The sequence below is a fragment of the Candidatus Poriferisodalis sp. genome, from assembly GCF_965219595.1.
Lineage (GTDB): Bacteria > Actinomycetota > Acidimicrobiia > Acidimicrobiales > Poriferisodalaceae > Poriferisodalis.
Window position 1 is genome coordinate 980,415 of the sequence record NZ_OZ244781.1, and the last position, 54,524, is coordinate 1,034,938.

The 54,524-nt window shown below is 68.9% G+C and carries 60 protein-coding genes and 2 tRNA genes (1 of these 62 only partly in view); 22 read left to right on the forward strand and 40 right to left on the reverse strand.

Annotated elements, in window-relative coordinates; genetic code table 11:
- Nucleotides 1–282 precede the first annotated feature (282 nt).
- The 3 genes from ACOQPE_RS04080 (at nt 283) to ACOQPE_RS04090 (ending at nt 1,665) form a co-directional block, all read left to right on the forward strand.
- The gene (locus ACOQPE_RS04080; RefSeq protein WP_420610634.1) at nt 283–582 is read left to right on the forward strand and encodes a hypothetical protein; all 300 of its coding nucleotides are present in this window, start codon (nt 283–285) and stop codon (nt 580–582) included.
- Entirely contained in the window at nt 566–946 is a 381-nt protein-coding gene (locus tag ACOQPE_RS04085; protein WP_420610635.1) for a PIN domain-containing protein, read from the forward strand. Before ACOQPE_RS04080 ends, ACOQPE_RS04085 begins: the two co-directional genes overlap by 17 nt.
- Before the next feature lie 140 nt (nt 947–1,086).
- Nucleotides 1,087–1,665: a hypothetical protein gene (locus ACOQPE_RS04090; protein ID WP_420610636.1), complete on the forward strand. Its 579-nt coding sequence runs from the start codon at nt 1,087–1,089 to the stop codon at nt 1,663–1,665.
- A gap of 53 nt (nt 1,666–1,718) precedes the next feature.
- On the opposite strand, the gene ACOQPE_RS04095 is transcribed toward ACOQPE_RS04090, so the two are convergent.
- Nucleotides 1,719–3,143: an RCC1 domain-containing protein gene (locus ACOQPE_RS04095; protein ID WP_420610637.1), complete on the reverse strand. Its 1,425-nt coding sequence runs from the start codon at nt 3,141–3,143 to the stop codon at nt 1,719–1,721.
- A 161-nt stretch (nt 3,144–3,304) separates the two neighbouring features.
- On the reverse strand, nt 3,305–4,738 hold the full coding sequence (locus tag ACOQPE_RS04100; protein ID WP_420610638.1) for a PDZ domain-containing protein: 1,434 nt from the start codon (nt 4,736–4,738) through the stop codon (nt 3,305–3,307).
- Nucleotides 4,739–4,809: 71 nt separating this feature from the next.
- On the opposite strand from ACOQPE_RS04100, the gene ACOQPE_RS04105 reads away from it, so the two are divergent.
- Together ACOQPE_RS04105 and ACOQPE_RS04110 are read left to right on the forward strand one after the other, a co-directional pair.
- A complete protein-coding gene (locus tag ACOQPE_RS04105) occupies nt 4,810–5,049 on the forward strand; it encodes a hypothetical protein (protein WP_420610639.1) in 240 nt (79 codons plus the stop codon).
- Between the two features lie 91 nt (nt 5,050–5,140).
- The gene (locus ACOQPE_RS04110; protein WP_420610640.1) at nt 5,141–5,881 is read left to right on the forward strand and encodes a HEAT repeat domain-containing protein; all 741 of its coding nucleotides are present in this window, start codon (nt 5,141–5,143) and stop codon (nt 5,879–5,881) included.
- 1 nt (nt 5,882) lies between these two features.
- Here ACOQPE_RS04110 and ACOQPE_RS04115 read toward each other — a convergent pair whose 3' ends face one another.
- From ACOQPE_RS04115 to ACOQPE_RS04135, 5 genes are read right to left on the reverse strand one after another with little or no spacing between them, the layout of a single operon-like run.
- Nucleotides 5,883–7,175 carry an ABC transporter substrate-binding protein gene (locus ACOQPE_RS04115; protein WP_420610641.1) on the reverse strand — a complete coding sequence of 431 codons (1,293 nt, stop codon included), beginning with the start codon at nt 7,173–7,175 and terminating at the stop codon, nt 5,883–5,885.
- Between the two features lie 13 nt (nt 7,176–7,188).
- The gene (locus tag ACOQPE_RS04120; protein WP_420611351.1) at nt 7,189–8,151 is read right to left on the reverse strand and encodes a rod shape-determining protein; all 963 of its coding nucleotides are present in this window, start codon (nt 8,149–8,151) and stop codon (nt 7,189–7,191) included.
- A gap of 31 nt (nt 8,152–8,182) precedes the next feature.
- On the reverse strand, nt 8,183–8,704 hold the full coding sequence (locus tag ACOQPE_RS04125; protein ID WP_420610642.1) for a hypothetical protein: 522 nt from the start codon (nt 8,702–8,704) through the stop codon (nt 8,183–8,185).
- Nucleotides 8,701–9,174, reverse strand: a complete 474-nt coding sequence (locus ACOQPE_RS04130; protein ID WP_420610643.1) for a molybdenum cofactor biosynthesis protein MoaE — start codon at nt 9,172–9,174, stop codon at nt 8,701–8,703. The genes ACOQPE_RS04125 and ACOQPE_RS04130 overlap by 4 nt, the downstream gene beginning before the upstream one ends.
- Nucleotides 9,171–10,118, reverse strand: a complete 948-nt coding sequence (locus ACOQPE_RS04135) for an NAD-dependent epimerase/dehydratase family protein (protein WP_420610644.1) — start codon at nt 10,116–10,118, stop codon at nt 9,171–9,173. Before ACOQPE_RS04135 ends, ACOQPE_RS04130 begins: the two co-directional genes overlap by 4 nt.
- A gap of 127 nt (nt 10,119–10,245) precedes the next feature.
- On the opposite strand from ACOQPE_RS04135, the gene ACOQPE_RS04140 reads away from it, so the two are divergent.
- The gene (locus ACOQPE_RS04140) at nt 10,246–11,388 is read left to right on the forward strand and encodes a zinc-dependent metalloprotease (protein WP_420610645.1); all 1,143 of its coding nucleotides are present in this window, start codon (nt 10,246–10,248) and stop codon (nt 11,386–11,388) included.
- 51 nt (nt 11,389–11,439) lie between these two features.
- On the opposite strand, the gene ACOQPE_RS04145 is transcribed toward ACOQPE_RS04140, so the two are convergent.
- The 9 genes from ACOQPE_RS04145 to ACOQPE_RS04185 all read right to left on the reverse strand — a co-directional run bounded on the left by ACOQPE_RS04145 (nt 11,440) and on the right by ACOQPE_RS04185 (nt 20,120).
- The gene (locus tag ACOQPE_RS04145) at nt 11,440–12,786 is read right to left on the reverse strand and encodes a hypothetical protein (RefSeq protein ID WP_420610646.1); all 1,347 of its coding nucleotides are present in this window, start codon (nt 12,784–12,786) and stop codon (nt 11,440–11,442) included.
- A 99-nt stretch (nt 12,787–12,885) separates the two neighbouring features.
- Nucleotides 12,886–13,593 carry a response regulator gene (locus ACOQPE_RS04150; RefSeq protein WP_420610647.1) on the reverse strand — a complete coding sequence of 236 codons (708 nt, stop codon included), beginning with the start codon at nt 13,591–13,593 and terminating at the stop codon, nt 12,886–12,888.
- Complete coding sequence (locus ACOQPE_RS04155; protein ID WP_420610648.1) at nt 13,590–14,894, reverse strand: sensor histidine kinase; 1,305 nt, start codon at nt 14,892–14,894, stop codon at nt 13,590–13,592. The genes ACOQPE_RS04150 and ACOQPE_RS04155 overlap by 4 nt, the downstream gene beginning before the upstream one ends.
- On the reverse strand, nt 14,891–15,598 hold the full coding sequence (gene phoU / locus ACOQPE_RS04160) for a phosphate signaling complex protein PhoU (RefSeq protein ID WP_419916868.1): 708 nt from the start codon (nt 15,596–15,598) through the stop codon (nt 14,891–14,893). The genes ACOQPE_RS04155 and phoU overlap by 4 nt, the downstream gene beginning before the upstream one ends.
- A gap of 46 nt (nt 15,599–15,644) precedes the next feature.
- The gene (gene pstB, locus ACOQPE_RS04165; RefSeq protein WP_420610649.1) at nt 15,645–16,532 is read right to left on the reverse strand and encodes a phosphate ABC transporter ATP-binding protein PstB; all 888 of its coding nucleotides are present in this window, start codon (nt 16,530–16,532) and stop codon (nt 15,645–15,647) included.
- 69 nt (nt 16,533–16,601) lie between these two features.
- Nucleotides 16,602–17,540, reverse strand: coding sequence for a phosphate ABC transporter permease PstA (gene pstA / locus ACOQPE_RS04170; RefSeq protein ID WP_420610650.1), 939 nt, complete (start codon nt 17,538–17,540; stop codon nt 16,602–16,604).
- Nucleotides 17,540–18,472, reverse strand: a complete 933-nt coding sequence (pstC, locus tag ACOQPE_RS04175; RefSeq protein ID WP_420610651.1) for a phosphate ABC transporter permease subunit PstC — start codon at nt 18,470–18,472, stop codon at nt 17,540–17,542. Before pstC ends, pstA begins: the two co-directional genes overlap by 1 nt.
- 142 nt (nt 18,473–18,614) lie before the next feature.
- Nucleotides 18,615–19,742, reverse strand: coding sequence for a substrate-binding domain-containing protein (locus tag ACOQPE_RS04180; RefSeq protein ID WP_420610652.1), 1,128 nt, complete (start codon nt 19,740–19,742; stop codon nt 18,615–18,617).
- 99 nt (nt 19,743–19,841) lie between these two features.
- A complete protein-coding gene (locus tag ACOQPE_RS04185; protein ID WP_419855124.1) occupies nt 19,842–20,120 on the reverse strand; it encodes a hypothetical protein in 279 nt (92 codons plus the stop codon).
- 135 nt (nt 20,121–20,255) lie between these two features.
- Here ACOQPE_RS04185 and ACOQPE_RS04190 point away from each other — a divergent pair, with 135 nt between their 5' ends.
- Complete coding sequence (locus ACOQPE_RS04190; protein ID WP_420610653.1) at nt 20,256–20,558, forward strand: WhiB family transcriptional regulator; 303 nt, start codon at nt 20,256–20,258, stop codon at nt 20,556–20,558.
- A 55-nt stretch (nt 20,559–20,613) separates the two neighbouring features.
- Here the strand turns inward: ACOQPE_RS04190 and tatA are convergent, their stop codons facing one another.
- The 8 genes from tatA to ACOQPE_RS04230 all read right to left on the reverse strand — a co-directional run bounded on the left by tatA (nt 20,614) and on the right by ACOQPE_RS04230 (nt 25,494).
- A complete protein-coding gene (gene tatA / locus ACOQPE_RS04195; RefSeq protein ID WP_419865427.1) occupies nt 20,614–20,808 on the reverse strand; it encodes a twin-arginine translocase TatA/TatE family subunit in 195 nt (64 codons plus the stop codon).
- A gap of 116 nt (nt 20,809–20,924) precedes the next feature.
- Nucleotides 20,925–21,203: a WhiB family transcriptional regulator gene (locus ACOQPE_RS04200; RefSeq protein WP_323672114.1), complete on the reverse strand. Its 279-nt coding sequence runs from the start codon at nt 21,201–21,203 to the stop codon at nt 20,925–20,927.
- 144 nt (nt 21,204–21,347) lie between these two features.
- Nucleotides 21,348–21,803 (reverse strand): TadE/TadG family type IV pilus assembly protein, encoded by a 456-nt coding sequence (locus ACOQPE_RS04205; RefSeq protein ID WP_420610654.1) that lies wholly within the window; start codon nt 21,801–21,803, stop codon nt 21,348–21,350.
- 11 nt (nt 21,804–21,814) lie between these two features.
- Nucleotides 21,815–22,084, reverse strand: coding sequence for a hypothetical protein (locus tag ACOQPE_RS04210; RefSeq protein ID WP_420610655.1), 270 nt, complete (start codon nt 22,082–22,084; stop codon nt 21,815–21,817).
- A 105-nt stretch (nt 22,085–22,189) separates the two neighbouring features.
- A complete protein-coding gene (locus tag ACOQPE_RS04215; RefSeq protein ID WP_420610656.1) occupies nt 22,190–23,020 on the reverse strand; it encodes a type II secretion system F family protein in 831 nt (276 codons plus the stop codon).
- Nucleotides 23,017–23,652 (reverse strand): type II secretion system F family protein, encoded by a 636-nt coding sequence (locus tag ACOQPE_RS04220; RefSeq protein WP_420610657.1) that lies wholly within the window; start codon nt 23,650–23,652, stop codon nt 23,017–23,019. The genes ACOQPE_RS04215 and ACOQPE_RS04220 overlap by 4 nt, the downstream gene beginning before the upstream one ends.
- Before the next feature lie 97 nt (nt 23,653–23,749).
- On the reverse strand, nt 23,750–24,865 hold the full coding sequence (locus ACOQPE_RS04225; protein WP_420610658.1) for a CpaF family protein: 1,116 nt from the start codon (nt 24,863–24,865) through the stop codon (nt 23,750–23,752).
- The gene (locus tag ACOQPE_RS04230; RefSeq protein WP_420610659.1) at nt 24,862–25,494 is read right to left on the reverse strand and encodes a hypothetical protein; all 633 of its coding nucleotides are present in this window, start codon (nt 25,492–25,494) and stop codon (nt 24,862–24,864) included. The genes ACOQPE_RS04225 and ACOQPE_RS04230 overlap by 4 nt, the downstream gene beginning before the upstream one ends.
- 169 nt (nt 25,495–25,663) lie before the next feature.
- On the opposite strand from ACOQPE_RS04230, the gene ACOQPE_RS04235 reads away from it, so the two are divergent.
- A tRNA-Sec gene (locus ACOQPE_RS04235) sits at nt 25,664–25,759 on the forward strand.
- A 338-nt stretch (nt 25,760–26,097) separates the two neighbouring features.
- Here the strand turns inward: ACOQPE_RS04235 and ACOQPE_RS04240 are convergent.
- Nucleotides 26,098–27,033, reverse strand: coding sequence for a sigma-70 family RNA polymerase sigma factor (locus tag ACOQPE_RS04240; RefSeq protein WP_323672107.1), 936 nt, complete (start codon nt 27,031–27,033; stop codon nt 26,098–26,100).
- A gap of 289 nt (nt 27,034–27,322) precedes the next feature.
- Between ACOQPE_RS04240 and ACOQPE_RS04245 the strand changes: the two genes are divergently transcribed.
- Nucleotides 27,323–29,059 (forward strand): NAD+ synthase, encoded by a 1,737-nt coding sequence (locus ACOQPE_RS04245; protein ID WP_420610660.1) that lies wholly within the window; start codon nt 27,323–27,325, stop codon nt 29,057–29,059.
- 41 nt (nt 29,060–29,100) lie between these two features.
- On the opposite strand, the gene glnII is transcribed toward ACOQPE_RS04245, so the two are convergent.
- Nucleotides 29,101–30,114 (reverse strand): glutamine synthetase GlnII, encoded by a 1,014-nt coding sequence (gene glnII / locus ACOQPE_RS04250; protein ID WP_420610661.1) that lies wholly within the window; start codon nt 30,112–30,114, stop codon nt 29,101–29,103.
- 338 nt (nt 30,115–30,452) lie between these two features.
- Here glnII and ACOQPE_RS04255 point away from each other — a divergent pair, with 338 nt between their 5' ends.
- Both ACOQPE_RS04255 and ACOQPE_RS04260 read left to right on the forward strand, forming a co-directional pair.
- Complete coding sequence (locus ACOQPE_RS04255; RefSeq protein ID WP_420610662.1) at nt 30,453–31,823, forward strand: glutamine synthetase family protein; 1,371 nt, start codon at nt 30,453–30,455, stop codon at nt 31,821–31,823.
- Nucleotides 31,824–31,833: 10 nt separating this feature from the next.
- Nucleotides 31,834–32,553, forward strand: a complete 720-nt coding sequence (locus ACOQPE_RS04260; RefSeq protein WP_420610663.1) for a winged helix-turn-helix domain-containing protein — start codon at nt 31,834–31,836, stop codon at nt 32,551–32,553.
- A gap of 146 nt (nt 32,554–32,699) precedes the next feature.
- Here ACOQPE_RS04260 and ACOQPE_RS04265 read toward each other — a convergent pair whose 3' ends face one another.
- From ACOQPE_RS04265 to erpA, 5 genes are read right to left on the reverse strand one after another with little or no spacing between them, the layout of a single operon-like run.
- Nucleotides 32,700–32,855: a hypothetical protein gene (locus ACOQPE_RS04265; protein ID WP_323672103.1), complete on the reverse strand. Its 156-nt coding sequence runs from the start codon at nt 32,853–32,855 to the stop codon at nt 32,700–32,702.
- 36 nt (nt 32,856–32,891) lie between these two features.
- Nucleotides 32,892–33,239: a RidA family protein gene (locus tag ACOQPE_RS04270; protein ID WP_420610664.1), complete on the reverse strand. Its 348-nt coding sequence runs from the start codon at nt 33,237–33,239 to the stop codon at nt 32,892–32,894.
- 32 nt (nt 33,240–33,271) lie between these two features.
- Nucleotides 33,272–33,727 carry a pyridoxamine 5'-phosphate oxidase family protein gene (locus ACOQPE_RS04275; RefSeq protein WP_420610665.1) on the reverse strand — a complete coding sequence of 152 codons (456 nt, stop codon included), beginning with the start codon at nt 33,725–33,727 and terminating at the stop codon, nt 33,272–33,274.
- A 12-nt stretch (nt 33,728–33,739) separates the two neighbouring features.
- Nucleotides 33,740–35,398, reverse strand: a complete 1,659-nt coding sequence (locus ACOQPE_RS04280) for a 2Fe-2S iron-sulfur cluster-binding protein (protein WP_420610666.1) — start codon at nt 35,396–35,398, stop codon at nt 33,740–33,742.
- 50 nt (nt 35,399–35,448) lie between these two features.
- On the reverse strand, nt 35,449–35,784 hold the full coding sequence (erpA, locus tag ACOQPE_RS04285) for an iron-sulfur cluster insertion protein ErpA (protein WP_420610667.1): 336 nt from the start codon (nt 35,782–35,784) through the stop codon (nt 35,449–35,451).
- Between the two features lie 177 nt (nt 35,785–35,961).
- Here erpA and ACOQPE_RS04290 point away from each other — a divergent pair, with 177 nt between their 5' ends.
- The gene (locus ACOQPE_RS04290) at nt 35,962–37,152 is read left to right on the forward strand and encodes an Mrp/NBP35 family ATP-binding protein (protein ID WP_420610668.1); all 1,191 of its coding nucleotides are present in this window, start codon (nt 35,962–35,964) and stop codon (nt 37,150–37,152) included.
- Between the two features lie 8 nt (nt 37,153–37,160).
- Here ACOQPE_RS04290 and ACOQPE_RS04295 read toward each other — a convergent pair whose 3' ends face one another.
- Nucleotides 37,161–38,060 (reverse strand): NUDIX hydrolase, encoded by a 900-nt coding sequence (locus ACOQPE_RS04295; RefSeq protein WP_420610669.1) that lies wholly within the window; start codon nt 38,058–38,060, stop codon nt 37,161–37,163.
- Between the two features lie 55 nt (nt 38,061–38,115).
- Here ACOQPE_RS04295 and selA point away from each other — a divergent pair, with 55 nt between their 5' ends.
- On the forward strand, nt 38,116–39,402 hold the full coding sequence (gene selA / locus ACOQPE_RS04300) for an L-seryl-tRNA(Sec) selenium transferase (protein WP_420610670.1): 1,287 nt from the start codon (nt 38,116–38,118) through the stop codon (nt 39,400–39,402).
- Nucleotides 39,403–39,428: 26 nt separating this feature from the next.
- Entirely contained in the window at nt 39,429–41,153 is a 1,725-nt protein-coding gene (gene selB, locus ACOQPE_RS04305; protein WP_420610671.1) for a selenocysteine-specific translation elongation factor, read from the forward strand.
- 12 nt (nt 41,154–41,165) lie between these two features.
- Here selB and ACOQPE_RS04310 read toward each other — a convergent pair whose 3' ends face one another.
- Entirely contained in the window at nt 41,166–41,432 is a 267-nt protein-coding gene (locus ACOQPE_RS04310; protein ID WP_420610672.1) for a WhiB family transcriptional regulator, read from the reverse strand.
- A 145-nt stretch (nt 41,433–41,577) separates the two neighbouring features.
- Nucleotides 41,578–43,050 (reverse strand): NfeD family protein, encoded by a 1,473-nt coding sequence (locus ACOQPE_RS04315; RefSeq protein WP_420610673.1) that lies wholly within the window; start codon nt 43,048–43,050, stop codon nt 41,578–41,580.
- A gap of 119 nt (nt 43,051–43,169) precedes the next feature.
- Here ACOQPE_RS04315 and ACOQPE_RS04320 point away from each other — a divergent pair, with 119 nt between their 5' ends.
- The 4 genes from ACOQPE_RS04320 (at nt 43,170) to ACOQPE_RS04335 (ending at nt 45,712) form a co-directional block, all read left to right on the forward strand.
- Nucleotides 43,170–43,556 (forward strand): response regulator, encoded by a 387-nt coding sequence (locus ACOQPE_RS04320; RefSeq protein WP_420610674.1) that lies wholly within the window; start codon nt 43,170–43,172, stop codon nt 43,554–43,556.
- Nucleotides 43,557–43,636: 80 nt separating this feature from the next.
- Nucleotides 43,637–43,710: transfer RNA gene (locus ACOQPE_RS04325), tRNA-Pro, on the forward strand.
- Between the two features lie 140 nt (nt 43,711–43,850).
- Nucleotides 43,851–44,882 carry an NAD(P)-dependent oxidoreductase gene (locus ACOQPE_RS04330; protein WP_420610675.1) on the forward strand — a complete coding sequence of 344 codons (1,032 nt, stop codon included), beginning with the start codon at nt 43,851–43,853 and terminating at the stop codon, nt 44,880–44,882.
- A gap of 56 nt (nt 44,883–44,938) precedes the next feature.
- Nucleotides 44,939–45,712, forward strand: a complete 774-nt coding sequence (locus ACOQPE_RS04335) for a recombinase family protein (RefSeq protein ID WP_420610676.1) — start codon at nt 44,939–44,941, stop codon at nt 45,710–45,712.
- Between the two features lie 547 nt (nt 45,713–46,259).
- Here the strand turns inward: ACOQPE_RS04335 and ACOQPE_RS04340 are convergent.
- The 4 genes from ACOQPE_RS04340 to ACOQPE_RS04355 form a co-directional block, all read right to left on the reverse strand.
- Nucleotides 46,260–46,922, reverse strand: coding sequence for a hypothetical protein (locus tag ACOQPE_RS04340; RefSeq protein ID WP_420610677.1), 663 nt, complete (start codon nt 46,920–46,922; stop codon nt 46,260–46,262).
- Nucleotides 46,923–47,288: 366 nt separating this feature from the next.
- Nucleotides 47,289–47,882 (reverse strand): hypothetical protein, encoded by a 594-nt coding sequence (locus ACOQPE_RS04345; RefSeq protein WP_420610678.1) that lies wholly within the window; start codon nt 47,880–47,882, stop codon nt 47,289–47,291.
- Nucleotides 47,883–48,018: 136 nt separating this feature from the next.
- Nucleotides 48,019–48,552, reverse strand: a complete 534-nt coding sequence (locus tag ACOQPE_RS04350; protein ID WP_420610679.1) for a hypothetical protein — start codon at nt 48,550–48,552, stop codon at nt 48,019–48,021.
- Nucleotides 48,553–49,008: 456 nt separating this feature from the next.
- A complete protein-coding gene (locus tag ACOQPE_RS04355; protein WP_420610680.1) occupies nt 49,009–50,028 on the reverse strand; it encodes an aspartate-semialdehyde dehydrogenase in 1,020 nt (339 codons plus the stop codon).
- A 280-nt stretch (nt 50,029–50,308) separates the two neighbouring features.
- On the opposite strand from ACOQPE_RS04355, the gene ACOQPE_RS04360 reads away from it, so the two are divergent.
- The 4 genes from ACOQPE_RS04360 (at nt 50,309) to ACOQPE_RS04375 (ending at nt 51,790) form a co-directional block, all read left to right on the forward strand.
- On the forward strand, nt 50,309–50,620 hold the full coding sequence (locus ACOQPE_RS04360) for a DUF3467 domain-containing protein (RefSeq protein WP_420610681.1): 312 nt from the start codon (nt 50,309–50,311) through the stop codon (nt 50,618–50,620).
- Complete coding sequence (locus ACOQPE_RS04365) at nt 50,617–50,853, forward strand: hypothetical protein (RefSeq protein ID WP_420610682.1); 237 nt, start codon at nt 50,617–50,619, stop codon at nt 50,851–50,853. The genes ACOQPE_RS04360 and ACOQPE_RS04365 overlap by 4 nt, the downstream gene beginning before the upstream one ends.
- Nucleotides 50,854–50,930: 77 nt before the next feature.
- Nucleotides 50,931–51,137, forward strand: a complete 207-nt coding sequence (locus tag ACOQPE_RS04370; protein WP_420610683.1) for a hypothetical protein — start codon at nt 50,931–50,933, stop codon at nt 51,135–51,137.
- A gap of 116 nt (nt 51,138–51,253) precedes the next feature.
- The gene (locus ACOQPE_RS04375) at nt 51,254–51,790 is read left to right on the forward strand and encodes a hypothetical protein (protein WP_420610684.1); all 537 of its coding nucleotides are present in this window, start codon (nt 51,254–51,256) and stop codon (nt 51,788–51,790) included.
- A gap of 236 nt (nt 51,791–52,026) precedes the next feature.
- On the opposite strand, the gene ACOQPE_RS04380 is transcribed toward ACOQPE_RS04375, so the two are convergent.
- Nucleotides 52,027–53,253 carry a hypothetical protein gene (locus ACOQPE_RS04380; RefSeq protein ID WP_420610685.1) on the reverse strand — a complete coding sequence of 409 codons (1,227 nt, stop codon included), beginning with the start codon at nt 53,251–53,253 and terminating at the stop codon, nt 52,027–52,029.
- A 456-nt stretch (nt 53,254–53,709) separates the two neighbouring features.
- Nucleotides 53,710–54,524, reverse strand: partial view of an aspartate-semialdehyde dehydrogenase gene (locus tag ACOQPE_RS04385; RefSeq protein WP_420610680.1) — the 3' portion only. The gene runs 205 nt beyond the window's last position; only the last 815 of its 1,020 coding nucleotides appear in the window; its start codon lies beyond the right edge, outside the window; it ends in the stop codon at nt 53,710–53,712.

Genomic DNA, 54,524 nt, shown 5'->3' on the forward strand with positions numbered 1-54,524 from the left:
GAAGAATTGCACCACCACTGCTTGCTATATTGCACAGCGGATTCTTCAGGAGGTGATTCTCGCGCAGCTGGGCTCTCGCCAGCACGCCCCGCCCCGTTGCCGAAAAATGCATAGTTGCCGATCAGAATTCGGCGATTTTTGGATGTACCTGCGAGAGGAGATCCGGTCCGAAGCGGCGGTGCGCAACCTGGCGGCATTCGTGCGGTTCTTGCCCGTGGCTGGGCTGATGCACGGCCAGAGCATCAACGCAGCGCCGGAAACCGGGTGGAATAAGATAAAGGTATGACCAAGCGCCGCATCACGGTCACCATCGATGAAGATCTCCTGGAGGCTGCGAGCGCCGCTGTGAGCGCTGGGGAAGCTTCCTCGGTGAGTGCATGGATCAACGAGGCGCTGTCCGACAAGTGCGAACAGCGGCGGCTGCTCGATGCCCTCGGCGAAGCAATAGCCGACTACGAGGCCGAGTTCGGCAAGATCACCCTGGAGCAAGTTGAAGAACGGCGCCGCCTTGATCGCGAAGAGGCGGAGCAGTTCCGCATCGAATGGCAGCAGCGGAGAGCCGAGCGTGAGCTTGGTGCTTGATGCGGGGGCGCTGGTTGCCCTCGAACGCGATGAGCAGGGGCTCTGGGAACGCGTGGAGGATGCTCATCTGACCGGCCGTCCCCCGCTGACCCATGGCGGCGTGGTGGCGCAGGTGTGGCGGGGCGGTTCAGGGCGTCAAGCCCGGCTGGCGAAAGCGCTGCTGGGTACTCGCGTTGTGCCGCTCAACGATGAGCTGGGCCGCCGGGCGGGCGTGTTGCTGGCGCGGACAGGCCTTGTCGATGCCATCGATGCCGCGCTCGTCGCCCTGTGCCGTGGAGGCGACCAGATAGTGACCTCTGACCCTCACGACATCGCGGCGCTCGCCGACGCGGCCCGCATCGACGTCGACATCGTGCGCGCATAGCTGCCAGCGCTCGCGCCGGGCCCAAGACCTGCCGGGCGGCGCTGAATCGGACGCGATTGCCACGTAGTCATGACTATTTTCATCCAGCTTGATCGCTTCGACGACGCTCGCCCTCGATGGTGAGCACGAGGAGAGTGGTGATGAGGACAGCGAGAGCAGGGGCCTGTGCCGTGCTTGCAGCCGGGCTGCTGGCGGTGGCCGCAGGACCCGCGGTGGCAACGAACGACATGACGATCACCGGCGTGTGCATGAGCTATTCGCTGCACTACGAGGTCTCCTTGGACAACGTGGGCAACACGCCAGATGCCACCTTGCACCCCGACACCGAAACGCCGGTGACCTTTGAGGTGGATCCGGCAGACGCCAGATTCATGGCGTACGGCGAGCGCTGGGATCTGCACTCCAATGGTCAGCAGTTCGTTTCCAACGACAAAACTGAACCCGTCACCGGTTCGACCTCGTGCGCTTCCTCTTCACCGTCGACCCCGAAATACACAACGGTCGAGACCAAGTCCATTGCCGTGGTGAACGCCTGGCACGCCGCCGAGGAAGGCAGGACGCGTGCTTCTGGCTACACGGCTGTGGCGCAGGCATGGAACAGCTACTGCGCTGTGGAGAAGGGCTGCACCGACACGCTGCCGACGAGTCCAGCGGCCTACTGCACGGAACTCGGGATCACGGGCACGGGCTTCGAGCTTGTCGGCGGCTATGTGTGCTGACAGCTTGACGTGATATGAGCGCTGATCTTCGCCAACCTCACGTGACGCAGTAGCTAGCTCATCGGCGGGGTGGCTCGGCCCCCGCGGTTGTCTCCCCAGCAGTGGATGGTGCCGTCCTCGGCCAGTCCGCAGGTGTGCAAGCCGCCAGCAGACAGTGCGACAAACGGCACGACGTCACCGTTTTGATTCTGGACTACGTGGGCGTTGCCCTCACCGCCGCCCGTGACTTGGCCGTGCGAGTCCTCTCCCCAGCAGAACACGGTGCCCAAGGCGATCCCGCACGCGTGGCGGCCCCCGGTCGACACCGCAGTAATGGCGCCCTGTGGGATGCTGATCCTCACCGGCCCCCCGCCTTCGTAGATCGCACCCCAGCAGGTGACCGTGCCGTCGCCGTGCCGCACGCACACTTGGGGGCCGAGATGCGCCGACAGCTGCGCGAAGTCTCCCGATCCGCTACCCGTCAGCAGTCCCCAGCAGAAGAACATGTCGTTGGTCGCCGCCAGCCCGCACGTGTGGAACTCCCCGGCCGAGACCGCTGCGAACTCGCCGACATTCGGCGTCGACTGGCCGTCTTCGTCCAATCCCCAGCACGCGACGGTGCGGTCGGTGCGCAACCCGCATGTGTGCTGCCCGCCCACAGACACAGCAGTGAACGTGCCCTCGGGCGGGCTCGCCTTGCCCTCGACATTCGAGCCCCAGCACACAGCGGTGCCGTCGGAGCGCAGGGCGCACGAATGCTCGAACCCCGACGACAGCGCCGTGTAGGTCACGGCGCCCTCCTCGGTGGCCTCAGTGGGCTCCCCTTGGGCGATGCGGCGTGCGTGGGTGCTGACGAGCTGTGCGGTGTGCCAGCGATCGTCGCCGGCTATCCGGGTCAACGAGTAGCTCAGTCCTTCGAACTTCTCTTGGGGCACCGCGTCGAGGCCGCCCACGATGATGCAGTCGGTGCCGATGACGCCGGCCAGCGTCACGGCGCTGTACAGGTCGGACTGCGCCGCCTCGTCAGAGGCCACCAAGATCGCCACGTCGCCAGTGCAGTCGGTCGTCGGGTCTTCGGCGCCCGCCGACGCCTCGACTGTGCCCGTGTCGACGCCGCCGGCAGAGATCAACGCCTGCGCGCCCACCAGGCGAGCCGTATGCCAGCGGTCGGTGCCGGCCAGCCGGGTGAGGGCATGATTGGCCACCTTGGCATCGGGCACTGCTGCGCTGCCGCCCACGATGAACCCGCCGTCTGCAGCAGCTTCCAAGCGAGCGAGCTGCGCCTCTGGCATGGGTTCGTCTCGCGGTCCAGCAAGCACGACGCATCGAGTATCCAGCACCCCTGCCAGGGTCACGGCGCTGTACAGATCCGACTGCGCCGGGGCGTCGGATGCCACCACGATCGGCACCTTGTCCGTGCAGTCCGTCTCGGTGTAGCTCGGCGGCGGCAGTACCGCCTCCTGGCCATGTGCTCCCGCGGGGCTCGCAATCGCCAGCATCGATGTCGCTACAACGAGCGCGCTCCAGGCGGCGGACTGACACCGCCGACGCTTCGTGCCCGGCATTCCGAAGACACGGGCAGCTGGGGAACGTCGTCGGCACAAGTGCATCGGCGCAATCTAGTGATGCAATAGTGGTTGTAACTATTCCTGTCGGTCGGCTAGCGCCGGTGGGCTTCGATGGCGGCGAGGGCTTCTTCGAGGGTTTCGACGCCTACGACGGCGACTGAGGGCTCGGCCACGGCTACTGCTTCTTCGACTTGGGATGCGGGCACGAGGAACAGGTCGGTGCCGGCTCGCACGACGGCGTGGGACTTCTGCGGCACGCCGCCGATGGGACCCACCGAGCCGTCGTGGTGGATGGTGCCGGTGGCGGCGACGTCGAGGTTGCCCGTGAGCGGTTCGGGCGTGAGGGCGTCGATGACCGACAGCGTGAAGGCCAGGCCGGCGGAGGGGCCGCCGATGTTCTCGATGTGAAGCCGCACGTCGATGGGCGGCTCGGCGAATTCGACGTGGGTGGTGACGATGACGCCGAGCAGGGCGACGCCGTCCCGGGCGGCCAGGGTGACGGTGACGGTGCGGGTCTGGCCGTCGGGGGCGAGGGCGGTGAACGTGGCGGTGGCGCCCGGCTCGTGGGCCTTGACCGTGTCGGACAGCTGCTGCGCCGTGGTGATGGCCGTGTCGCCGACCGCTTGCACGATGTCGCCTTCCAGGAGGGCGCCGTCGGCCGGGGCGTCGGGCATGACCCGTGCGATGCGGGCGCCGATGGGGGTCATGATCTCGTGGCCCAGGTGCTCGAGGGCGACGGCCACGGCCACCTGGGTGGACTGGTCCATCTGGAGGCGGCCGGCATCACGGTTCTCGGCGACGGTGCGCTCGCCGAGGATGTCTTCGAGGTCGACCACCTCAAGAGCGCCGTCGAGCCAGCCGCCGATCACTTCGAACAGCGACGGGGCGAAGCTGGTGCGGACGCTGACGAGGGAGATGGTGGCGTCGGAGGCGTAGGAGGGGTGGTCGCGCACGTCGACGAATTCCTCGATGTCGGCGGTGTGGCCGGGGGCGATGACGGCTTTGTCGATGAGCGTGGTGGTGAAGCCGGTGATGATGAGGAGTGCCAGGACGAGCATGCCCCCAATGAGGGTGTTGGAGCCGCGGGAATACTGGCGGGGGCGCGGGTGGCCCGAGCGCGTGTGGGTGGGGTCGGTGGTGGTGGGGTCGGCGTCGGCGTCGGCGGCGGCGGCGGCGGTGGTGGTGGCGGCGACGGCGGCGAATCCAGTGGCGGCTTCGACTGCAGGGTCGGAAGCGTTGGACTCGGCTGCGAGCGCGGCTGGAGTCTCGGGTGCGGGGTATGCCCGGTCGGGTCGCTCGGTTTCGGCGGCGGGCGGCGGGGCGAAGCCGAGATCGTCGAGCGATCCCGCAAGGGCGCGCCAGCCGAGATCTGCGTCATCGTCGGGCACGTCGGGCACGTCGTCGAGCCGGTCGTCGGGCAAGTCAGCCGGCCGGTCGTCGGGCCCGTCTGCTGGCGGGCTGCCAGGAGGGGCGTCGAGACGAGCGTCGGGATCGTCTTCCGGCGAGCCGCCGGTCGCGTCGGTCACAGGCGCACAGCGTGCCATGCGCCCTGTCCAAGGCACGCGCGGAGGGGTCGCAGATGGGGCATATTGGGCGCATGGAACCGAGACGCATCGAGCCGAGGCACATGGGAGCGCAGCGCGTCGAGCCGGGGCACTTGGAATCTGGGCGCCCAGAACCGGGGCGGTGGCCGTACAAGCCGACTGCGATCTGGCGCAAGCTGGTTGCAGTGCTCGGGTTGGGGGCGTTCACGGCCATCTGCGTGATCGCACTGGTGGCGCTCGTGCTGGTCGGCGCGTTGGTAGGGGCGTTGGTGCTCGAAGCGCTGATCGGGTGAGCAGCAATGAGGCCACGGGCTACGAGCGAGAGCACTGGCGCTGGTCTGATGACTTGTGGGTGGGCCCGCGGACGGTCTCGGTGATCTCTTGATGGCAGGCGATGACAGCAGGGCGGAGGGCGAGGCGTACGCACGTCGGCTGGAAGCGGTGGTAGCGGGTCATCGGGGTGAGGCAACCGTGGCGGAACGGCTGTTGGACGACGACGATCCGGGCGTGCGGGCGGCGGCGCTCGGAGCGCTGGCTCGGTGCGGGGCGCTTCAAGCGGAGCAGGTCAGGCGGGCCTTGGGAGACGAAGCGGTGGCGGTGCGGTGCCGGGCCGCGGAGCTGGCGCCGCCCGAAGTCGAGTTCGTGGCGCTGCTGAGCGATCCGGATGCGTCGGTGGTTCAGGTGGCAGCGGCGGCTCTTGGCGAGCGTGACCGGGATCCTGGGTCAGTCGAGGACTTGTGCCGGGTTGCGGGCGGCCATGACGATCCGCTGTGCCGGGAAAGCGCTGTGGCAGCGCTGGGAGCCATCGCCGCCGGCTTGGACGCCGAAGCGGGCGCGCCCCAGGAGGCTGCCGCCGACCCAGTGGCCGGGCCGGGTGCGACCCCCACCGCTACGGCAAGCAAGCAGGCCGAGCCAGGTGCGGCGCACGTCGCTGCCCGTGGGATGGCGCTCGAGATGTTGCTGGCCGCCATGGATGACCGGCCGCAGATCCGCCGCCGTGCGCTGCTCGGGCTGTACCAGTTCGACGACGACCGGGCCGCCGATGCCGTGCGGGCAGCGCTCGAGGATCGTGACCGCCAGGTGCGGGCCATCGCCGGCGAACTGCTCGGCGTGCCCGTGCGCTGAGCTAGCTGCCGAGGCGGTCTCGCAGCATTTCCATCAGGTGGGTCACGTCGAGGGCGAGTACTTGGCGCAGCCCGAGGTCGTCGGCGGCAACATCGCTGCGTCCGTAGAGACGGAGAGTGCGCAGCGGTCCGCCGCCGATCGGCTCGGAGATGTCCATGCCGATGCGTGGCATGCCGGGCAGTGTGTTGCGGTCGGGATCGACTGGCTCGATATGCGGCGTCAGGGCAACGAGCCGTTCCCGACTCACATCGCCGGCAGCGACCGCTTGTTCCAGCAACAGGTGCAGGCGCAGCTGTGACAGCCATCCGGCCCGCACCCGGGGGTCTGCCAGAGGGCGGTCGCCGGGCTGGGTGGGCGACGCCGGCTGCGCAAGCGGCTCGGCCGCAGCGGCGGCGCTGAAGCTTGACCAGTCGGCGGCGAACGCATCCATCACGGCGGAGCGGCCGGTCTGCCAGGGCGGGGCGGGGTCGATAAGCAGCTCCACCTGTCCTGGCAGCTCGATGCCGGCGGCAAGGGTGGAGCGCCGTACGACGGTCAGGTTCGGCGGGAGCCGTTCGAGCACGCTGATCGCTCTGGGATCGGCCACCTCGACCAGCACGTACCGGCACTGGCGGTCGCTGACTGCGTCGGTGATGTCGAAGACGGACGCATCCAGATTGAGCACCTCGATCTCGCCCACGTCGAGGTCGAGCATTGCCGGCACCGTCTCACGGGCAGCGCCTGCGGCATAGGCCGCCGCGGCGACCTGGCGGCCCAAGGGTGAACCGTCGACGATGACGCACCAGGCGGCGCCAGGTCCGCTCGTGCGGAATCGGTCCAGCAAAGCCAGGGTGGTCAGCTCCACCGGCGCCGCTCTCGTGAGGACCCAGGCCAGGTCGTCGCCGGCCAGCGTGGCGACGGCCGGCACTACCGGCAACGGCAGCTCGGCCGTCACGTCGGCGGCGTCGATCGCGCTGCCTGCGTAGGCCAGCGCTGCGACATCCCATTCACCGAGTGCGTCGGCATCGAGGTGCGTTACCGACAGCTCGACCGGGTAGAGCCCGGCAATGCCGTCACGGGAGTTGACGCCATCCCAGTAGGCCTGCACGCCCGCGAGCGCCGCACGATCAGCCTCGGAAGCAGGGCCCGTCAGGTCAACCAGCACGCCGAACGTGAACACACCGGCGTCGTAACCGTCGGCAGGAGCAAGCTGCGGCGGCACTGGCGGGCTGGCCTCAGGGGGCGATTCCGAGCAGCCGGCCGCCAACAGCACCGCTGCGAGAAGCGCCGTAGCCCGACGCACGGCCAAGCGCACCGGCGCGGCGGGGCTAGCGGCCGGGGATCGTGTGCGAGGCGTGGAGCGACTCGAAGTTCTCGAGCGCCCGGCCAGCGCCCAGCACGACCGTCTCGAGCGGCGACTCCGAGCGCAGCACGGGCACACGTGCCTCGGATGCGATGCGCTGGTCGAGGCCCTGCAGCAGCGAGCCGCCGCCGACCATGAGGGCGCCGGTGTGGATGAGGTCTTGTGCCAGCTCGGGCGGTGCCTCGCCCAAGCACTCCAGGACGGCCTCCACGATGAGCTCGACCGTGTCGGCCAGTGCGGAGCGCACCTCGGTGGGGGTGATGACGAAGGTGCGAGGCAGACCCGTCGACAGGTCACGGCCCTTCACCTCGGCGTCGAACTTGTCGTCGACCGGCCATGCCGAGCCGATGCTGATCTTCAGCTCCTCCGCCGTGCGCTCACCGATGGCGATGCCGTGCACGCGGCGGGAGTAGTTCATCAACGCAGTGTCGAAGTCGAACGATCCCACACGGACCGCACGCAGCGATACCAGGCCGCCGAGCGACACCATGGCGATCTCGGCGGTGCCGCCGCCGACGTCAATCACCAGCGAGCCGGTGGGCTCGTGGATCGGCAGGCCCGAGCCGATGGCTGCAGCGATCGGCTGCTCGATGAGCCGGACGTCCGACGACCCGGCCCGGCGCGCTGCCTCGATCACCGCCCGCCGTTCGACCGGCGTGATCAGCGACGGCACGCAGACGGCAACACGGGTGCGGCCGAAACGGCCGACGCCCACGCCCTGGAGGATGAGCCGGATCATGCGCTGAGTGATGTCGAAGTCGGTGATGGCGCCATTGCGCAGCGGCCGGGCAGCGATGATGTAGCTCGGCGTGCGCCCGATCATCTGCCAGGCTTCGCGCCCCACCGACAGCACCTCGCCAGAGCGCTCGTTGAGCGCGATGACCGACGGCTCGTTGAACACGATGCCGCGCCCCCGCTCGTACACCAGCGTGTTCGCGGTGCCGAGATCGATCGCCAGGTCACGAGCCAGGGTGACGCCCCTGGTTGGGCCTCTGATTGGCGGAGATCACGCGGTCGTGCCGTCGTTCGGCTTCGGGTGGGCGGGGTATCGCCCGGCGGGTCCTGCGCTCGCCTGGCTGCGGCGGGAGCTCTTCAAGGTCGGCGTTCAGCGGCGGCAGCACCGGCACCGAGTAGTCACGCTCGACCAGCCGGATGCTCGCCGGCGCAGGCCGCTTCCGGTCCGAAGTGTGCGGCCCAGGCTGATCGGCGACCCCTGCGTCTTCGGACGCGGCAGCAGCCCTGTCGGATGCCCCCCTGCGGGAGTTGCCGCCTCGCCGCCGGCGCATCGCCCGCACGAGTCCCGGCGTGCCGGATGGCAGGTCTTCGGTATCAGGAGGCGCGATCGACTCGAGCTTGCGCCGGAACGGCTCCGTCTCGTCGTCGGTCACCTTCTGGTGCTTGATGCGAGCGCCGATACCCAAGACGATCATCCCCAGCAACGGCACCACGATCGCGATCGCCAGAAACAGCAGCGGGCTCATGACCGGGGCACCTGTGCGATCGGCTGCGACTGCAGGCCCCAGTCGGTCCCCGCGTCGTGATGCTCCTGCTTCCAGATCGGCACCGTGGCCTTCAACGTATCGATGCCGAAGCGGGCAGCTTCGAATGCTTCACCCCGGTGCGGCGCCGAGGCGGCCACCACCACCGAGCTTTCCTTCAGGTTGAGCGAGCCCACCCGGTGCAGCAGCGCCACCTTGCGCACGCTCGGCCACCGCCGGCGCAACTCGGCGGCAATCTCGGCGAACCGCGGTGCCACCTCCGACTCGTAGGCCTCGTACACCAGCCGGGTCACGCCCGTGCGGTGCTCGGCATGATCCCGGACCGTGCCGGAGAACAGCACGACCGCTCCCGCCGCCGGATCAAGCGCCCATTCATAGATGGCGGCGATCGGCAGCTCGTCGTGAGTCAGCTCCACCCACGTGTCGGCCGGGCTCGCATCGGGCTGCATCATCGCAAAGCGTAGGAGCGCCGGAGCCAGGCCGCGGCAGCCCAGCCGCCTGCCGCCACCGCGGCCCCCGCGCCGAGCAGCGTGGCGTACTGGCGCTGGCGGGCATTGAGGTCGTCCCAGGGCATGCCGACGTCGGCGATCACGAACGCCTGGGCGCTGCTGTAGCGGGGCTCCCAGCCCTCGGCCCGCAGCCGATCGTTGGCCACCACCCAGCTGTAGCGGGTGTACGGGAGCAGCCCTTCGGGCGCAGCGTGGCCCACCCGCCGGGCCACATAACGGTCGAGCCGCTTGGGCAGCGGCATCGGCAGCCGGATCTTGGGGCGGGCCCCCAGCAGCGCCCGCAGCTCGCCCGGCGACAGCCAGCCGTCGGGAGCCACGTTGAACACGCCCGACAGGCGGCGCTGCGTGGCCAGCACCACCGCGGAGGCCAGATCGTCGAGGTGCAGGAACTGCACCGGCGGGTCGTCGCTGCCCGTGCGGATCGGGGCCGCGGCCAGCATCGCCTCGCCGATCGGGCCGCCCAGGCCGCTCGACACCACCGGCGCCGGCCGGAGGATCGCGGCGGAGCGATCGCCCTGATCGCACCACTCCAGCACCATGCGCTCGGCGTCGGCATGATGCACGGCCCACGACGCCTCCAGATTGGGGCGCACGGGCAGATCCTCGGAGATCGGCGTGGGGTGGTTGGGCCAGGCCCCGTACACGCTGGCGCTCGACACCATCGTCAGATGCCGCACGCCGTCGGCCGCCGCCAGCACCCGCCGCACCCGGTCGGAGGTCACCTCCCGGGTGAGCCGCAGATGCACGAGCGTCTCGGCGCCGCCCAGGTCGTGCTGACTGTCGGCATCGGCGGCGTCGACGTCGAGCACGTCGAACGACTGGGCCAGCCATTGCAGCACCCGGGCGCCGATCACGCCGCCCGTACCCGACACGGCAATCCGGCTCATATCCCTACCATGCCTCACTCATGACCCTGCCCCCGGTCACTGCGCCCGACGGCAGCGGCAGTTGATCGCAGCACACAGCGGCGGGGGCGCTGTTCCGGTGCACCGTGACCCGTCGTACGATGCCGTTGTGGCCGACGATGACGACAACCCGTTCTCGGGCATCCCGTTCCTCGGCGACATCGCATCCATCTTCGGGGGCAACGACGAGCAGCTCTGGGAAGGCGCCCGCCAGGCCGCCAACCAGCTCGCCACCGGCGGCAAGCTCGAGCACAACGTCGACCCCGTCGAGCGGCACCGCCTCAGCGAGATCAGCCGGGTGGCAGAGCTGCACGTGGCACATGTCACCGGCCTGCAGGTGGCACCGCAGCTCGAGCCGGTCACCCGCTCGGGCTGGGCCACCAGCGCGCTGGAGACCATCCGCCCGCTCATGGACCGGCTGTCGGAGCGCCTGAAGCAGCCTGACCCAGCGAGCAGCACGGCTCACGACCCCTTCGCCGGCCTGCTCGCCATGATGAGCCCCATGACCGTGGCGATGACCGCCGGCATGATGGCCGGCCACCTCGCCACCAACGCGTTCGGCAATTCGGACCTCATGATCCCCATGCCCCGCGTGCTCATCGTGACCGCCAACATCGCCGAGTTCGCCAACGAATGGAGCCTCGACGTCGACGACGTGATGCTGTGGGTGGCCATCCGGGAGCACACCATGCACGCCGTGCTGGCCGAGCCCGGCGTCCGGGAACAGCTCGACCGGCTGCTGGTCGAACATGTCGACGGCTTCCGCCGCGGCGACCCCATGGACTTCGGCGAGCTGGAGCTGCCGTCGCTCGACGATGCCAGCGACCCGCAGCAGCTTCAGGCGCAGTTCGGCGAGCAGCTCCAGCGCATCTTCGGCAATCCCGAAATGCTGCTCGGCGTGACCCGCGACGAGCACCAGAGCATCAGCCAGCTCGAAACGCTGATCTGTGTGCTCACCGCCTACGTCGACGACGTGGTCACCCAGGCGGGTCCCCGGCTCATCGGCGGGTTCGGTGCGCTCAGCGAGGCCGTCCGCCGCCGCGCCCTCACGGGCGCCGACTATGCCGACCGGCTGCTCGGAGTGCGGCTGACCGCCGAGGCACGCGAACGGGGAGACAGCTTCGTCGCCGGCGTGATCGAGCGAGCCGGCCGCGAGGGGCTGGCCCGCCTCTTCGAGCCCGGCGGGCTCCCCACGCCCAACGAGCTCGTCGCACCAGGCCTCTGGCTCGCCCGCCTCGACCTGCCCCTCTAACAAGCGTCAGCCGGCAGGCACAGCGGCATAGCTGCGTAGTTGCGGGCGCACCTATGCAGGCGGTTCCGGTCTGTTGCGGCGGATGCGGGTGCGGACCCGGGTGGCGATGATCTCCGACGGCGGACGCCGGCCCCGCGCCAGCGCCCACAGCCCGCCCGCATACAGCACCACTGCAACCAGGCCGGCAATGCCCAGCAGCATCACCCCGGCCCGCAGCGGCAGGATGCCGCTGGGCGCCGCCACCGGCACCAGCCCGCCGATCACCCACATGAGCTGGAAGCGGGTCTCGAAGCGGGCGAAGGTGCGGCCCCGGTCGGCGGGCACCTCGTCGCGCTGCACGATCGCGTCGAAGCACAGCTTCCCCAGCGCGGACATGAGGCCGATCACCATGGCCAGCACCAGCACCGAGAAGCGGTCGGGCGCAGTCACCACGTAGAACGACACCGCAGCCGCCAGCAGCAGCGTGCTGGCCAGCAGCACCTCCTCACGGACACGGCGTCGCAGCCACGGCGCACCCACGGCGCCGATGAGCTGGCCCACCGCGCTGGCGGTGAACATGAAGCCGAACCACCACGGCGCTGCGTCGTCGGTGCGCAGCCAGAACGCGATCAGGAACAGCGTGAAGCCGGTCATGGCCCGCACGACGCCCATGGCCGAGCCCGCCAGCAGCATCCCGCCCCGCCGCCGTGTGGCTGCGGCGGGCGCCGGTCTCATGTCGTCGGGGGGATCGACCCATGGACCGGTGTAGTTGTCTGAGGGTTGGCGCCAGCGCTGAGGCGGCGGACTCGGCGGCTCCGGTGCTGGACTTGCAGGCGGCGCGTCGTCCAAGGTCCGCGGCCGCACGGCAAAACGGGGCAGCCGCCGGGCCGGAAACGTCATCAGCACGAACACCACCGCCGCCAGCACCAGCACCCAGCGCGACGACGCCAGGCTCAGCAGCACACCGGGCCCCGCAGCCAGCGCACCCCCCAGCCCGCTCAGGAGCATCAGCTTCGAATTGGCCTCGACCAGGTCGCGCTCCTCGCGCACCAGCCCCGGCACCACCGCGCTCTTGGCCACGTGATAGGTCTTGCCTGCCACCAGCGCGCCGAACGCCTCGGGGAACAGCAGCAGCGAATCGAGATGGCGCACCATCAGCAGCGCCAGCACCGCCCGGGCAATGCCGGCGCCGATGATCATCCCCCGCCGCCCGCCACGGCTTCGGTCGACCAGCGGCCCGATCAGCGGCCCCACCACCGCAAACGGCGCCATCGTCACCAACAGGTACAGCGCCACCCTGGGCCGGGCAGCCGCCGGATCGAGGTTGAAGAACAGCGATCCGGCCAGCGCGATCGCAATCAGCGCATCGCCGGCAGCAGACAGCAGATGCGTGCGGGCGAGCCACGTGAACGGCTGCATCAGCCGCTGCCCCAGGTCATCAGCACCATTGTGCGCCCTCGCTGTGACAAGCGGGCTGTGCGTCGTTCAGCATGCAGCGCCGGTCGGCTGCATACGGGGTCAAGCAGCAGGCGGCGCCGCCCGCTCGTAGCGGTAGCCCAGGCCACGAATGGTGGTGATCCGCTGCGGGTTCGACGGATCGTCCTCGATCTTGGCCCGCAGCCGCTTGACGTGAACGTCGATCGTCTTGGTGTCGCCCACGTAGTTGTACTCCCACACGTTCTGCATGAGGCTGTCACGGGTCACCACCCGCCCGGCATGGGCCAGCAGGTATGCCAGCAGCTCGAACTCCTTCAGCGCCAGGGTGACCAGCTCGCCGCGCACCCGCAGCTCGTGCCGGTCGATGTCGAGCTCCAGATCGCCCTCGACCAGGCACGCAGCGTCGGACTGCGCCGGCGGCGGCTGGCCCGACGCACGCCGCAGCACCGCCCGCATGCGGGCCACCAGCTCGCGCATCCGGTACGGCTTGGCCACGTAGTCGTCGGCCCCCACCTCCAAGCCCACCACGGCGTCGATCTCCTCGGCCCGGGCGGTCACCATGATGAGCGGCACCCGCGACTGCTTGCGAATCTCCCGGCAGACATCGAGCCCGGACATGCCGGGCAGCATCACGTCGAGCAGCACCAGATCGGGCTCGGCCTCGCTGATCTCGGCCAGCGCCGCCCGACCGTCTGCCGCCGTGCGCACCTCGAAGCCCTCGCGCCGCAGGCCCACCGAGAGCGCCTCGGTGAACGACGGCTCGTCGTCAACCACCAGTACCGATGTCATGTGATCGCCCTGTCCTGTTCTGCCGGCAGCCTGAGCGTGAAGGTGGTGCCCACGCCCTCACGGGTCTGCAGCATCACCTCGCCGCCATGGTTCATCACCACGTGGCGCACGATGCTCAGGCCCAGCCCGGTGCCGCCCGTGGCCCGGGCACGGGCCTTGTCGACCCGGTAGAAGCGCTCGAAGACCCGCTCGGTCTCGTCGGCGGGAATGCCGATGCCCTCGTCGGCCACCACCACGTCCACCCACGCCTGCTCATCGGCATCGGCCGGCACCTCCGACGGGGGCCGATCATCCTGAGAGCCCAGCGCTGCAGACAGCCGAACCTCTGAGCCCGGATCGCTGTACTTGATGGCGTTGTCGACCAGGTTGCCCACCGCCCGCAGCAGCTGACCCCGGTCGGCATGGAGCACGGGCTGCTGTTCGGCGACATCGGGGCTCACCAGCGACACATCGTTCTTGCGAGCGTGCTCGGAATACTGATGCGCCACCTCGCACAGCAGCGGCACCACCGGCACCGGCTCCTGCCGCATCGAGCCCTCCAGCTCCACCCGGCTCAGCTCCAGCAGGTCGTCGATGATGTGCCGCACCCGATCGGCCTCCGCACCGATCCGGTCGACCAGCCGGGTGCGCACCGCAGCGTCATCCTCCCCGGCCAGCGTCTCCGACAGCAGCGCAATGGCACCCACCGGCGTGCGCAGCTCATGGCTGAGGTTGGCCACGAAGTCTCGCCGCACCTCGTCCACCCGCACGCCGTCGGTGCGGTCGGCCATCACTGCCACCGCCCCCAGCGCATGACTGTCGCTCGCCACCGGATGCCCGCTGATCTCGATCACCTGCGGCGGCGGCCCCGTCAGCTTCACCGTGCGCGAACGAGCCTGCCCCTCCTGGGCCGACTCCAAGAGCTGCGTCACCCCTGCACCCACCAGCGCCATGGCATCACGCGCCGACATCATCTCGTCGGCCAGCGCATTGCTGGCGCACACATTGCCGTCCTCGTCCACCAGCACCACGCCCACCGCCAGCTCGTTCATCGCGAGCTGCCAGCGAGCCCGGTCGCGCTCGGCCAGGTTGGCCGTCATGGCCGCCGTGGTGGCGACCGACTCCAGGTAGGTGATCCAGCCGTCGAGGCTGTTGCGGTCGAGCCTCGCCTCGCCCGGACGCGGCGCCTCGCCTTCTCCGGCGAACCGGTGCACCACACGTCCCAGCCGCTCCGAAGCCGAACTGCGCCCTCGCACCAGCAGCAGCACGGCAACCAGCGCAACTGCCAGTGCGGCCGCCACCGCCACCAGCGCCGCAATCACATCTCGTCCTGCTCCCGGCGGGCTCGGGCCCGGTTGGCGCCCAGATGCTCGGGCAGCTCCCCGGTCACCAGGAACTCGACGCGCTCAGCCACGTTCACCGCGTGATCGCCGATGCGCTCGTAGAAGCGGCCCACCACTGCGAGCTGCACCGCATGCTGGATGCTGATCTTGCCGAGCTCGTGCGAAGCGAACACCGACACGATGTACTCGTTGTGCAGGTCGTCGAGCACATCGTCCATGTCGTTGAGCACCGACGCCAGGCCGGCGTCACGCTCGGCGTAGGCATCCATGGCCCTGGCCGTCAGCTTCACCGCCTGCTCGCGCATGCGGTCGATCAGCCCGCGCACCCGGGGCTCCAGCTCCGCCCCGTGCAGCCGGGCCACCGCCTTGGCAATGTTGGTGACCAGGTCGCCGCTGCGCTCGATCTCGGAGATCATCCGCAGGTCGGTCAGGATCGTGCGCAGGTCCACCGCCACCGGCTGCTGCAGCGCCAATAGCTGCACGCACTTCTCCTCGGCTTCGAGGCTCAGCAGGTCGAGCTCGTCGTCGGCGGCGATGATCTGATCGGCCCCGCCGATGTCGCCGGCAAGCAGCGCAGCGCTCACCGCCGAGATCCCCTCGGCCACCATGCCGCCCATCTGCACGAGATCGGCACGAACCTCGTCCATCAGCTGATGGAACTCGGTCCGTACTTCTTCGGTCATGTCATGCAGTGTGGCGTATTTGCGCTGCTCGGTCGCTGTTCTGTGGCTAGCCGACCCGCCCGGTGATGTAGGCCTCCGTGCGGGGATCGTCGGGGTTGGTGAAGATCAAGCTCGTCGGCGCGTACTCGACCAGCTCGCCGGTGCGGTGACCCATCTCGTTGGCCTGCACTGAGAAGAAGGCCGTCATGTCGCTGATGCGGGCGGCCTGCTGCATGTTGTGCGTGACGATGATGATCGTGTACTCGGTCTTCAGCTCGGCGATGAGCTCCTCGATGCGGCCCGTGGCGATCGGGTCGAGCGCGGAACAGGGCTCGTCCATCAGCACCACGTCGGGCTGCACCGCAATGGCCCGGGCAATGCACAGCCGCTGCTGCTGGCCGCCCGACAGGCCATAGGCCGACATCTTGAGACGGTCCTTCACCTCATCCCACAGCGCCGCCCGGGTGAGCGAGCCCTCCACCACGTCGTCCAGCGCGGACCGCTTCACGCCTGCCAGCCGCGGCCCGTACGCGATGTTGTCGTAGATCGACTTGGGGAACGGGTTCGGCTTCTGGAACACCATGCCCACCCGCCGGCGCACCTCCACCGGGTCGACCTCGTCTTGATACAGGTTGACGCCGTGGTAGTGGATGGTGCCGTCCACCCGGGCGCCCTCGATGAGATCGTTCATCCGGTTGAAGCAGCGCAGGAACGTGGTCTTGCCGCAGCCTGACGGGCCGATGAACGCCGTCACCTCATGGGCTGCGATGTCGAGCGTGACGTCACGCAAGGCCAGAAAGTCGCCGTAGTACACGTTGATGTCGCCGCATTCGAACACCGTCTCGGTGTCGGCGCGCTGGCCGGCCATGGCCGCGACCGCGCTCACGTCGATGCGGGTCTGCGTGTGGGGTTCCGATGGCGCCAGGATCTCTGGTGCTTCGGACTCGTCGGTCATCAGTGCCTTCTCGGGATTCACGTGTCACCTGTTCGGGGCTGCGGGTCGAGGTCGGTCACGGCGGCGCGGTCACCACTGCTTCTCGAAGCGATTGCGCAGGTAGATGGCCAGACCGTTCACGGCCAGCACCAGCACCAGGATGATGACGCTGGCCGCGGCCGCGTTCACCCCCCAATCGGCGCCGGGCTGGCGGGCGAAGTTGAAGATGAGCACCGGCAGTGCCGTGTAGGGGCCGGTGAAGGTCTCGAAGACGTTGGCATCGCCGAAGCTCATAAAGCCGGTGGCCGCGCCCACCAGGATCAGCGGGGCAGCCTCGCCGAGGGCGCGCGCCAGCGCCAGCACCGTGCCGGTGAGAATCGTTGACAAGGCCGCAGGCAGAACCTGGCGTGAGAGCACCTCCCACTTGGTGGCCCCTACACCGTAGGCAGCTTCGCGCAGCGAGTCTGGCACGGCCTTCAGCGCCTCCACCGAGGTGATCACCACGATCGGCAGCACCATGGCGGCCAGCGTCATGCCGCCTGCGATGGCAGTGGTGCCGCCGCTGAACCCTCGCAGCGTCTGCGCGAACACCGCCAGGCCCAGCAGCCCGTACACGATCGAGGGCACGCCGGCCAGGTTGCGGATGTTGAGCTCGACGATGCGGGCGAAGCGGCTGCCCTGGGCGTACTCGACGAGGTAGATCGCCGTGGCCACGCCGGTCGGCACCGCGAACAGGCCCGTCACCAGCGCCACCTGCAAGCTGCCGAGGATGCCCTGCCACACGCCGGCTTCGGCAGCGGAACGCTGGGAGAAGCCGTGAGTCAAGAAGTGCCAGAGGTTGCCCGACAGCACATCCCAGCCGTCCACGATCATCACGGCGAGCAGCACGGCCAGGAAGCCGGTGGCGAACAGGGTGGCGCCGATGAGCAGCCACTTGAAGGCCGAGCCGGCCACGTCGGCGCCGGGGCGGCGGCGCAGGGCATCGGCGGCGCCGGTGGCGATGCCTGAGGGAGTGGTGAGAACAGACATCAGTACTTGTTCTGCAGCCGCCGGACGATGACGTCGCCCAGCATGTTGAGCACGAGGGTGATGGCGAACAGCAGCGCCCCGAGGAAGTAGAGGCTCTGGAACGCCAGCGTGCTGCCCGCCACCTGGTCGGTGCCGAGGCCCAGCGCCGCCATGGCAGAGGTGAAGGTGCCGCCCGGCTCGAACAGCGACAGGTTGAACAGCGACGTGTCGCCGCCGCCCGACGCGATCGTGACCACCATGGTCTCGCCGATGGCGCGGCTGAAGCCGACGATGATCGCCGCCATGAGGCCCGACATCGCGGCGGGCAGCACCACCCGGATCGACGTGGTGACCTTGCGTGCGCCGAGGCCCGAGGAGGCTTCCCGCAGCGCCACCGGCACGGCCCGCAGCGCGTCTTCGGAGATCGAGGCGATGAGGGGGATCACCAGCAGGCCCACCGCGATGCCCGCCGCCAGCTTGTTGAAGAAGTTGATCTCGCTGAAGAAGTTGCTGAGGATCGACGGCGTGATGAAGCTGATGGCGAACACGCCGAGCACCACGCTGGGCACGCTGGCCAGCAGCTCGAGGGTGGGCTTCATCACCTTGCGCACCTTGGGATGCGCGTACTCGGAGAGGTAGATCGCAGCGCCGAAGCCCGACGGCACCGCCACCAGCATCGCGATGACGGAGATCTGCACCGAGTTGACCAGCAGCGTGCTGAGGTCGAACAGGCCCCGGCGGGGGAACCAGCCGATCTCGGTGAGGCTGCCCCAGGCGACCTGGCTGATGAAGGTCCACGCCCCAGAAGCCACCGTCCAGATGATGAGCGCGCTCACCAGCACCGTGGCGAGCGCCGCCAGCGCGAAGGCCCAACGCGCCCCGGCCGACCAGGCCCGCCGGCTCGCCGACGTCCGCAAGTCGGCGACGCTCAGGTCGGAGGTGTCCTGTGGCATGGGCGGTGTCATTCTAGAAACACGCCGATGCCCCCCTCGGGTACCCCGAACGCTGCGCGTGGGCGCAAGCGAGAGGGCACCTGAGGAGGACCATCAGCGGGAGGGAGGGATTCCCGGATCGGTGGGTTCAGCCTGCCTGCGGCTAGAACGTCTTGCCGGTGGTCAGGTTGGCCCAGTTGCTGCGCGACTGCTCGAGGTCGGCAGGGTCGAGGTTGACATAGCCGGCGTCGACCACGTAGGTCTGCCCCTCGTCGCTCAGCATGAAGTCGACGAAGGCCTTGATGGCGGGGTCGGAGGCCTGCGCAGCGTCGATGTAGGTGTAGAGGAAACGAGCGATCGGGAACTCGGCCGACGCGATGGTCTCGGGCGTGGGCGCCACGCAGCCGTCGCCGCCGTCGACCTCCACCAGTCTCACCTTGTCGCGGTTCTCGTCGGCGAAGGCGAAGCCCACCCAGCCGAGGCTGTGCTGGTTGCCGGCGATGCCGTCGATGATCACGTTGTCGTTGGCCGAAGCGTTGTAGTCGGGACGGACGGCGAAGTTCTCATCGGCGTGGCCCTCTTCGACCCGGTGCTCCCAGACGTCCTCGAGTGCGATCTCGATGAAGCTGTCGAAGGTGCCCGACTCCTCGCCCGGAGCGAAGATCTCGAGCGCGCCGTCGGCGAATGGACCGCTGCCGCCGAGCTCGGCGTTCAGGCTGTTGGCATCTGCCCATGAGTCGAATCCGGTCGACTCGATGCCGACCAGGCTGTAGAGGTCTTCAAAGTTGAGGCAGTCGACTGAATCGTTGCTGGCGGCGGTGATCACCGAGATGCCGTCGATGCCGACGCGCAGCTCGATGAACTCGATGCCGGCGGCGTTGATGTCTTCGGCCTCGGAGTCCTTGATCTGGCGAGAGCTGTTCCAGATGGGCACTTCGCCGGCCGCTGCGGCCTTGTGGCCGTCGCCCGAGCCGGGTCCTGCGACCGAGAACGCCACGTCGGGATGTTGCTCGGAGAAGGCCTCAGCCAGCAGGTTGGTGACGGGCTCGACGGTCGAGGAGCCGGTGACGTCGATGGAACCGCTGATCGACATGTCGTCGGCCATGTTGTCCGCGGGGGCCTGGGTCGCGGCGGGAGCCGCCGCTGCGGCTGTCGTCGCAGGAGCGCTGGCGGCGCCGTCGTCAGACGAGTCGTCGTCACTGCCGCATGCAGCAGCGATCAGAGCAAACGCGGTGAGCAGTGCCGCTAGCAGCTTCGTGCCGCGGCGGGATGACAAGGGGGTCTTTCGCATGGACGCGCACGCTACGAACGGACGGTGACAGCCTCGCGGGTTCGTGGTGAACGGCGGGAACGGATGCCGTGAACAATCCGTGAACGCGTCTGTTCGCGTCTATTCGTCTTCTTCCTCGGGCATGCCGAGGTCCCAATGGAGCTCGTAGTTCTCACGCTCGGCGTCGCGCACGACCCGCTCGCGGTTGCGGCGGAATTGCGGGTCGTGGGGCGGCAGGAGCTGCAGGCGTGCGTTGGTGCGGCGGCGGAACTCGTCGACGGCTGCTTCGTCGCCGTAGATGCCCTCGATCTCCCAGTGCGGTGCGACGGGGCCCAGGTAGATGATGCGGATGCCGACCTCAGGCGGGAGCTGTTCGGCTTCGGTGGCGATGTCGGTCACGGTGGTCCTTGTCTGCGGTGGCGCAAGGGTACCGACGCGCGCCCGCTGGGCAGGCGGCGGGCGTGCTTCCTGAGAGTTTGATGAGAGTCGGCGAATCAGGGAACCGGTTGGCTGGTTGGGGCGTTGGTTCTTGTGATGTTGCAGATCAATCCGGTGTACGAGCCGCAGATGTCTCAGGGCTCCGAGAGCCTGGCCGCGGAGTGGGTCGCGTTCCGCAGGTGCGCCGACATCGACCCCAACGTGTTCTTCCCCAATGACGGCGCCGGCGTGATCGTGGCTCAGAAGGTGTGCGCCCAATGCCCGGTGGCCGACGCCTGCCGCGAGTACGCACTGGCCAACAACATCACCCACGGCGTGTGGGGCGGCACCTCCGAGCGACAGCGTCGGCGGATCCTGCGGGACCGCCGCCGGGCAAGCAAGACCGCCCGCGCTGCCTGAGCCTCGGGCTAGCCGAGACCGGGCTCAGGAGCCTGGCTGAGGAATTCCGGTTGGCTCAGGAGTCGCTTGACGAGCTGTCGCCAGACGCCTTGTCGCCGGCCGCCTTGTCCTCGTCGTTCACGCCCTCACGGAACTCGCGCTGAGCCTGGCCCAGCGAGCGCGCCAGCTTGGGCAGCTTGGCTCCTCCGAACAGCACGAGCACAATGATGAGCAGGATCAGCAGTTCGGGCGGTCCGAGCGCTATGGCCATCACGCTCGCGAGCGTACCAGTGCCCGATCAGACCGGTAGCCGAGTCAGGTCAGCCGGCGACTGCATTCGCTCTGCCGTCGGCCAACAGCCAGCCGACGACGCGGCGGCCCGTGGCCTCAGCCGGCGGCGGCGCGCCTCGTGAGGGCTCGCTGGCGGCGTACCCGGCGGCGTTCCCGCTCGCTCATGCCGCCCCAGATGCCGAACTTCTCGCTGTTCTGGAGTGCGTATTCGAGGCATTCGTCGCTGACGACGCAGCCGCGGCAGACTGCCTTGGCCTCGCGGGTGCTCGCCCCGCGCTCGGGAAAGAACAGGTCGGGATCGACCCCGAGGCAATTGGCCTCGTCCCACCAGTTCCCTGCTGGTAGCTCGACTGCTACGTCAGTTGCGAATGCCACGGGCCCTCCCCGAATCCAACTCGGCGGCCGTGTCCGGTGCGCTCATCGGCGGCCGAGATTGCTCACCTGTAATTACAGGTGTGTGACTTGCCATTGAACCCCATGGGTGTGACATGCGCAAGCGGCAATTTCGGAGGCTCAGCCTCAGGGATGCAGGCGCTCGTCGGGCATCGCCGCGGACTCGGTCAGATGGACGTCGCCGACCAGCGCACCGGCCAGTGGAACCTCTGTTGCAGAGCGGTAACGCACGGTGACGCGCACCAGTTCTGCCTCGACTCGCCGCTCCACTTCCAGCCGGTCCGGATCGAGCGCAGCAGCATGCTCCACGGCCTTGCGGACGGCGTCCATCGACGGCTCCACCGCGGCGATGCGCGCACCCACCCGGGCTGCATGCGACACGAGCACCGCGTCGCGCGCGACCAGCGCCGTCTGGACGATGCACATGAGCAGCAGCACTAGGAACGGCAGCAGCAGGGCCAGCTCGACGGTGGCCTGCCCAAGTTCCTGCGCCGCGCGTGTGCCCGGAGGCCGAGCCAGCGAGACAGTGCGCCTCTCGATGCTCGAGTTCGGAGGCCGAGCCAGCGGGATGGTTCGCCTCACTGCGCTTCGGTTCAGGAGATGGCCTTGGTCAGGTAGTTGAAGACCGCGTCGAGCAGGCGGCCGATCTTGCCGGTGCTGGTGGCCCAAGCCGTGACTGCCGCGACCAGCAGTGCGATGGCGCCGGTGAGCAACGCGTACTCGGCCGTGGTCTGCCCGGCCTCGTCGGTGGCCTCGGTTGGGTCAGACGCAACGGTCGCATCGGCCTGGTCGGCGTCTAGCCGGCGCGTGCGGCGCACCTGAGCGTGAGGGCCTGCGGCATGGGCAGTCGAGCGTTCGGACATAGGAACTCCTTGGGGTTGCTGTGGTGATGTGAGCGTGGAACTTGTGGTGACCAGATCGACCTGGTGATCTGCGGCGCTGCGCGGTGCCGTGGCAAGCGAGGCATGTCAGCCGTCGAAAGCCGCGACGAGGACGGGCACGATGGCGACCAGACCGAGCGCCGGGAGCACGCACAGCACGAGCGGGAACAGCAGCAGCACTGGCAAGCGGCGCACCTTGCCCTCGAGCCTGCGGCGACGGTCCTCGCGCAGCTCCCGGCCAAGGCGATCCATCTCAGGCGCCAGCGGGATGCCGGTGCGCATGGAACCCGTGACCGCGGCAGCGAAGGCGCGGGCGCGCGGGCCGCAGGTTTGCCCGAACTCCTCCAAGGTCTCGTCGAGATGCTCGAAGGCGGCCTGCCCTGCCAGCCTGCGCTTGAGAGCACTCGCCGCGTCGAGATGACCGAGTGCTAGCTGCAGCGAGGCGATGATCGACAGCCCGGACGTCAGGGCCACGTTCATCACGTCGACGACGGCGCCGAGCTCTGCGGCGACACGATCCGGATGCGGGACGTCGCGCCGCCGCAGCCACCGCGTCAACAGGCTGGCGGCGCTCTGGTCGTCGCGGGCGGTGCCGACGGCAGGCCGGCGAGTCGTGAGGCCGGCGGCACTCCGGCCGCTGCGGGACGCGGCACCGGCAGACCACTCAGGTGCCGCGAGCTGCAGCACACGACGACGGCCGGGATCGGGACGGGTGACGTAGCCACCCCAGCACACCGCCGCTGCTGCCAGGCCGCCGATGACGACCGGGTTCGACAGCACAACGCTGTCGGCGACCAGCGCGCCGACCGGCGAGCCCAGCAGCCCGGCCGGGCCCGGCGCAGCGGCCGCGAGCGCAGCAACGAAGCCGGCAGGTGCCGACCCAGCAGGCGGCAGCCCCGCAGCGAGACCGGCGGTCATCGCAGTGCCCGCGCAACGGTGGCGCGCATCCATGACACGCCCGCCAGTTCGAGCAGGAGCGCGCCGCCGGCGCAGAACCAGCCCAGCGGTGTGGCGGTGAGCACCCGGGCAGCAGCACCGCCCTCGGCGAGCAGGGCCAGCGCAACCGCCCACGGCAGCGCCGCCACCACCCACACCGACGCACGGGCCTGCGCCGCGTGCACCCCAGCCTCGGCGGCCATATCGGCACGTGCCCGGACGGTCGCGGCGACATGATCGAAGAGCTGCGGCTGAGCGCCCACCCGGTCCGAGGCCAGCGTGACCGCCGTGGAGAGCAGCGCTGCCTCCGAGGTCTGCTCGCGCGCCGCCCAACGCTGTACTGCACGGCTCAGCGTGACCCCGCGCTCGTGCTCGGCCGCGATCTGTTCCACCGGTGCCCACATGGGCCCGTCGGCAGCGGCTCGCAGCGCCTGCAGCATCGTGTCGCCGCCTGCCAGGCCGCGCGACACGGCAGCGCAGAAGTCGCCGATGCCTGCCGAACGGGCCGCGACCGCCATGGCAGCACGACGCCGGTCTCGACGCCGGCGCAGCCAATCGCGCGCCGCCGGCGACGTGACAGCGCCCACACCGGCCAGCAAAACGATCAGCCTCATCACGGGGCCACAGCACCGAGTTCCCAAGGGGGCCGAGTGAGGTGCTGCACTCCGCAGGACAGCGTCGGGTCTTCGCACGGAGCTGACGGCGTGGGCATCAGACGGCCGCTGTCAGGGGCGCTGGCGTTGCAGCTCGTTCCAGCGAGCCGTCGTTGCGCACTTCGTAGATAGCGGTGACAGCCCGGCGGCCGGCCGTGCCGCGGCTCATGTGAACCAGGCCGTCGAGCACCGACGCGATGTGTGCGGCCACATCGCCGACCGCGCCGCCGCCGCGGGCGAGCTGTTCGAGCCGCCACAGCGCATGCGCGGGATCATCGGCATGCAACGTCGACAGCGAGCCGCGATGACCCGTGGTGAGCGCTTGCAGCAGTGCCGCCGCTTCGGGGCCGCGCACCTCGCCGATCACCAGGCGGTCGGGCCGCATCCGCAGCGCCGCTGCCACCAGCTCGGCCATCGTCACCGCGCCGACTCCGTCGACGTTGGGCGGCTGGCCTTCGAGGCGCACGGTGCCGGCACCGAGCCGGGGCAGCTCCGCGGCTTCCTCCACCACCACCAGCCGCTCCCGCTCGGCCACCGTGGCGAGCAGGCTCGCCAGCAGCGACGTCTTGCCGGTGCTGGTGGGGCCGAAGACGATCAGGTTGGCCCGCTCGGCAACCAGACGGTCGAGGCAGGCAGCGAAGCCGGGATCGGCCAGCTCGTCGAGGCGGCGGGTGCCCGCGGGAAAGCGGCGCAGCGTGATGTACGGGCCGTCGACCGCTACCGGCGGCACGGCGATGTGGCAGCGGGTGCGGTCGTCGAGCCGCACGTCCACCATGGGCAGTCGACGGTCGACGCGCCGCCCCGTCGGCCCCAGCAAGTACTCGACCAGGCGATGCACCTCGGCGGTGCTGATCCGGCCTGCCATGGTCAATACGCCGCGCCGCTCGATGACGATCGGGCCGGGGCCGTTGATCATCACCTCGGTCACCTGGTCATCGGCCCAGATCTCTGCCAGCGGCCCGATGCCCGCGAGGCGGGCCAGTACTTCGGATACGAGATCGGCCGCGTGATGGCGATCGAGCAGCGGCGCCGCGCCCTCGACGGCGGCAGCGACATCGCGGGCAGCCGGCGCGGGCGCCGGAAGGAATCGTTCGTGGATCTCCTCCACGAACGCCGGGTCGGCCGGCGCCCGGCTCGCCGGGTGGCGGACAACGGCACGCGCGATGCGACTCACAGGAACGCATCCAGCGACCGCGCCGACTTGGCGCAGCGGTCCAGCAACAGGCCGGCGTCGGCCCAGCGCGAGATCGAGCGATCCACGGCCACGACCGCATCGGCATGCCGTCCCAGCGCGGCCTCGATGTCGGCGAGGCCCAGCGCGCGCTGCGTATCGGTCAGCACCATCACGTCGTCGACGCCGGCCACGAGCCCACGGGCGCGGTGCAGCGCCTGGTAGCAGCAGGTCATCGTGAGCAAACGCCTCACCCGCGGGCCCGCCACCCGCTCGAGGGCTGCGCTGCCGCGCCCCGCATCGATGATGTTGACCCGCGGCTTGCCGGCGAGCAGCGACCACAGCGTGCCCAGCCGGGCATCGTCGATGTCGCCGCTGCCACGCGGCAGCAGGCTGACGCCCGGCGCGACATCCACCGCGAGCGCCGAGGCTGCACCCAGCGACAGTTCCTCCGCCGCCGTCCACTCGGCGATTCCCGGCAGATCAGGCGCCGTGCCCAGCACCACGCCGAAATCGCCGGTCAAATCGACAAGAACCACATCACGACCGGCGCGCTTGGCACTGCTGGCGGCGAGCAGGGCGGTCACGGTGTTGCCGACGCCGCCCTTGGCACCCACATAGGCATAGATCATTGGTGCTCCTGAATACATGACAACAAATGAAATTCATCGTGAGCACTGACTCTGGCCGATGCGTAGGGGCGCGATCAACTGGTTTTCCGGCGGGCCCGCTGCGCCCGACGGCTGGCGCGCTGTGTTCCATCGCTGGCGCGGACTGCGACCGTGGGCAAAGATGACGAGCGGAGGTGTCTGAGCGCCTGGTGGGCTCCCCCGCCTTCAAAGCGGGCGGGACGGGCGATCCCCGTCCGGCGGGTTCGATTCCCGTCCACCTCCGCCATTTCGTGCGCGCGTTATTCGGGAGATGTGCGCCTAGCATTCGCTGTGCCGGTGACCCCAGTCATCCCGCACAGACATCTCGCTCAGTCATCCCGCACAGAGGACGCTGCACCATGAAAAAGCTGTTGCTCGCCGTGATCGTCGGCGCTCTGATCGTCATCGTGGTTCGACGCCTGACCGACGCCTAGCCGCAATTGCGACGGCGCTCTCGCCGCGCCGGTTGCTAGCCGCTCTTGTTCGCTTCGCTCACGGGCCGCTCGGGCCACGGCTTCGCCCTGCGCTTGCCGCTCTTGTTCGCTTCGCTCGCGGGCCGCTTGGGCCCGGGGCTCAGCCTCTTCGCTACACAGACAGCAGGTCGCGGGCACCGGTGTCGGTGCTGGGGTGGCGCAGCTTGGACATCGCCCGGGCCTCGATCTGGCGGATGCGCTCGCGGGTGAGCTGGAAGTGCTCGCCGACTTCCTCGAGCGTGCGGGGCTCACCCCGGTCGAGGCCGTAGCGAAGCTTGAGGATCTCGCGCTCGCGCTCATCCAGCGGTGACAGCAGCCGGGTGATCTCGCTGGGCAGCAGCGTGGTGGCCGCCACCTCGAACGGCGACTCGGCAGCCCGGTCCTCGACCACATCGCCCAGCTCGGCATCGCTGTCCTCGCGCAGCGGCTCCGACAGCGACAGCGGCTCGGCGGCGAACCGCAGCGCCTCGGTCACCTTCTGCTCGGGCATGTCGACTTCGATCGCCAGCTCGCCCAGCGTGGCCGGGCGGCCGTACTTCAGCTCGAGCCGGGAGCGGGCCTTCTGCAGGCGTGCCAGCGTGTCGCCGGCATGCACGGGCAGCCGGATCGTGCGGCCGGTGTTGGCGATGCCGCGGGTGATCGCCTGGCGGATCCACCACGTGGCATAGGTGGAGAACTTGAAGCCCTTGCGCCAGTCGAACTTCTCGACCGCGTGCATCAGGCCCAAATTGCCCTCCTGGATGAGATCCAGCAGCGGCAGCCCCGAGGCCTGGTACTTCTTCGCGATCGACACCACCAGCCGCAGGTTCGACTGCACGAACGTGCGCTCGGCACGGGCGCCCTCGCGCTGGGTGCGCATGAGCCGGCGGCGCTGCGCACCTGATATCTCGCGCGGAGATTCGAGCTGCTCCTTGGCAGCGATGCCCTTTTCGATCTGCTGGGCTAGGCGGACTTCGTCGTCCTTGTTCAGCAGGGGGTACTGGCCGATGTCGGTCAGGTACAGGCGGACGAGATCCTCCTCGTCACGTTCGACCCTCTCTTTGGCCACCGCGCCACCTCGACTGGTCGTCCCCCGCTTGCTGCTACCGGGTTTTGCTGTTGCTTCCCCCGGTTTGGGGGAGCGTACCTATCACTTGCTCTGATGCCTCCGCGCGACCGTGCCTTGCCGCGCGCCCGGTCGATGGGAGGGGCCAGGCACCCGTGCTTCAAACAGTTGCGACGCCTTTGCGCGGGCGCGGGGTCGCTGGGGCGTCGCAAAACTGCGCGCGGGCACCTGGCCCCTCCCATCGCCCTAGTCGCCTGGGGTGCTTAGCGCGGGGTGGGCGTAGGGTGAGCTGATGTCAGTGCGTGTGGGGCTGGCTCAGCTCAATCTGCGTCTTGGCGATCTGGCGGGCAACGCCGAGATGATCGTGGCTGCCTATGACTCTGCAGTTGCTGATGGCGCGCGGGTGGTGGTGTTCAGTGAGCTGACTGTTACTGGGTATCCGCCTGAGGATCTGTTGTTGAAGCCTGCGTTTGTGGAGGGGGCTGCTGCCGCGCTGGCGCGGATTGCGCAGCACACGGGTGAGGTGCCTGCGGTGGTGGGATTTCCGGAGGACAGCGGTGCTGGTGGGCCGGTGCGGTTGTGGAACTCGGCTGCTCTTTGCTGGGGCGGGGCGGTGCGTGGGGTGTTTCGCAAGCACCTGTTGCCGAACTACGCCGTGTTTGATGAGCAGCGCTACTTCGTGCCGGGGACTGAGGCTGGGCCATTGCTGACTGTCGACGGCGTGGCGGTGGGTGTGTCGGTGTGCGAGGACTTGTGGGGGCCGCCTCGCACTGCGGATGCTTCTCCTGACGATGGTGGGCTGCCTTCGATCGTGGGGGGCGACGCCGATACCAGTCCGGCGCTGGCGCAGGTTGCTCTGGGGGCTCAGCTGCTCGTGAACCTGAATGGGTCGCCGTACCGGCGGGGCAAGCAGGCTGACCGGGAGGCTGTGGCGCGGACGCGGGCCGCGGCGCTCGGGGTTCCCGTTGTCTATGTCAACCAGGTGGGCGGGCAGGACGAGCTGGTCTTTGACGGCAACTCGTTTGTGACCGATGCGTCCGGGACGGTGATCTGCCGGCTCGAGGCCTTCGCCGAACAAGTTGCCGTGTGCGAGGTTCCCCTGGCGGGCGAGCACGATGCTGGCGGCGGCGTGGTTGCAGCACTGCCCGATCCGTTGGAGGAGGTGTGGCAGGCGTTGGTGGTGGCGACGCGCGATTACGTGCGCAAGAACGGGTTCGCCGATGTGGCGGTGGGGCTTTCTGGTGGCATCGATTCGAGTGCGGTGGCGGCCATCGCCGCTGATGCGCTCGGGCCGGAACATGTGCATGGCGTGTCGATGCCGTCGCGCTATTCGAGTGAGGGGTCGCAAACCGACGCCGCCCAACTGGCCGCGAACCTGGGCATCGACTTTCGCACGGTGCCTATCGAGCCAGCGCACGCGGCCCTCGGCGGCATGCTCGAAGAATCGGCCGGTGCTGGCCCGGTTGACGCTGGCTCGACCCGCGACAGCGCGGCGGCCGACCTCACCGATCAGAACTTGCAGAGTCGCATCCGGGGCGTGCTGCTGATGGCGCTGTCGAACCGGTTCGGCTGGCTGGTGCTCACCACCGGCAACAAGACCGAGACGTCGGTGGGCTACACGACGCTGTACGGCGACACTGCCGGGGCGTACGCCGTCATCCGCGACGTGCCCAAGCTGCTGGTGTACGAGCTGTGCCGCTGGCGCAACCGCCAGGGCGACGGCGAACGCATCCCGCAGGCATGCATCGACAAGCCGCCCTCAGCAGAGCTGCGGCCCGACCAGCGCGACGACCAGAGCCTGCCGCCGTATGAGCTGCTGGACCCACTGGTGGAGGCCTACGTGGAAGGCGACCTGAGCGCCGCCGAGATGCTGGATCAGTACGGGGCTGACCCCGATGTCGTGCACCGCATCACGCGGCTGGTCGACATCGCCGAGTACAAGCGGCGTCAGTCGCCGCCCGGTCCTCGCATCACTGCCAAGAGCTTCGGCAAGGACCGGCGCATGCCGATCACGAACTTCTACCGCTGAGCGCGCGTGTCGCTGGCAAGCGCTGCGCGTCTGCGGGTTGGCTAGGCCAGCGCCTCGCCAATCGTCTGGCTGAGCAGGGCGGTCACCACATAGGGATCGGCGTTGGCGTTCGGCCGGCGATCCTCGATGTAGCCCTTGCCGTCCTGGTGGACCTGCCAGGGGATGCGCACCGAGGCGCCGCGGTCGGACACGCCGTAGCTGAACGTGTCGTAGCGCTCGGTCTCGTGCTCGCCGGTGAGGCGCAGCTCGATGCCGTGGCCGTAGCCGGCGATGTGCTCCTCGGGCTTGCCCGGCGCACCCAGCGACTGGGCAGCCTTGACGACGGCGTCGTAGTTCTCACGCATCGCCTTGGTGGACACGTTGGTGTGCATGCCCGCACCGTTCCAGTCGCCCTGCATGGGCTTGGCGGCCAGGCTGACCTCGATCTCGTGGTCCTCGCCGGCGCGATACAGCAGGTAGCGGGCCAGCCAGATCTCGTCGCCCACGGTGAGCGCGTCGACCGGGCCGATCTGGAACTCCCACTGGCCGGGCATGACCTCGGCGTTGGTGCCCGAGATGTTCAGGCCCGCCTCGATGCACCAGGTGGTGTGCTGCTCCACGACGTCACGACCGTGGATGCGCAACGCGCCCACGCCGCAGTAGTACGGCCCTTGGGGGCCGGGGAAGCCGTTGGGCGGGAAGCCCGAGGGCCACTTCGTGACCGGATCGAGCATGGTGTACTCCTGCTCGAGGCCGAACCAGAAGTCCTGATCGCCGTACTTGTCGAGGATCGCCCGGGTCTTGGCCCGCATGTTGGTGGGGTGCGGCTCCATCGTCTCGGGCAGGAAGGTCTCGCACATCACCATGATGTCGTTGCCGCCCCGCAGCGGATCGGGGCAGGTGTAGACCGGCTGCAGCACGACATCGGAGTCGCTGCCTTCAGCCTGGTTGGTGCTCGAACCGTCGAAGCCCCAGATGCCCGGCTCGTCGCCGTCGGCCAAGACTCTCGTCTTGGAACGAACCTCGGCCGTGGGCTCGGTGCCGTCAGTCCAGATGTACTCGGCCCGGTAGGTCACTGCATGCTCCTTCGCTGATTCGCATGTACGTCAACTGCGGATCGGGTCAGCCGCATTGCCCAGCCGGGCGGCCTGCGGGCCCGCGCTCGGCTGGCCCGGTTGGCGGCTGACACCAACATCCGTGCGCACGATACAAACCACCCAGGGTTTCCGGGCCATTGCCCAATTGTGAACAGCGCGTGAAGCTCGCTCCCACCCCTAGATCGGGCACCGGTGCAGCGCCGACAATGGGGGTTCAGCCATTGGCCCGGTCACTGTGGCGGGGATACGCCCCGCTGCGGGTGCAGCCAGCCCTCAGTGCCCAGCCAGCAGCGTCCGACCGGAAGGGGAAGGCCACTGTGACGATCCCAAGCCCGACGATCCCGGAGCGGGAACGACCCCAGGACTACGTGCTGCGCCGCGTCACCGAACGGCGTGTGCGGCTGATCCGCCTGTGGTTCACCGACGTGGCGGGGCAGCTCAAGTCATTCGCCATCTCGCCGGCGGAACTGGAGGCGGCCTTCGAGCAGGGCATGGTGTTCGACGGGTCGTCCATCGAGGGCTTCAGCCGCATCGCCGAGGCCGACATGGTGGCCCTGCCCGACCCCGAGACGTTCGAGCTCATGCCGGCTCGCAACGGCAGCAGCAGCGACGAAGTTTCCGCCCGCATGTTCTGCGACATCACCGGCGCCGACGGCACCCCCTTCGACGGCGACCCCAGAGGTGTGCTGCGGCGGGTGATGGACCGGGCGCGCGCCGCCGGCTACACGTTCTACGTCGCGCCCGAGATGGAGTACTTCCTGTTCGAGCCCGACCGGGTGGACGGGCGGCCGGTGCCGCTCGACGCCGGCAGCTACTTCGACCTGACCACCGCCGACATCGCTTCTGACATCCGGCACCGCACGCTGAGCGCGCTGGAGACCATGGGCATCCCAGTCGAGTACTCGTTCCATGAGGACGCGCCCTCGCAGCATGAGATCGATCTGCGCTACGCCGACGCTCTCACCATGGCCGACAGCGTGATGACGTTCCGGCTGCTGGTGCGCGAGATCGCCTTCGAGCATGGCGTGCACGCCACGTTCATGCCCAAGCCGCTGGCCGGGGTGCAGGGCTCGGGGATGCACACCCACATGTCGCTGTTCGCAAACGGGCGCAACGCGTTCAGCGACTCCGACTCAGCCGACGGGCTGTCCGACGTGGCACGGGGCTTCGTGGCCGGGCTGCTCAGCCACGCCCGCGAGATCACCGCCGTCACCAACCAGCTCGTCAACAGCTACAAGCGGCTGATCGCCGGGTACGAGGCGCCGGTGGCGATCTCGTGGGCCCGCAGCAACCGTGCGGCCCTCATCCGGGTGCCGCCGACGCGCAACGAGGGCGAGGAGGCCACGCGGGTGGAGTACCGGGCGCCCGACCCCGCCTGCAACCCGTACCTGGCGTTCGCCGTCATCCTGGCGGCGGGGTTGAAGGGCATCGAGGAGGGTTATGAGCTGCCGCCCGAGACTCCCCCGTCCATTACCGGCTACAGCGACCACGGCGGGCCGGCCTACGGGCATCATCTGCCGGCCTCGCTCGACGAGGCGCTCGACGAGATGGAGGGCAGCGCGCTCGTAGCCGAAACGCTCGGGCAGCACCTGTTCCGATGGTTCCTGCGCAACAAGCGGCGAGAATGGTCGTCGTACCAGACGCAAGTGACCCAATTCGAACTGGACAACTATTTCGCTGCCGTGTGAAGTTGAACTCATGTACGCCGTTCACCCCGCCGCTGTCAGCACCGAGCTGGCGCAGTTCCTGGACCTCGGCGGCTACGCCTGGAAACCGGTGGCCACCACGGCCGACGTGACGGCGGGCGCGCCGCCCGAGGGCTGGGCCGGAGCGATCATCCGGCTGGGCGGCGACGACCCGAACAGCGATGGCGCGAACAGCGGGGGCACCGGCGGCGCGGGTGGCACCGACGTGGCCTGGGCGGTGGCGAGGGCGCTGCGGGAGCACGCCGCGGCCACGCTGCCGGTGCTGGTGCTGGTGCGCGGCAACGCGCTCGACGAGCTGACCATGCGCGACGAGATGTTCGACGATTTCTGCCTCGACCCGTTCCACCCGCGCGAGCTCGAAGCCCGCCTGGCGCACCTGGCCGCCACATCGAACGGTGGGTCGACCGAGATCATCGAGTACGGGCCGTTGCGCATCAACCTCGACACCTACGAGGCGGTGGTGGACGAGCGCCCGCTCGACCTCACCTACATGGAGTACGAGCTGCTGCGCTTCCTGGCGTCGCAGCCGGGGCGGGTGTTCACCCGTGAGGCGCTGCTGAACCAGGTATGGGGGTACGAGTACTACGGGGGGGCGCGGACCGTGGACGTTCATGTGCGGCGTTTGCGGGCGAAGCTGGGCGAGGAGAATGCGGACCTGATCCAGACCGTTCGGTCTGTGGGGTACCGGCTCGGGACGTATCGCTGGCGCTAGTTGTCCTGCGTCCGGGGTGGACGAGGGCCATGGCACCCGTGCTTCAAACAGATGAAGCGCTTCGTGCGCTCGCTGGATGTCCTTGGGGCGCTTCATAACTGCGCGCGGGCACCATTGCCCTCGCCCACCCCTCGTTCGTCTGGGCGTCAGACGTTGGTCTGGATGAGGGAGCTGCCTTCGTGGCGCTGCTCGGCGTCGTCGGTGAGGAGCTTGCCTAGGGCTGCTGCTACTGCTGCCAGGGAGATCGTGATGATGAACGGGCTCAGCAGGAGCACTACCACGATGACTATGGCGCCGGCCATGGATCGCAGCGTACTGATGCGCGGTGTGCGGCGTGACTATTCGGGGAGGTGGGCGATGGCTTCTATCTCTACTTCGGCGCCGAGGGGGAGGGCGGCTACGCCGATGGCGCTTCTCGCCGGGCGGTGGTCGCCGAAGGCTTCGGCGTAGATCGAGTTGATGAGCGAGAAGTTGCCGATGTCGGTCATGAACACGAGGCACTTGACCACGTCGTTGAGGGTGCCGCCGGCTTCTTCGAGAGCCTCGACGACGTTGGCGAGCACGGCGCGGGCCTGAGATTCGACGCCTTCGACGAGCGCGCCGTCTGCGAGGCCGATCTGGCCGGAGACGAACACGAAGTCACCGGCTCGGTACCACTTCGAATAGTGAGCGACGGGTGCGGCCATGGAACTGCCCCTGTTCTGTCAGCCTGTGTTGTTCAGGAAATGGTGCCGGTGTTGGAGGTGATGTGGTCGAGGGTGACGAAAATGGCCAAGCGGCGCTCCTTGGCCATCACCCGGTCGTACTCGTCCCAGTCCTCGTGGGTGCCGCCGGCCGAGCGGAACACGTCGCGCAGCAGCTCGGGAATGTCGGTGACGCCCTCGGCCGGGTCGTCTTGGCCGATGAGCTGTGCTGTGCCGTGGACGGCCACCCAGTCCCAGCGGTGGCGGAAGGCGACTGCGGCGCGGGGGTCGCTGCGCAGCAGGCGGGCCTTGCGGGCGTTGGCGCGCACGACGCAGGCCACGCTGGTCTCGCCGGTTACTGGGTTGTCCATCACGCCGGCGTTGATGATGGATACGTGTGGGCTTCCGCTGCTGTCTAGGCAGACGAAGCTGCACAGGCCGTTTTCTGCGGCTACTAGGCGGCGGAGTTTGTCTTCTGCTGGTTCAGCCATCGGTGGGTGACGCTAGCGCAGTGGCGTCGATTGGCCCGTGGGGAGTTGGGCGGGTGCTCCGCGGCTCATCCAGGTGGCTGCTGCTACTGCTGCGAAGACTGCGTTGCCTGCGGGAACCGGTGGTTGTTGCGACGGTTCGATCGTGACGTTTATTGGTGGGGTGTCGGCTGAGCGGGCTATTCCGAAGCTGCGGATCGTCAAGTCCTGGACTTGGCCTTCGTTGTCGACTGTGAGTGACTCTGATGTGACCCAGCTCCAGGCCATGTGGCTCGCACCGATGATGTAGCTGCGCAGGGTGACCTGGTCGAGGGGGTCGCCGGCGTCGATGTGCACGTCGATGCCAGCGGGGGTGACTGTGGCTCGTGCGGTGGCGCCATCGAGCGATGTGACCTCGACTGTGGCGGTGGTTGCTTCGAGTGATTCGCCGGTTTGCAGGCGGTTCAGGGCTGCGGCGAGCATTTGGGCTTCGGCCCAGACTGCGGCGCGCAGGTTCATTGACGTTGGTGGACCGGGAGTGTCGACTTCGACTATGTCGGCGTGCGGTAGCACCGCTTGCAGCACTTGTGTTGCGCCGGGGGTGCGGGCTATGTGGATTATGCCGGTGCCGTCGGTTTGTAGGCCGGCTGCTAGGGGTGGGCGTTTGGGGCCGCGGCGGACTGTGTCTTCTCTTGACCAGAGGACACGGACTGGTTGGTGGCGGTTGGTGGCGAGCTGTCTTGCCTCTTCGCGCACCGGTGACTCGGCCTTGCCGCCGAAGGCTCCTCCGTTGGCTAGGGGGTCGGAGGGTTCGTTGCCGGGGGCGCACCAGGCGGCGTCGGTTTCTAGGTAGGCGGGTTCGGTCCAGCAGGTGGCGAGCTGAACGTCCCATTGGGTGCCGGGCGGGGGGTCGGGGATCTGGATGGGCGGGGTGGGCTCGAGGGTGGTTCGGCGGCCTTGGACTTTGCCGGCTTGGCGGCGGGCTTCGGTGAGGCTCTCGGCGGTGTGCCAGTTGCCGGTCGGTCCGGTGATGGCGGTCAGCGTGCCTGGGGGGGCGCCGTCGGCACCGAAGTCGAACCCTCCGAGGACGCTGGACGGAACGGATCGCTGGGGGCCGTCGGTCTCGATCGACGCGCGGTGGGCAGCTGCTTCGGGATCGCGTTCGGTCGCATCCGCGGACCGGGGTGCGGCGACGGGGGCAACGGCATCGCGCACGGAAACCTGGGACGGCGTGGCGGCGTGGGTGGCGGCTTCGCGGATGGTTTGCCAGCCAGTGCAGCGGCAGAGGTGTGCGGCCAGGGCCTTGTCGACCGTGGTGCGATCGGAGAGGTCGGCGCCACGGCGTTCGTGGCCGACGAACCGGCAGACGATGCCGGGGGTGCAGAAGCCGCATTGGGATGCGCCCCAGGCGAGGAACGCGTCGGACCATCGTTGCTGCTCGTCGGGGCTCAGACCGGCGGCAGTGGTGACGTGCCGCCCGGCTACCCGGCGTGCCGGGGTGACGCATGCAACGCGGGGCGCGTCGTCGACCAGCACGGTGCAGCAGCCGCATTGGCCCTGTGGGCTGCAGCCGTCGAGGACCGTCTCGATGCCGAGGCGGTCGCGCAGCACGCCGAGCAGGGTGTCTCCGTCGTCGGGAACTTCGACGGCGCGGCCGTCGACAGTGAATTGGAGTGATTCGCCGGTCTGCGCCAATCGCCCGGCCGGTTCAGGCTCGGGCAGTTCTGGTCTGGCTTCCGGGTGGCTCAGCTGAACGAGTTGCCGCAGCCGCAGGTGCGCTGCGCGTTCGGGTTGTCGATCGCGAAGCCCGATCCCATCAAGCCGTCGCTGAAGTCGAGCGTGGCGCCTTCGAGCAGCTGCGCGCTCATCGGATCGGACACGACCTTGACGTCGCCATAGGCCTGGGACATGTCGTCGTTGGCCACCTCGGAATCGAAGAACATCTCGTAGCTGAAGCCCGAGCAGCCGCCCGGCCGAACGGCAACGCGCAGCGCCAGCTCGGTCTCGCCGCCGGCCTCGGACAACTCCTGCGTGATGAGCTCGTGGACCTTCTCAGCGGCGGTATCGGTCAGGGTGATCACAACAGCGACTCCCGAATCAGCCCCACATGGGCAAAGGTTCTGCGACCGATGCTAGTGCCATCTGCCCCTTTTGCACCGGCGAGCGCCGTGCGCAGATGCTGTTCGACGAGCCCGGCGGAGGGGCCGCAGCATGCGCCGACTCGTGGGCCCGCGCACAGCGCCATTACCCTGCGCTCCGTGAGCGCGTCCACCGATGCTCCGGCGAATGACGAGGCGATGATCGCCATCCTGCGGGGCGTCATGGATCCCGAGCTGGGCGACAACATCGTCGACCTGGGCATGGTGCGCAACGCTTACCGCGAGGGCACCACCGGGCACGTGACCGTGGCCTTGACCACCGCCGGCTGCCCGCTGCGCGCCACCATCAAGCGCGACTGCGAGACGCGGGTGGCCGGATTGGCGGGCATCGAGAACGTGCGGCTGCACTGGGACGAACTGAACGCTGCCGAGAAGGCCCGGGTGATGGAGCGAGCCCGGCGCACTGCACGCGACAACGCCGCGCCGACGCAGGTGCACGCCAGCACCCGGGTGCTGGCCGTGGCATCGGGCAAGGGCGGCGTGGGCAAGTCGTCGGTGACGGTGAACCTGGCGGCGGCGCTGGCCGCACGCGGCTTCGTCGTGGGCGTGCTCGACGCTGACATCTGGGGGTTCAGCATTCCCCGGATGCTCGGCATGGAGGGTCGCCTCGGCGCCCGCCCCCCGGCCGACGGCGAGGAGCGGGGCAAGATCGTGCCCGACGAGCGCCCAGCCGGCGAGGGCCTGCTGAAGGTCGTCTCCACCGGGCTGCTGGTGGAGACCGAGGAAACCGCCCTGATGTGGCGGGGGCTCATGCTCGCCAAGGCCGTGGAGCAGTTCCTGCACGACGTGGACTGGGGCGAGCTCGACTACCTGCTCATCGACATGCCACCCGGCACCGGCGACGTGCAGATGGCGCTCGCCCGCCTGCTGCCCCAGGCCGAGATGCTGGTGGTAACCACCCCGGCGCTGAGCGCGCAGAAGGTGGCGGTGCGCGTGGCCGACATGGCCCGCCGCAGCCACATGCCGATCGTGGGGGTGGTGGAGAACATGGGTGCGTTCACCGCACCTGACGGCCAGCGGTGGTCGTTCTTCGGCGAGGGCGGCGGGGAGCGCCTCGCTGCCGATCTGGGCGTACCGCTGCTGGGCTCGATCCCGCTGGAGCCTGCCGTGTCTGCCGGCGGCGACACCGGCGAGCCGGTGACCGGCAATGGCGCCGGCGGGCCGGCGGCTGGGGTGTTCGAGGCGATCACCGAGCTGCTGGTGACCGAAATCTGCCCACCGGTGGACATGGGTACCTGCACCGCCCGCATGGACGGGCCCATCCCCGTCACGCTCGGCACTCGCCGCTAGCTCACCCGCTACTGCATGGAGCCTGGCTGCGGCGGGTTCGCCATCGCCTCGTCGTAGCCCTCGTCGCCTGGCAGCAGCGTCAAGACCTCGCCATCGGGGCTGACGGCTATTGCCGGGAGCAGGGCCGGGATGTCTTCGAGGCCGTCGGCCCAGGCCATGAGGTCGGCGACGGTGTCGACGTCGAGCAGCGGCTCGAGGTTCTTGTAGGTGGGGAAGATCATCATGAAGGTGCCGTCGGCGTGCTGAGCGAAGGCGTCGGCGGGGCGGATCCAGGTGCTCTCGACCGTTTCGCTGCCGTCGTGCAGCGGCTCCTGGCCGTCGGGCACGTGGGCGATGAAGAAGCGGGTGTCGAAGCGGCGGGTCGGGCCGACTGGCGTGATCCAGTGGCTGACGTAGCGAAGGTCGTCGAGCTCGAGCACGAGGCCTTCATCGAGACACATCTGCGCCAGGCGGAGGTCGCCGCTGTGGACCTGGCGGCGCAGCGCGGCGAACCTCGATGCCATCGTGGCATCGTCGAACGACACGTGCTCGCTGCCGTTGCGGGCCAGCAGCACGCCCGCCTCCTCGAAGCACTCGCGGACAGCGGCCACCCAGTAGGCGAGGCCGCCGTGATCCACGTCGATCCGGGCCGATGCCGTTGCGTCGTCGAGGCCGATGCAGACCGATTCCAAGCCCGGGTCCTCCCGGTCTTCTGCGTCCACGGCGCCGCCGGGGAACACGAACTGGCCGGGCACGAACTCGCTGCGCGGGTTGCGCCGCAGCATGAACACCTCGAGCCCGCCGGCGCCGTCGCGGACGAGCATCACCGTGGCTGCCTGCCGGAGCGGAATCTCGACCGGCGCGGGCGAGTCGGGCGCAACAGTGTCTGGCGCAGCAGGTTCTGGCACAGCGGCTCCCGACGTCGGCACGGCCCCGGGGACGCTACCGCCGGGCCGATGAGGGGGTGCCAGTAGTGTCCGGGCGATGAGGCCGCCGTCGGTGAACGACCTGGCGCTGCGGATCGCGGACGTGGGCTTGCCGCACCCGCTGCTGGTCATCGCCGCCCGGGCGGCCATTGCCGCCGGCGACCCCGACTCGGCCGCCGACGAAGCGCACCGGCTGCGCCGCAGCCTGCTGGGGCCTGCGGTGAACGCCACCGGCGTGTTGCTGCACACGAATCTCGGCCGAGCTCCGCTCGGGAATCAACACAGTCGAGCACTGCCTGACCTGGAGTCTGACGACCAGCCGGTGCGGTTCAGCAACCTGGAATTCGACCTGGCATCGGGCCGGCGCGGTTCGCGCACCACGCACGCGTCGCTGCTGCTGGCGACGCTGACCGGCGCCGAGGCGGCGCTCGTGGTCAACAACTGCGCCGCCGCGGTGACGCTCGTGCTGGCGGCCCTGGCCCGTGACCGCGGCGTGGCCGTGTCGCGCGGCGAGCTGGTGGAGATCGGCGGCGGCTTCCGGGTGCCCGAGGTGATGGAGCAGTCGGGCGCACGGCTCGTGGAGGTGGGCACGACCAACCGCACCCGGGCCGCCGACTACCGGGCCGCTGCCGAGCGGGATGACATCGCGCTGCTGCTGAAGGTGCACCCGTCCAACTACCGCATCACCGGCTTCACCGAGGAAGCCGGCGTGGCAGACCTGGCCACCATCGGGCCGCCGGTGGTGTCGGACCTGGGCTCGGGACTGCTGGATGAACGCTGCGATTGGCTGGGGCAGCGTCCCGACTGGCTGGCCGGCGAGCCGGGTGCCCGCCAGACGCTGGCAGCGGGAGCGGCGCTGGTCACGTTCTCAGGCGACAAGCTGATGGGCGGCCCCCAGGCCGGGATCATCTGCGGCCGGGCCGACCTGATCGCCGCCTGCGCGGCGCACCCGCTGATGCGGGCCTTCCGGCCCGGATCGCTGGTGCTCGACGCATTGCAGTCGGTGGCTCTGGCGTACCTGCGCCGCGATGCCGACGCGATCCCGTTCTGGCGCATGGCCAGGGTGCCGGTCGATGAGCTGGCACAGCGCGCCGAGGCGCTCGGTGTGGGCCGGCCGTCGCGAACGACGGCGCTGGCCGGTGCCGGGTCGCTGCCGGGCCAGGAGATCCCCTCCGCGGGCATCGAACTCGACGGCGACTACGCAGCTGCGCTGCGGGCGTTCGACCCACCGGTCGTCGCCCGCGTCAACGAGCAGACCACCGTGATCGATCTGCGCACGGTCGATCCCGCCGACGACACCGTCGTGGCGGCCGCAGTCCGCCAAGCACTCAGCGAGCAGGCCTGAACCACGGCATCGGGCAAGCTGGCAGCGTGCACATCGTCGGCACTGCGGGGCACGTGGACCACGGCAAGTCGACGCTGGTGCGCGCCCTCACTGGCACCGACCCTGACCGGCTGGCCGAGGAGAAGGAACGCGGGCTCACCATCGACCTCGGTTTCGCGTTCTGCACGCTGCCGTCGGGCCGGCAGGTCAGCTTCGTGGACGTGCCCGGGCACATCCGGTTCGTGAAGAACATGCTGGCCGGCGTGGGGGCGGTGGATGCCTCCCTGTTCGTGGTGGCGGCACCCGAAGGCTGGAAACCGCAGTCGGCCGAGCACCTGGCGATCCTGGAGCTGCTCGGCATCTCGCACGGCGTGGTGGTGCTCAGCCAGATCGGCCTCGTCGACGACGAGCTGGCCGAGCTGGCCCGTCTCGACATCGCCGACCACGTCGACGGCACGTTCTTGGAGCACGCGCCGGTGGTGGCCACCGACGCCGTCGACGGCACCGGTCTCGACGAGCTGCGCGGCGCGCTCGACGATTTGTGTGCTGCCACGCCCACCGCAGCCGACCGTGACCGGCCGCGCCTGTGGATCGACCGGTCGTTTGCCGCGACCGGGGCGGGCCGGATCGTGACCGGCACGCTCGCGGGCGGCAGCATCTCGGCCGGCGACGAGCTGCGGACGGCGCCCGGCGGCCGCGCGGCCCGGGTGCGGGCGATCCAGACCCAGAGCACCGCAGTCGAGCGCATCGGCCCGGGCCACCGCGTTGCGCTCAATCTCACCGGCGTCGACGCCGACGGACTGGGCCGTGGCATTGCCCTTGTGCGATCCGACCAGTGGCACCACACCCGTGGTGTCGACGTGGAGCTGACCGTGCTCGGCAGCCTCGGCAGCGATGTGACCCGGCGGGGCGCCTACGCGCTGTACCTGGGGTCGGGTGAGTGGCCGGTGCGGCTGCGCGTGCTCGGGCCCGAGCGCATCGCCCCTGGCGCGACCGGCTACGCCCGGCTGCACCTGCCGGTCGCGCTGCCGCTCGTGATGGGCGACCGGTTCGTGCTGCGCGACTTCGGCCGCGGCCAGACCGTCGGCGGCGGCACAGTGCTCGATCCCGATCCGCAGCTGCGGGCCGCCGTGGCCCAGCCCGACGCCCGCGTCGAGCGCATGATCGCCGAGCGCGGGTGGATCGAGGCGACGCAGCTCGAGCGGCTGACCGGCGAGCGGGTGGAGCCGGTGCTGGGCGGCTGGGTGGCGCCACCCCAACTGGTCGAAGCGCTGGTGGACGATCTTCGGGAACAGATCGAGCGCGCCGGTCCCCTCGGCTTGGACCTGGCCGGGCTCGACGAACGCCAGCGTCTGGCAATCGGCACGCTCGACGGCGTCGCCATCGAGGCCGGGCGCGCCCGGCCGGCCGAAGCCGCCGACGTTCTCGCCGACCACCCGGTCATCGCCGAACTGGCCGCAGCGCCCTTCTCCCCGCCCGCACCGAGCGGCGTCAGCCAGCGGGAGCTCCTCGCACTGGCAGCGCGCGGCGATCTCGTGCACGCGGACGGAGTCTGGTTTGCGGCGTCTGCCGTGGATGCCGCAGCCGAGCGCATCGCCGGCCTGCTCAGCACTCAGCCCGACGGCATCACTGTGGCCGAGATCCGCGAAGAACTCGGCACCACGCGGAAGTACGCGCTGCCGCTGGTGGGCTATCTGGACCGGACAGGAGTGACGCGGCGGCGCGGGGATCTGCGCATCGCCGGGCCGCGGCTGCCCGAAGTATCTGAATAAAGCGGGAGAGCGCTAGCTGGCGTCCGTGCGCAGCAGCAGCATGTTGCGGCGCTCGATCTCGTTGCGGCCGCCCCAGATGCCATGCGCCTCACCGACGTCGAGCGCATGGTCGAGACAGTCGTCGATCACCGAGCACTGGCCGCAGATGGCCTTGGCTCGGGATTCGCGCTCAGCTTTCTCGTCGCGCCGCTCAGTGCGGGGCGGCGGAAAGAAAACCGCCGCCTGAGGTCCTCTGCAGGCTGCCTTGTCCTGCCACTCATCGACCAGCAGAGCGCTCATATGTCCCCCTTGTCGGAGGGGACACTAGATCACGAAAAATCGCTTGACAAGAGGTAAACGAAACCTCATTCGGTTTCGGAAACCGTCGAATCAGCCCGTTTCTTCCAGACCCGCACACGGATCCAGCAGCTCGTCGAGCCGCCAGTTACTTCCCGCTCTTGTTCCCAGTCTCTACTGGATGCGGGCTCACGGGGCCGCTCGGGCCCCGGCGCATCTGGCGGTAGTCGACGGCCGCACCTTCGAGCGGCTCCACTTCCAGCACCACGCCGCTCAGGCCGCTGACGCGCAGCGGCTCGCCCGCCTGCAGCGGCGTGAGACGGTTCACGCGGGCCCGCCACCGGGCGCCATGGACTTCGACGGTCCCGTCGGGATCGATGTCGGTCACCGCGGTGCCCTCCACGCCGATCAGCCACTCCCGCCCCACGGTGGCGGTGCCGTAGCGGGTGCGGACCAGCGCAGGCAGGCCCGACAGCACAAAGGCGCCGACGCCCACCAGGCCCACCAGCAGCGGGATCCAGCTCATGGAGTGCTGCCCGAACAGCGTCAGCGAGCCAGCCAGCACGGCCGCCCCACCCGCCGCTGTCCAAAAGCGCGGCACACCGGTCTGGATGTCCACCGCGAACGCCACGAAGCCGGCGACGAGCAGCGCCAGCGCCCACAACCGGATGTCGAGCGTGCCCAGGCCGAACGCGGCAAGCAGCCCGCACACCGCGGCGACCACGGCGGCGATGCCGATGCCGCCGGTGTAGAAGTCGAGCAACAGCAGCGACAGGCCGGCCAGCAGCAGCAGGTAGGCAACCGCCGGGCTGGCAGCGGTGTGGAACAGGCCGTCGAGCAGCGGCAGCTTGACGAACGACACGACCACGTCGTCGGCCGGAGCCCGGCGGATCACGCCGTCGTCGCCAGTCACGTTCTGGCCGATCGGCGGCAGCAGACCCTCGTCGGACATGGCGAACAGGAACTCGCCGATCACCGGCGCCGTGCTGTGGGTCAGGCCGGCACCCATCGCCGTGTCGGCGTCGTAGTAGCGGACGCTCGTGCCCGAGTGAAGCCCGTCGCCCTCATGGCTGTGGACACTGCCCCTGTCGACTCCACGAGCGCCAGACCCATGAGCATGGACGAGGCCCTCGACTGCAGTGAAATCGCCGATGCGGCCGCCGGGCGCGATCGCGGCGAAGTCGGCTGCTGTGACCAAGTGCGCGGCACCGCCGAGCGCCTGCGCCCCGCTGGGGCCAACCCACACGCCCACCGGCAGGTGCGCCAGCCGGACGCTGTCGAGCAGTTCGACCAGCTCATCGTCGTGGAGCGTGGATCCGGCGCTGTCGACCTGCAGCACCACGCCGACCGCGTGGAGCCCGGTGGCGGTGACGAGCTGGCGCTTGATGTACGACGCCATGATCGGGTCGATGAGCCCGTTCACCTCCACCACGACGATCAGGCGCGGGCTCTCATCGCCCACGATCTGCGGGGTGTCGGACTCGTGCGAGCCGTCAGCCGGGTCGTGATCCAGCCCATCGTGGGCAGATGCCGGCGCGGCGACCAGGCCCACCACAGCCGCCAGCAGCAGCGTTGCGGCCACGAGGCGCGCGAAGCCGCGGCGGTGCTGACGTACGTTCACCCGGGCTCCTTGGATCGACGGCCGCCCGAACTCTAGAAGCGTCGCCGCGATCCGGGACACCCCCAACGGCTGCACAGACTCGACGCCGGGCACGGTCAGCCCCATTACGCTGCCCCACCGTGACCGACGTGCTGCTGGCCACCGACGCCGACTGGGTCGTCGAAGAGGTAGCCGCGGCGCTCTCCGCCCCCGAGGTGACGTTTCGGGTGGTGCGATCGGGCCACGACGTGCGGCCTGCAGTGAAGGCGAGCACCCCGGACCTGGTGATCCTCGACTTCCAGATCGGGAACATGGGCGGCATGGCCACCTGCCTCGACCTGCGCCTGGAGTCGGGCATGGGTCGGCTGCCGCGGGTGCCGGTGCTGATGCTGGCCGACCGCGAAGCCGACACCTTCCTGGCCCGGCGCTCCGAAGCCGATGCGTGGCTGGTCAAACCGCTCAACCCGCTGCTGCTGCGGCGCACTGCTCAGGAACTGCTGCAGCGGGATGCCGCGAGCACGGGCTGAACCGGCTCGTATTGCTGTAGCGCTCCTGCGTGTCATACCGGTAGCTTCGGCCGGAGCGATTTGCCAGCGGCGGTCGCATACGGGCAGTGGCGCAGGTTGGTAGCGCGCTTCGTTCGGGACGAAGAGGTCGTGGGTTCAAATCCCGCCTGCCCGACTGGTTAGTGCGAGCGAGGAAGGCTTCGCCCCTCGCTCGCGACAACAGAATGCGCAGGCTTTGCCTGCGCATTCGACCACTGATGGCGCAGAGTTTCGCTGCGTTCGCGACTTGGGTCGCGGGCGGCGGATACTTGCGTTATGGCAGAGGTATTTTCCGGATCCGCCACCGCTCGGTGTGTGGGATTCATCGGGTTGGGGAATGTTGGGGGGAAGCTGGCTGGGTCGTTGCAGCGCAACGGGGTCGAGCTGGTGGTGCGCGATCTGGATCCGGCTGCGATGGCGCCGTTTCTGGATGCCGGTGCGTCGACGGCTGCGTCGGGGGCTGAGCTTGCGGAACGCTGCGATGTGGTGATCACCTGCCTGCCTTCTCCTGCTGCTGTTGCTGGGGTGCTCGAGGCACCTGACGGTGTGCTGGCTGGAATTGGCTCGGGCCGATCTGCCGACTCGACGGGGTCGGGGGCGAAGATCTGGGCTGAGATGAGCACTACCGACCACCATGAGGTGCGCCGGTTGGGTGCGCTGGTGGAGGCGGCGGGCGGTGTCGCCATCGACTGCCCGGTGTCGGGCGGCTGCCACCGGGCCGCCACCGGCAACATCTCGGTCTTCGCCGGCGGCGAGCGCGACACCTTCGAGGCGATGCTGCCGCTGCTCGTGACCATGGGGCGGCGCGTCCTGCACACTGGGCCACTGGGCTCGGCATCGATCCTGAAGGTGGTGACGAACTACCTGGCCACCGCCAATCTGGTCTCGCTGTGCGAAGCCCTGGCCGCCTCACAGGCGGCGGGCATGGACCTGGCCACCACCTACGAGGCCATTCGCATCAGCTCAGGCAACTCCTTCGTCCACGAGACCGAGAGCCAGGTGATCCTGAACGGCTCGCGCGACATCAACTTCACCATGGACCTGGTGTGCAAGGACATCGGCCTGTTCGCCGACATCGCCGCTGAGCACGGTCTGCCGCTGGAGCTGTCGCCGGTGCTGGTGGACGTGTTCGCCGACGGGGCCGCTCGCTATGGCGACCGGGAATGGTCGCCGAACATCATCAGGCGGCTCGAGGACGCCACCGGGCAGACCGTCACGGCACCCGGCTTCCCGGCCGAGATCGTTGACGACGAACCCGAAGTGCCAGGTGCCGAGGTCGTAGTTCGCCGCGATCCGCGTTCGCCTTGATGCTCAGAATCTGAGTGTGTATAAAATATCGGAATAATGATATATTGCCGCTCGCGATGCGGGCGGCCAGCTCTCCTCAAGGCACTCCCGGGCAGGCCAGTGAATCAATCGCTGGGGTGGTGCTCAGCTACGCCCGCTGCTCTACCTCAGAACAGGGCCGAAGCGGCTTCGGCTTGGATGCCCAGCACGACGCTGTGGACGCTTGGGCAGCAGTCAGCGGCCGAACGGTTGAGCACCACAGCGAGGACGGCGCCTCGGGGTTGCTGGCGCCCGACGCCCGCCCGGTGCTGTCCGCACTGCTGAACCGTCTCGCAGACGGCGACGACCCCGCCGACACGCTCGCAGTGAGCCGGCTCGACCGTCTCGGCCGCAGCGCTCTTGACGTGCTGAGCCTGCTGGACCGCGCCGAGCGCGAGAGATGGAACGTCGTCATGCTCGATGTCGCTGTGGACACCACCACCCCCGCCGGCCTGATGGTCGCCACGGTGATGGCCGCTATGGCCCGCATGGAACGCGACATGACAGCCCAGCGCACCCGCGATGCCCTCGCCAGGAAGGCCGCTACCGGAGCACGGCTCGGTCGCCCTGTCTCTGACGCCACGCGGGCTGCCGCCGCGCGAGCCGAGGCTCTCGCCGCCGAGGGCCTCAGCCAGCACGCCATAGCCGACAAGCTCACTGCGGAGCAGTGGCCCCGCGCCACCCCCGCCGCTGGGCCCTGGACTGCTCGCGCCGTCGGCCTCGCTCTGCACTCACTGCACCTCGACCGCGCCGCCGAGCAAGCAGCCGCCGCCCATCGCAGCGGCGGCACCACATCGGCGCCCGATGCCTGAGAGACGACATCTGCGGCCAACCGTCTGAGTCGCCCGACACCGAACGCTCGCCGACAGTCCCCACGACGGGCACTCACCACTCCACCAGCAACAGCCCCGGAGTGCAAGCGGAACGTCAGTCCGACGAAACCGCCTCAGCCACACGACGCACCCGCCTCACGAAACCCGTACACCACACGACGCGGATCGGCTGGCGGCTCGGGCCGCGCTCTGACGACCGTGGCCGGCTCGACGCTCAGAACGCGCCGCTGCTGCCAGCGGGCCAGCAGCGGCACAACCGCCAGCCAGTAAATCGCCAGCGTTCCCGCCGCAGCTAGGAACACAGGAAGCTCAAACGGGACCCAGCCGATTGCTAGCCACGTCAGCACTCCCGCAGCTGCTGCGGCCGGTGCTCCGGCAGCGAAGAAGACCAGCCGTTCGCAGCGGTCGCGAGGGGGTAGCCTTTTCACGAGCACTTTCACGATTAACAATCGCCAAGGCAGCCTAGGCGATGTGTTCGCACGCAGGGTGTCAGTGTAGTTCGCGGCGTTCATCGTCGTTTCCCGCCTCACTTGCAGTAGTAGCTGTCGCCGCTGTCACAGAAGAACTTGTGCACAATCCGCGTGTACTCCTCATCGGTGATCTCTCCGTCCCAGAGCTTCTGATCCGCCTTCTTCAGTTCCTCGCGCTCGGTCGTGCCGTCGCCGTCGGGGTCGTTCGGGTCCGGCGTCGGCTGTTGGCTGGAGCCGCCCGAGCCGGAGCCGGAGCCGCTGTCATCGCTCGGCGGAGTCCACCCTTCCGGGATCAGCTGCGGCAGCGGCGCTTGGGTGGACGCGTACGCAAACGCGCTACATCCCCCAGCAAACGCAGCGCCGCCGGCAATCGCGCCTCCGCCACTCCCGACGGCGATAGCTCCGCCAGCCCCGTGACACACCACGCCACCGATGGCGGCCTGCGCTGCGGGGTTGAGGTTCTGCCATGCACGCAACACGGGAGTGACCTGCTGGATGTTGGCGTTGATGCGCTGCCGCTCGGACTCGCTGAGATCCTTCACGAACGCCTCCAACCCGTTGACCACTCCCTTGGCGGCGGACGCAGCGGCGTTCTTGGTGGCTTCCGATTGCGCCTCCCAGGCCTTCGCCTCGGCATCGGTTACCTCGGCGTTGTTGTCGGCTACCCATTTCACAGCGCCGCTCAGCCAAGACCAGCCCTTCGCCAGTGCGTCCCTCACCACGCGTTGCGTGGGCCGCTGGCCCGAACCGTTGCCCGAGCCGGCGACGCCGGGCCGCTCCCAGCGAACAACCAGCCGCCGAGCCTCAGCCCGACGAAACCGCCTCAGCCCTGAGGCGCTGCTGCCTCACAAAACGCCGACATGACACAACGCTGAAGCACACGCAAGCCGCTAGCGATAGCAACCAAAACGCGAGCCGTTGGCCGGGCGATAGCCAATAGGTGACCAGACCCGATACGGCAGCGAACACAGGTATGAGCCAAAACAGAAAGCCCCACCCCGATTTCGCTTGCTGTCGGTCGGGCGATGCCGCCGCTGCACTCATGGTGTCAGGGTAGCTCGCGGTGCTCATCGTCGTTTCCCGCCTCACTTGCCGCAGTAGGACGTATCGCCCTGATCGCACGCGTACTTGTACCAAATCCGCATGTATTCCTCGGGGGTGATCTCCTCGTCCCAGAGCTTCTGATCCGCCTTCGCCAGCTCGTCACGCGAGGTCGTGCCATCGCCGTCGTAGTCGCCGTCAGGATCGTCCGGGTCCGGCGTCGGCTGCTGGCTGGAGCCGCCCGAACCGCTGTCGTCGGAATCGGAATACGTATACCAAGCAACTGCTGCTGTAACGACAAGGCCGCATGTGTTCGCTAGAGCTTTCTTGCCCGCCGATGACGCGATCCACGCGACCCATCCCGGAGCAGCAGCGCCGGCCGAGGCTGCGCTTGTCTTGACGATCACTGCGGCCAAACCGGCGCATCCTGCGGCGCCAAGCGCGCCCAGCGCTACAGCTTTAATCGTCGCTTTCGTGCGCCCGTCCGCTTCGTCCCAACGCCGTTCCAGCTCTTCGGCAAGTGCAATGCCCGCCTCACCCGGTAGGTCATTGAGATCTTCGGCCGCATCCAACCCAGCGAGCAGAGCGCGAATGGTGGTGTCTGTGTAACTCTTGTAGAGGTCCTTGAGCTTGCCCAACAAATCGGAACTCGTGCACAGCGCCGGCTGTTTGGGCAGCGAATAAATAGTGCCGGTGCCGTCGTTGTTCTTGTTGATCGCCGCGATCAGGTCATCCGTGTAGTCGCTGCAGGGATCGTTGCTGGTGGTCGTGGAGCTACCCCCGGGAGCCGCCGCTGCCGGAGCCGCCGCCCTTTCCGTTCTTGTTCGGCTCGGTGCAGTTGGGCGGGGTGCCGGTCTGGCCGTCAGGGCACACGTCGGAGCTGCCGCCCTCGTCGGAGCCGCTGCTGTCGTCGGAGCCGGAGTCATCGCCACCGCCGGAGTCGTCGCCGCCGCTGTTGTCGTCGCTGCCGCCCGAGTCGTCGTTGTCGGTGCTGGTGCCTTCGCCTCCATCGCCGCCGTCGTTGCCGTCGTCGTCGTTGTTGGGGTCGTGGTTCTCGTTGGTGGACGGGGCCGGGTAGCAGTTCGGGTAGGTGCCGAGCATCCCCTCACCGCATGTCAGGTTTCGCTGGACCGGCGTGTGAGGGTGGTTGTAGCTCGTCTCGTTCCAGCACTGATTTCCCGCGAACGGGTCATACGCGCAGCGGCGCACGGTGACGCCGTGAGCGCCGGCGGGCGCCGCGGCTACGGCGGTGAGCGTGGACGCTGCGACGAGCAGCGCGCACAGCGCTGCGAGGGTGCGTTTGGTCATGGGTGGGTGCCTCCGGGCGTGCTGGGCGGATGTGGGCGATCCGTGTCCGCGCCGGCTGCAACGGGGAACCCATGCAACTGATGCCGTCCGTGCAGCCGGCGCGGTCACGAATCGTTCGTTTTGCGCACGCCCGAATCGGACAGCAACCGACATCTGGGGCCCGTCGACGAATGGACGCGCCCAGAGGGGCACGAGAGGCGGAAGCCCAGCAGTCATGGGGGTTTGGGGCTCTCGGCCGTGGCCGCGCCCGCTCAGCGCCCGGCAGGTGCGCGGCCGGGTTGCGGGGCCTGTCCGGGTCAGGTACTATACGAACATATATCGCGCATCAGAAACGCGTGCCCTGCCAGTGGACACCGACGCCGAACCGGCACCGCGCAGCCTCGCGCAAGCGGCCCGCCCGAGCCGAATATCGCCGCTCGGCCGAACGCCGAGACAGCGGCCGGCGGGCAGGAAGAGCTAGGCGGCAGCCAGGGTCTCCGCTATCTGGACAGCGTTGAGCGCTGCGCCTTTGCGGAGATTGTCTCCTGCCACGAACAGCGCCAAGCCGTGCTCGACGGTGGGGTCGCGGCGGATACGGCCGACATAGGACGGATCGCGGCCTGCCGCTTGCAGCGGCGTCGGCACGTCGGCCAGTTCCACGCCCGGCGCCTCGGCCAGCAGCTCCGTTGCCCGCTCGGGCGAGATCGCTCGCTCAAAACGCAGGTTCAGCGACAGCGAGTGGCCGGTGAACACCGGCACCCGCACGCATGTGCCCGACACTGCCAGATCGGGAATGCCCAGGATCTTGCGGCTCTCGAAGCGGAGCTTCTGCTCCTCGTCGGTCTCGCCGGAGCCGTCATCGACGAAGCTGCCCGCCTGGGCCAGCACGTTGTGGGCGATCGGCCCAGGGAACTTGTCCGGCGCAGGATGGCTGACAGCGTCACCGTCGTAGGCGAGCGCTGCGGCACCTTCCTTCGTCGCGGCCAGCGCCTGGTCGAGTTCGTCGACACCAGCCAGGCCAGCACCGGACACGGCTTGGTAGGTGGCAGCCACCATGGACACGAGGCCAGCTTCGGCATGCAGCGGCGCCAGCACCGGCATCGCCGCCATCGTCGTGCAGTTGGGATTGGCGATGATGCCCTTCGGCGCGTTGAACACCTCTTTCGCGTTCACCTCGGGCACCACCAGCGGGACGTCGGGGTCCATGCGCCACGCAGACGAGTTGTCGATCACCGTGGGGCCTTGGGCGGCAACCCGCACGGCGATGGCCTTCGACGTGGTCTTGCCTGCCGAGAACAGCGCAATGTCGAGACCGCCGAAGTCGGCCCCGGCGGCATCCTCGACGGCAATCTCAGACCCGTTCCAGCCCAGCGTACGGCCAGCCGAACGGGCCGACGCGAAGAGCCGCAGCTCGTCGATCGGGAATGCTCGCTCGGCCAAAATAGCCCGCATCACACCGCCCACCTGGCCGGTGGCCCCAACGATTCCTACACGCATGGAACCGAGGCTACCGAGGCACTCTCAGCGGTCTGTTGTGAATTACTGGGGTGGGCGGGGGCAGGCGCACCCGTGCTTCAAACAAGCGCAGCGCCGCCCACTGCAGGGTGGACGGGCTGTGGCGCTGCGAACTGCGCGCGGGCACACCTGCCCCCGCCCACCCCTCCTCTTGTGTGTTCTTCCATCCAGTCCGAGTCCGATCCGCAAACTTGACGATGCAGTCGGCGCTTCGAGTGCTCCCGCGGCTGCACACCACGATGGGGCGGCCTAGTGTGCGCGCATGGCAGACCAGCCGACATCGCAGGAGCTCACCTTTCGGCTCGACGACGATGTCTCACCTGGCGGCGTATATGCGAACTTTGCAGGGGTCTGGCACACTGAACATGAGTTCACAATCGACTTTGCCGCGCTGCCGCACTCACCGACCGGCCCCAACTCCGAATCTGTTGAGGGCCTGGTCGTCGCCAGAGTGAAGATTCCGCCCTCTGTGATCTTTGCCATCGCCCGAGCCATCTCCGAGAATGTTGCGAAATTTGAGACCCAGTACGGTGCGCTGACGCCACCGCCGCCTGAACCGCAGGATCGACCATGAACACAGTCACCAGCTCCGAACAACGTCGAGACCACTTCACCTACAAGCAGCGGATGCCAGCACCCGCGGGCCGCGACGACCTCGAAGCGCTCGAAGCGCTCGCCATCCGTGATGCATGCAGTCGCGCATGGGCAGATCACCAAGAACGTGTCGCTCAAGGTCTCACCTACGGCGACCCGGTCTCTGCGGCCGAACTCCAGGAACGCATCGCCGAGCTCCGCACGACGGGGTGAACGCCCCCAGCGGGTGGCGTTGGTTCGAAATCGACGCTCCACTCAATGAATGGAGCACCGGCCGCAGCCTCGCAGAAGTGATCGCAGCACACGAGGCGCTTCTGCACATCACCGCGATGCCGTTGGAGGTACGACCTGGGCAACCGCTCCCCGAGGCCGCACCCAACAACCTCGTCCGCTACGTCGACCACGGTGACATCCGCGTCATTTTCTTGGTCACCCACCCGATCATCGCCGACGGGCTGCGTCTCATACGGATCACGCCCCGCCCCGGTACGCACTGAGCCCGGATCCACCGGTGGGGGTTGGGGTTGGTTCGTGTCCGCCGGAAAGGCCTCCTGACGTGGCGTTTTGCCGTTGAGGATTGTTCGGCGTGATGCCAGGTCGGGAGAAACTCTCCGTGAGCACGATAACGCAGGGTCTGGATCGGGTGGAGGCAGTGTTCGACGACGGGTCTTTGGTCGCGGACGCGGGTCTGTTGCTGGCGGGCACGCTGATGGATCGGCTGGGCCTGGAGGGGCTGATCGATGAGGCCGTGACGCCGCCGGGGGCGGGCCGCGGGGCGGGCGCGAAGGTGCTGCCGACGGTGTGCTCGATGCTGGTGGGCGGATCCTTCTTCTCCGATGTTGATCGGCTGCGGGCCGGCTCGACGGGGGCGGTGCTGGCGTTCGCGCCGGTGGCGCCTTCGACTTTGGGGTCGTTCATGCGGTCCTTCACGTGGGGTCATGTGCGCCAGCTCGACCGCGTTACCGCCTCAGCCACGCGACGCGCCCGCCTCACGAAACCCGTACACCACACGACGCGGATCGGCTGGCGGCTCGGGCCGCGCTCTGCCGAGCGCGGCCCGCTCGACGCTCAGAACGCGCCGCTGCTGCCAGCGGGCCAGCAGCGGCAGAACCGCCAGCCAGTAGATCGCCAGCGTTCCCGTCGCCGCTAGGAACACAGGGAGCACGGGGAGTTGAAGCGGGGTCCAGCCGATCGCTAGGCCCCCCAGCACTGCGGATGCTGCTCCTGCAGGTGCTCCGGTAGCGAGGAAGACCAGCCGTTCGCAGCGGTCGCGAGCGCGTAGCCCTTTCAGCCCTTTCACGACTAACAATCGCCAGGATGGCTTAGGCGATGTGCTCGTACGCATGGTGTCAGGGTAGTTCGCGGCGGTCATCGTCGTTTCCCGCCTCACTTGCCGCAGTAGTAGCTGTCGCCACGGTCGCACCAGGACTTGTAGATGATCCGGTAATACTCCGCGTCGGTGAGTTCCCCGGCCTCGTATCTGAGGGCTGCCTCGTGCGCTTCCTCGGCTGTGGTCTCGCCGTCGCCGTCGTAGTCGCCGTCGGGATCGTCCGGGTCCGGCGTCGGCTGCTGGCTGGAGCCGCCCGAGCCGCTGTCATCGCTCGGCGGGGTCCACCCTTCCGGGATCAGCTGCGGCAGCGGCGCTTGGGTGGACCCGTACGCCAACACGCCACATCCCGTAGCAAACGCAGCGCCGCCGGGAGTCAAGGCTCCGGCACTCCCGGCGCTGATAGCTCCGCCGGCCCCGTAACACACAGCGGCGCCGACGGCGGCCTGCGCTGCGGGGTTGAGGTTCTGCCATGCACGCAACACGGGAGTGACCTGCTGGATGTTGGCGTTGATGCGCTGCCGCTCGGACTCGCTGAGATCCTTCACGAACGCTTCCAACCCGTCGGCCACTCCCTTGGCGGCGGACGCAGCGGCGTTCTTGGTGGCTTCCGATTGCGCCTCCCAGGCCTTCGCCTCGGCATCGGTTACCTCGGCGTTGTTGTCGGCTACCCATTTCACAGCGCCGCTCAGCCAAGACCAGCCCTTCGCCAGCGCGTCCCTCACCACGCGTTGCGTGGGCCGCTGGCCCGAACCGCTGCCCGAGCCTGAGCCGCCGCCCTTTCCGTTCTTGTTCGGCTCGGTGCAGTTCGGCGGCGTGCCGGTCTGCCCGTCAGGGCACACGTCATCGGAGCCGCCCTCGCCGGAGCTGGAGTCGTCGCTGCCTCCGTCGTCGGCGTTCTTGGGGTCGGGCTTGTTGTCGTCGCTGCCCGTGTCGTCATCACCGCCGTCGCCGCTGTCGTTGTCGGTGCTGGTGCCTTCGCCTCCATCGCCGCCGTCGTTGCCGTCGTCGTCGTTGTTGGGGTCGTGGTTCTCGTTGGTGGACGGGGCCGGGTAGCAGTTCGGGTAGGTGCCGAGCATCCCCTCACCGCATGTCAGGTTTCGCTGGACCGGCGTGTGAGGGTGGTTGTAGCTCGTCTCGTTCCAGCACTGATTTCCCGCGAACGGGTCATACGCGCAGCGGCGCACGGTGACGCCGTGAGCGCCGGCGGGCGCCGCGGCTACGGCGGTGAGCGTGGACGCTGCGACGAGCAGCGCGCACAGCGCTGCGAGGGTGCGTTTGGTCATGGGTGGGTGCCTCCGGGCGTGCTGGGCGGATGTGGGCGATCCGTGTCCGCGCCGGCTGCAACGGGGAACCCATGCAACTGATGCCGTCCGTGCAGCCGGCGCGGTCACGAATCGTTCGTTTTGCGCACGCCCGAATCGGACAGCAACCGACATCTGGGGCCCGTCGACGAATGGACGCGCCCAGAGGGGCACGAGAGGCGGAAGCCCAGCAGTCATGGGGGTTTGGGGCTCTCGGCCGTGGCCGCGCCCGCTCAGCGCCCGGCAGGTGCGCGGCCGGGTTGCGGGGCCTGTCCGGGTCAGGTACTATACGAACATATATCGCGCATCAGAAACGCGTGCCCTGCCAGTGGACACCGACGCCGAACCGGCACCGCGCAGCCTCGCGCAAGCGGCCCGCCCGAGCCGAATATCGCCGCTCGGCCGAACGCCGAGACAGCGGCCGGCGGGCAGGAAGAGCTAGGCGGCAGCCAGGGTCTCCGCTATCTGGACAGCGTTGAGCGCTGCGCCTTTGCGGAGATTGTCTCCTGCCACGAACAGCGCCAAGCCGTGCTCGACGGTGGGGTCGCGGCGGATACGGCCGACATAGGACGGATCGCGGCCTGCCGCTTGCAGCGGCGTCGGCACGTCGGCCAGTTCCACGCCCGGCGCCTCGGCCAGCAGCTCCGTTGCCCGCTCGGGCGAGATCGCTCGCTCAAAACGCAGGTTCAGCGACAGCGAGTGGCCGGTGAACACCGGCACCCGCACGCATGTGCCCGACACTGCCAGATCGGGAATGCCCAGGATCTTGCGGCTCTCGAAGCGGAGCTTCTGCTCCTCGTCGGTCTCGCCGGAGCCGTCATCGACGAAGCTGCCCGCCTGGGCCAGCACGTTGTGGGCGATCGGCCCAGGGAACTTGTCCGGCGCAGGATGGCTGACAGCGTCACCGTCGTAGGCGAGCGCTGCGGCACCTTCCTTCGTCGCGGCCAGCGCCTGGTCGAGTTCGTCGACACCAGCCAGGCCAGCACCGGACACGGCTTGGTAGGTGGCAGCCACCATGGACACGAGGCCAGCTTCGGCATGCAGCGGCGCCAGCACCGGCATCGCCGCCATCGTCGTGCAGTTGGGATTGGCGATGATGCCCTTCGGCGCGTTGAACACCTCTTTCGCGTTCACCTCGGGCACCACCAGCGGGACGTCGGGGTCCATGCGCCACGCAGACGAGTTGTCGATCACCGTGGGGCCTTGGGCGGCAACCCGCACGGCGATGGCCTTCGACGTGGTCTTGCCTGCCG

What these genes read in the sequence shown, in the direction of transcription:
- ACOQPE_RS04215 (WP_420610656.1), bottom strand. Translation starts at nt 23,020, where the DNA reads ATGACCGCCGGTCTCGCTGCGGGGCTGCCGCCTGCTGGGTCGGCACCT.
- ACOQPE_RS04180 (WP_420610652.1), bottom strand. Translation starts at nt 19,742, where the DNA reads ATGCGAAAGACCCCCTTGTCATCCCGCCGCGGCACGAAGCTGCTAGCG.
- ACOQPE_RS04350 (WP_420610679.1), bottom strand. Translation starts at nt 48,552, where the DNA reads ATGACCAAACGCACCCTCGCAGCGCTGTGCGCGCTGCTCGTCGCAGCG.
- ACOQPE_RS04145 (WP_420610646.1), bottom strand. Translation starts at nt 12,786, where the DNA reads ATGCAGCCGTTCACGTGGCTCGCCCGCACGCATCTGCTGTCTGCTGCC.
- ACOQPE_RS04105 (WP_420610639.1), top strand. Translation starts at nt 4,810, where the DNA reads ATGGAACCGAGACGCATCGAGCCGAGGCACATGGGAGCGCAGCGCGTC.
- ACOQPE_RS04220 (WP_420610657.1), bottom strand. Translation starts at nt 23,652, where the DNA reads ATGAGGCTGATCGTTTTGCTGGCCGGTGTGGGCGCTGTCACGTCGCCG.
- pstC (WP_420610651.1), bottom strand. Translation starts at nt 18,472, where the DNA reads ATGCCACAGGACACCTCCGACCTGAGCGTCGCCGACTTGCGGACGTCG.
- ACOQPE_RS04265 (WP_323672103.1), bottom strand. Translation starts at nt 32,855, where the DNA reads ATGGCCGGCGCCATAGTCATCGTGGTAGTGCTCCTGCTGAGCCCGTTC.
- ACOQPE_RS04335 (WP_420610676.1), top strand. Translation starts at nt 44,939, where the DNA reads ATGCGGGCGGCCAGCTCTCCTCAAGGCACTCCCGGGCAGGCCAGTGAA.
- ACOQPE_RS04090 (WP_420610636.1), top strand. Translation starts at nt 1,087, where the DNA reads ATGAGGACAGCGAGAGCAGGGGCCTGTGCCGTGCTTGCAGCCGGGCTG.
- ACOQPE_RS04365 (WP_420610682.1), top strand. Translation starts at nt 50,617, where the DNA reads ATGAACACAGTCACCAGCTCCGAACAACGTCGAGACCACTTCACCTAC.
- selA (WP_420610670.1), top strand. Translation starts at nt 38,116, where the DNA reads ATGAGGCCGCCGTCGGTGAACGACCTGGCGCTGCGGATCGCGGACGTG.
- ACOQPE_RS04245 (WP_420610660.1), top strand. Translation starts at nt 27,323, where the DNA reads ATGTCAGTGCGTGTGGGGCTGGCTCAGCTCAATCTGCGTCTTGGCGAT.
- pstB (WP_420610649.1), bottom strand. Translation starts at nt 16,532, where the DNA reads ATGACCGACGAGTCCGAAGCACCAGAGATCCTGGCGCCATCGGAACCC.
- ACOQPE_RS04080 (WP_420610634.1), top strand. Translation starts at nt 283, where the DNA reads ATGACCAAGCGCCGCATCACGGTCACCATCGATGAAGATCTCCTGGAG.
- tatA (WP_419865427.1), bottom strand. Translation starts at nt 20,808, where the DNA reads ATGGCCATAGCGCTCGGACCGCCCGAACTGCTGATCCTGCTCATCATT.
- ACOQPE_RS04270 (WP_420610664.1), bottom strand. Translation starts at nt 33,239, where the DNA reads ATGGCCGCACCCGTCGCTCACTATTCGAAGTGGTACCGAGCCGGTGAC.
- ACOQPE_RS04330 (WP_420610675.1), top strand. Translation starts at nt 43,851, where the DNA reads ATGGCAGAGGTATTTTCCGGATCCGCCACCGCTCGGTGTGTGGGATTC.
- ACOQPE_RS04355 (WP_420610680.1), bottom strand. Translation starts at nt 50,028, where the DNA reads ATGCGTGTAGGAATCGTTGGGGCCACCGGCCAGGTGGGCGGTGTGATG.
- ACOQPE_RS04190 (WP_420610653.1), top strand. Translation starts at nt 20,256, where the DNA reads ATGTTGCAGATCAATCCGGTGTACGAGCCGCAGATGTCTCAGGGCTCC.
- ACOQPE_RS04230 (WP_420610659.1), bottom strand. Translation starts at nt 25,494, where the DNA reads ATGATCTATGCCTATGTGGGTGCCAAGGGCGGCGTCGGCAACACCGTG.
- ACOQPE_RS04360 (WP_420610681.1), top strand. Translation starts at nt 50,309, where the DNA reads ATGGCAGACCAGCCGACATCGCAGGAGCTCACCTTTCGGCTCGACGAC.
- ACOQPE_RS04125 (WP_420610642.1), bottom strand. Translation starts at nt 8,704, where the DNA reads ATGAGCCCGCTGCTGTTTCTGGCGATCGCGATCGTGGTGCCGTTGCTG.
- pstA (WP_420610650.1), bottom strand. Translation starts at nt 17,540, where the DNA reads ATGTCTGTTCTCACCACTCCCTCAGGCATCGCCACCGGCGCCGCCGAT.
- ACOQPE_RS04260 (WP_420610663.1), top strand. Translation starts at nt 31,834, where the DNA reads ATGTACGCCGTTCACCCCGCCGCTGTCAGCACCGAGCTGGCGCAGTTC.
- ACOQPE_RS04380 (WP_420610685.1), bottom strand. Translation starts at nt 53,253, where the DNA reads ATGACCAAACGCACCCTCGCAGCGCTGTGCGCGCTGCTCGTCGCAGCG.
- ACOQPE_RS04150 (WP_420610647.1), bottom strand. Translation starts at nt 13,593, where the DNA reads ATGACATCGGTACTGGTGGTTGACGACGAGCCGTCGTTCACCGAGGCG.
- ACOQPE_RS04110 (WP_420610640.1), top strand. Translation starts at nt 5,141, where the DNA reads ATGGCAGGCGATGACAGCAGGGCGGAGGGCGAGGCGTACGCACGTCGG.
- ACOQPE_RS04130 (WP_420610643.1), bottom strand. Translation starts at nt 9,174, where the DNA reads ATGATGCAGCCCGATGCGAGCCCGGCCGACACGTGGGTGGAGCTGACT.
- ACOQPE_RS04310 (WP_420610672.1), bottom strand. Translation starts at nt 41,432, where the DNA reads ATGAGCGCTCTGCTGGTCGATGAGTGGCAGGACAAGGCAGCCTGCAGA.
- ACOQPE_RS04095 (WP_420610637.1), bottom strand. Translation starts at nt 3,143, where the DNA reads ATGCTGGCGATTGCGAGCCCCGCGGGAGCACATGGCCAGGAGGCGGTA.
- phoU (WP_419916868.1), bottom strand. Translation starts at nt 15,598, where the DNA reads ATGACCGAAGAAGTACGGACCGAGTTCCATCAGCTGATGGACGAGGTT.
- ACOQPE_RS04210 (WP_420610655.1), bottom strand. Translation starts at nt 22,084, where the DNA reads ATGTCCGAACGCTCGACTGCCCATGCCGCAGGCCCTCACGCTCAGGTG.
- ACOQPE_RS04275 (WP_420610665.1), bottom strand. Translation starts at nt 33,727, where the DNA reads ATGGCTGAACCAGCAGAAGACAAACTCCGCCGCCTAGTAGCCGCAGAA.
- ACOQPE_RS04135 (WP_420610644.1), bottom strand. Translation starts at nt 10,118, where the DNA reads ATGAGCCGGATTGCCGTGTCGGGTACGGGCGGCGTGATCGGCGCCCGG.